Origin of the sequence: Pseudorhizobium endolithicum, from assembly GCF_902153245.2 — a bacterium.
GTDB lineage: Bacteria > Pseudomonadota > Alphaproteobacteria > Rhizobiales > Rhizobiaceae > Neorhizobium > Neorhizobium endolithicum.
Genome location: NZ_CABFWF030000013.1, coordinates 136,507 through 192,285, shown reverse-complemented (window position 1 = coordinate 192,285; position 55,779 = coordinate 136,507). Strand labels below are relative to the sequence as shown.

At 62.6% G+C, this 55,779-nt stretch carries 59 protein-coding genes and 1 pseudogene (2 of these 60 cut by a window edge); 36 read left to right on the top strand and 24 right to left on the bottom strand.

Translation table 11 applies throughout. The features are described from left to right. The 5 genes from RTCK_RS14095 to purC all read right to left on the bottom strand — a co-directional run. Positions 1-146, bottom strand: partial view of an acyloxyacyl hydrolase gene (locus RTCK_RS14095; protein ID WP_185928018.1) — the beginning only. The gene continues 442 nt to the left of window position 1, outside the view; 146 of the gene's 588 nt are visible here — the first part of the coding sequence; it begins with the start codon at positions 144-146; its stop codon lies beyond the left edge, outside the window. Between the two features lie 183 nt (positions 147-329). Beyond that, positions 330-710: a hypothetical protein gene (locus tag RTCK_RS14090; RefSeq protein ID WP_408004556.1), complete on the bottom strand. Its 381-nt coding sequence runs from the start codon at positions 708-710 to the stop codon at positions 330-332. Positions 711-774: 64 nt separating this feature from the next. Next, the gene (gene purQ / locus RTCK_RS14085; protein ID WP_142520603.1) at positions 775-1,446 is read right to left on the bottom strand and encodes a phosphoribosylformylglycinamidine synthase subunit PurQ; all 672 of its coding nucleotides are present in this window, start codon (positions 1,444-1,446) and stop codon (positions 775-777) included. Between the two features lie 137 nt (positions 1,447-1,583). Then, a complete protein-coding gene (gene purS, locus RTCK_RS14080) occupies positions 1,584-1,826 on the bottom strand; it encodes a phosphoribosylformylglycinamidine synthase subunit PurS (protein WP_142520604.1) in 243 nt (80 codons plus the stop codon). A 17-nt stretch (positions 1,827-1,843) separates the two neighbouring features. Then, entirely contained in the window at positions 1,844-2,608 is a 765-nt protein-coding gene (gene purC / locus RTCK_RS14075) for a phosphoribosylaminoimidazolesuccinocarboxamide synthase (protein WP_142520605.1), read from the bottom strand. 359 nt (positions 2,609-2,967) lie between these two features. Here purC and RTCK_RS14070 point away from each other — a divergent pair, with 359 nt between their 5' ends. Next, positions 2,968-3,276, top strand: coding sequence for a DUF1476 domain-containing protein (locus tag RTCK_RS14070; RefSeq protein ID WP_142520606.1), 309 nt, complete (start codon positions 2,968-2,970; stop codon positions 3,274-3,276). Positions 3,277-3,352: 76 nt separating this feature from the next. On the opposite strand, the gene RTCK_RS14065 is transcribed toward RTCK_RS14070, so the two are convergent. From RTCK_RS14065 to RTCK_RS14050, 4 genes are all read right to left on the bottom strand, one after another. Beyond that, complete coding sequence (locus RTCK_RS14065; RefSeq protein WP_142593262.1) at positions 3,353-3,907, bottom strand: RBBP9/YdeN family alpha/beta hydrolase; 555 nt, start codon at positions 3,905-3,907, stop codon at positions 3,353-3,355. A 156-nt stretch (positions 3,908-4,063) separates the two neighbouring features. Further along, positions 4,064-5,371: an adenylosuccinate lyase gene (gene purB, locus RTCK_RS14060; protein ID WP_142593261.1), complete on the bottom strand. Its 1,308-nt coding sequence runs from the start codon at positions 5,369-5,371 to the stop codon at positions 4,064-4,066. Positions 5,372-5,449: 78 nt separating this feature from the next. Continuing rightward, a complete protein-coding gene (gene rpe, locus RTCK_RS14055) occupies positions 5,450-6,121 on the bottom strand; it encodes a ribulose-phosphate 3-epimerase (RefSeq protein ID WP_142593260.1) in 672 nt (223 codons plus the stop codon). A gap of 55 nt (positions 6,122-6,176) precedes the next feature. Then, a complete protein-coding gene (locus tag RTCK_RS14050; protein WP_235988699.1) occupies positions 6,177-7,244 on the bottom strand; it encodes a branched-chain amino acid ABC transporter substrate-binding protein in 1,068 nt (355 codons plus the stop codon). A 167-nt stretch (positions 7,245-7,411) separates the two neighbouring features. Here RTCK_RS14050 and RTCK_RS14045 point away from each other — a divergent pair, with 167 nt between their 5' ends. Genes RTCK_RS14045 through RTCK_RS14015 form a run of 7 tightly spaced genes read left to right on the top strand, consistent with a single transcriptional unit; the run spans position 7,412 to position 13,098 of the window. After that, the gene (locus RTCK_RS14045; RefSeq protein WP_328803971.1) at positions 7,412-7,906 is read left to right on the top strand and encodes a flavin reductase; all 495 of its coding nucleotides are present in this window, start codon (positions 7,412-7,414) and stop codon (positions 7,904-7,906) included. 19 nt (positions 7,907-7,925) lie between these two features. Continuing rightward, on the top strand, positions 7,926-8,855 hold the full coding sequence (locus tag RTCK_RS14040; RefSeq protein ID WP_142593258.1) for an AAA family ATPase: 930 nt from the start codon (positions 7,926-7,928) through the stop codon (positions 8,853-8,855). Between the two features lie 3 nt (positions 8,856-8,858). Then, on the top strand, positions 8,859-10,121 hold the full coding sequence (locus RTCK_RS14035; protein WP_142593257.1) for a vWA domain-containing protein: 1,263 nt from the start codon (positions 8,859-8,861) through the stop codon (positions 10,119-10,121). Then, positions 10,118-10,444 carry an XdhC family protein gene (locus RTCK_RS14030; protein ID WP_142593256.1) on the top strand — a complete coding sequence of 109 codons (327 nt, stop codon included), beginning with the start codon at positions 10,118-10,120 and terminating at the stop codon, positions 10,442-10,444. The genes RTCK_RS14035 and RTCK_RS14030 overlap by 4 nt, the downstream gene beginning before the upstream one ends. After that, complete coding sequence (locus RTCK_RS14025) at positions 10,444-11,142, top strand: XdhC family protein (protein WP_142520614.1); 699 nt, start codon at positions 10,444-10,446, stop codon at positions 11,140-11,142. The genes RTCK_RS14030 and RTCK_RS14025 overlap by 1 nt, the downstream gene beginning before the upstream one ends. Continuing rightward, positions 11,139-12,779, top strand: coding sequence for an NTP transferase domain-containing protein (locus RTCK_RS14020; protein WP_142520615.1), 1,641 nt, complete (start codon positions 11,139-11,141; stop codon positions 12,777-12,779). The genes RTCK_RS14025 and RTCK_RS14020 overlap by 4 nt, the downstream gene beginning before the upstream one ends. Beyond that, positions 12,772-13,098, top strand: a complete 327-nt coding sequence (locus tag RTCK_RS14015; RefSeq protein WP_142520616.1) for a TfoX/Sxy family protein — start codon at positions 12,772-12,774, stop codon at positions 13,096-13,098. Before RTCK_RS14020 ends, RTCK_RS14015 begins: the two co-directional genes overlap by 8 nt. 10 nt (positions 13,099-13,108) lie before the next feature. On the opposite strand, the gene RTCK_RS14010 is transcribed toward RTCK_RS14015, so the two are convergent. The 4 genes from RTCK_RS14010 to bcp form a co-directional block, all read right to left on the bottom strand. Continuing rightward, the gene (locus RTCK_RS14010; RefSeq protein ID WP_211181457.1) at positions 13,109-13,543 is read right to left on the bottom strand and encodes an NUDIX domain-containing protein; all 435 of its coding nucleotides are present in this window, start codon (positions 13,541-13,543) and stop codon (positions 13,109-13,111) included. A 6-nt stretch (positions 13,544-13,549) separates the two neighbouring features. After that, complete coding sequence (locus tag RTCK_RS14005) at positions 13,550-15,040, bottom strand: DEAD/DEAH box helicase (RefSeq protein WP_142520617.1); 1,491 nt, start codon at positions 15,038-15,040, stop codon at positions 13,550-13,552. A 178-nt stretch (positions 15,041-15,218) separates the two neighbouring features. Continuing rightward, on the bottom strand, positions 15,219-16,499 hold the full coding sequence (locus RTCK_RS14000) for a M23 family metallopeptidase (protein ID WP_235988698.1): 1,281 nt from the start codon (positions 16,497-16,499) through the stop codon (positions 15,219-15,221). A gap of 95 nt (positions 16,500-16,594) precedes the next feature. Beyond that, a complete protein-coding gene (gene bcp / locus RTCK_RS13995) occupies positions 16,595-17,062 on the bottom strand; it encodes a thioredoxin-dependent thiol peroxidase (protein ID WP_142520618.1) in 468 nt (155 codons plus the stop codon). A gap of 109 nt (positions 17,063-17,171) precedes the next feature. On the opposite strand from bcp, the gene RTCK_RS13990 reads away from it, so the two are divergent. Next, positions 17,172-20,561 carry a YhdP family protein gene (locus RTCK_RS13990; RefSeq protein ID WP_142593255.1) on the top strand — a complete coding sequence of 1,130 codons (3,390 nt, stop codon included), beginning with the start codon at positions 17,172-17,174 and terminating at the stop codon, positions 20,559-20,561. A gap of 70 nt (positions 20,562-20,631) precedes the next feature. Here the strand turns inward: RTCK_RS13990 and tyrS are convergent, their stop codons facing one another. Next, the gene (gene tyrS, locus RTCK_RS13985) at positions 20,632-21,888 is read right to left on the bottom strand and encodes a tyrosine--tRNA ligase (protein ID WP_142593254.1); all 1,257 of its coding nucleotides are present in this window, start codon (positions 21,886-21,888) and stop codon (positions 20,632-20,634) included. 92 nt (positions 21,889-21,980) lie between these two features. Here tyrS and RTCK_RS13980 point away from each other — a divergent pair, with 92 nt between their 5' ends. Beyond that, a complete protein-coding gene (locus tag RTCK_RS13980; protein WP_142593253.1) occupies positions 21,981-23,114 on the top strand; it encodes an anhydro-N-acetylmuramic acid kinase in 1,134 nt (377 codons plus the stop codon). A gap of 99 nt (positions 23,115-23,213) precedes the next feature. Next, complete coding sequence (locus RTCK_RS13975) at positions 23,214-24,401, top strand: GGDEF domain-containing protein (RefSeq protein WP_142593252.1); 1,188 nt, start codon at positions 23,214-23,216, stop codon at positions 24,399-24,401. A 30-nt stretch (positions 24,402-24,431) separates the two neighbouring features. Here the strand turns inward: RTCK_RS13975 and RTCK_RS13970 are convergent, their stop codons facing one another. Continuing rightward, a complete protein-coding gene (locus RTCK_RS13970; RefSeq protein ID WP_142520623.1) occupies positions 24,432-25,109 on the bottom strand; it encodes an alpha/beta hydrolase in 678 nt (225 codons plus the stop codon). Between the two features lie 226 nt (positions 25,110-25,335). On the opposite strand from RTCK_RS13970, the gene RTCK_RS13965 reads away from it, so the two are divergent. From RTCK_RS13965 to sufA, 7 genes are all read left to right on the top strand, one after another. Continuing rightward, on the top strand, positions 25,336-26,502 hold the full coding sequence (locus RTCK_RS13965) for a cysteine desulfurase family protein (RefSeq protein WP_142593251.1): 1,167 nt from the start codon (positions 25,336-25,338) through the stop codon (positions 26,500-26,502). A gap of 140 nt (positions 26,503-26,642) precedes the next feature. Then, positions 26,643-28,112 (top strand): Fe-S cluster assembly protein SufB, encoded by a 1,470-nt coding sequence (gene sufB, locus RTCK_RS13960; protein ID WP_142520625.1) that lies wholly within the window; start codon positions 26,643-26,645, stop codon positions 28,110-28,112. A 62-nt stretch (positions 28,113-28,174) separates the two neighbouring features. Further along, a complete protein-coding gene (sufC, locus tag RTCK_RS13955) occupies positions 28,175-28,930 on the top strand; it encodes a Fe-S cluster assembly ATPase SufC (RefSeq protein ID WP_142593250.1) in 756 nt (251 codons plus the stop codon). A gap of 19 nt (positions 28,931-28,949) precedes the next feature. Next, positions 28,950-30,227 carry a Fe-S cluster assembly protein SufD gene (gene sufD / locus RTCK_RS13950; protein WP_142593249.1) on the top strand — a complete coding sequence of 426 codons (1,278 nt, stop codon included), beginning with the start codon at positions 28,950-28,952 and terminating at the stop codon, positions 30,225-30,227. A 1-nt stretch (position 30,228) separates the two neighbouring features. Further along, on the top strand, positions 30,229-31,470 hold the full coding sequence (locus RTCK_RS13945) for a cysteine desulfurase (protein ID WP_142593248.1): 1,242 nt from the start codon (positions 30,229-30,231) through the stop codon (positions 31,468-31,470). A gap of 12 nt (positions 31,471-31,482) precedes the next feature. Next, on the top strand, positions 31,483-31,863 hold the full coding sequence (locus RTCK_RS13940) for an SUF system Fe-S cluster assembly protein (protein WP_052638437.1): 381 nt from the start codon (positions 31,483-31,485) through the stop codon (positions 31,861-31,863). A gap of 76 nt (positions 31,864-31,939) precedes the next feature. Beyond that, positions 31,940-32,332, top strand: a complete 393-nt coding sequence (gene sufA, locus RTCK_RS13935) for a Fe-S cluster assembly scaffold SufA (protein ID WP_142593247.1) — start codon at positions 31,940-31,942, stop codon at positions 32,330-32,332. A gap of 45 nt (positions 32,333-32,377) precedes the next feature. Here sufA and RTCK_RS13930 read toward each other — a convergent pair whose 3' ends face one another. The 8 genes from RTCK_RS13930 to RTCK_RS13900 form a co-directional block, all read right to left on the bottom strand. After that, on the bottom strand, positions 32,378-33,580 hold the full coding sequence (locus RTCK_RS13930; RefSeq protein ID WP_142593246.1) for an ABC transporter permease: 1,203 nt from the start codon (positions 33,578-33,580) through the stop codon (positions 32,378-32,380). Then, complete coding sequence (locus RTCK_RS13925; protein ID WP_142593245.1) at positions 33,570-34,283, bottom strand: ABC transporter ATP-binding protein; 714 nt, start codon at positions 34,281-34,283, stop codon at positions 33,570-33,572. The genes RTCK_RS13930 and RTCK_RS13925 overlap by 11 nt, the downstream gene beginning before the upstream one ends. Before the next feature lie 9 nt (positions 34,284-34,292). Next, positions 34,293-35,579 (bottom strand): efflux RND transporter periplasmic adaptor subunit, encoded by a 1,287-nt coding sequence (locus RTCK_RS13920; RefSeq protein ID WP_408004546.1) that lies wholly within the window; start codon positions 35,577-35,579, stop codon positions 34,293-34,295. 379 nt (positions 35,580-35,958) lie between these two features. Next, on the bottom strand, positions 35,959-36,171 hold the full coding sequence (locus RTCK_RS13915; protein ID WP_142593244.1) for a hypothetical protein: 213 nt from the start codon (positions 36,169-36,171) through the stop codon (positions 35,959-35,961). Positions 36,172-36,228: 57 nt separating this feature from the next. Continuing rightward, positions 36,229-36,354: a hypothetical protein gene (locus tag RTCK_RS21050; protein ID WP_268963134.1), complete on the bottom strand. Its 126-nt coding sequence runs from the start codon at positions 36,352-36,354 to the stop codon at positions 36,229-36,231. A 126-nt stretch (positions 36,355-36,480) separates the two neighbouring features. Then, positions 36,481-37,509, bottom strand: coding sequence for a Gfo/Idh/MocA family protein (locus tag RTCK_RS13910; protein ID WP_142593243.1), 1,029 nt, complete (start codon positions 37,507-37,509; stop codon positions 36,481-36,483). Then, positions 37,509-38,495 (bottom strand): MDR/zinc-dependent alcohol dehydrogenase-like family protein, encoded by a 987-nt coding sequence (locus RTCK_RS13905; RefSeq protein ID WP_142593242.1) that lies wholly within the window; start codon positions 38,493-38,495, stop codon positions 37,509-37,511. Before RTCK_RS13905 ends, RTCK_RS13910 begins: the two co-directional genes overlap by 1 nt. Before the next feature lie 115 nt (positions 38,496-38,610). Next, entirely contained in the window at positions 38,611-39,168 is a 558-nt protein-coding gene (locus RTCK_RS13900; protein ID WP_142520635.1) for a DUF1003 domain-containing protein, read from the bottom strand. 186 nt (positions 39,169-39,354) lie between these two features. On the opposite strand from RTCK_RS13900, the gene RTCK_RS13895 reads away from it, so the two are divergent. From RTCK_RS13895 to RTCK_RS13860, 8 genes are read left to right on the top strand one after another with little or no spacing between them, the layout of a single operon-like run. Then, on the top strand, positions 39,355-40,461 hold the full coding sequence (locus RTCK_RS13895) for an NAD-dependent epimerase/dehydratase family protein (protein WP_142593241.1): 1,107 nt from the start codon (positions 39,355-39,357) through the stop codon (positions 40,459-40,461). After that, the gene (locus RTCK_RS13890) at positions 40,458-42,500 is read left to right on the top strand and encodes an NAD-dependent epimerase/dehydratase family protein (protein WP_142593240.1); all 2,043 of its coding nucleotides are present in this window, start codon (positions 40,458-40,460) and stop codon (positions 42,498-42,500) included. Before RTCK_RS13895 ends, RTCK_RS13890 begins: the two co-directional genes overlap by 4 nt. Beyond that, the gene (locus RTCK_RS13885; protein WP_328803967.1) at positions 42,500-43,612 is read left to right on the top strand and encodes a glycosyltransferase family 4 protein; all 1,113 of its coding nucleotides are present in this window, start codon (positions 42,500-42,502) and stop codon (positions 43,610-43,612) included. The genes RTCK_RS13890 and RTCK_RS13885 overlap by 1 nt, the downstream gene beginning before the upstream one ends. A gap of 2 nt (positions 43,613-43,614) precedes the next feature. Further along, positions 43,615-44,745 (top strand): CgeB family protein, encoded by a 1,131-nt coding sequence (locus RTCK_RS13880; protein WP_142593239.1) that lies wholly within the window; start codon positions 43,615-43,617, stop codon positions 44,743-44,745. After that, entirely contained in the window at positions 44,742-45,830 is a 1,089-nt protein-coding gene (locus tag RTCK_RS13875) for a CgeB family protein (protein ID WP_142520640.1), read from the top strand. Before RTCK_RS13880 ends, RTCK_RS13875 begins: the two co-directional genes overlap by 4 nt. After that, positions 45,827-46,942: a CgeB family protein gene (locus tag RTCK_RS13870; RefSeq protein WP_142593238.1), complete on the top strand. Its 1,116-nt coding sequence runs from the start codon at positions 45,827-45,829 to the stop codon at positions 46,940-46,942. Before RTCK_RS13875 ends, RTCK_RS13870 begins: the two co-directional genes overlap by 4 nt. A gap of 13 nt (positions 46,943-46,955) precedes the next feature. Continuing rightward, the gene (locus RTCK_RS13865; RefSeq protein ID WP_142593237.1) at positions 46,956-47,984 is read left to right on the top strand and encodes a UDP-glucuronic acid decarboxylase family protein; all 1,029 of its coding nucleotides are present in this window, start codon (positions 46,956-46,958) and stop codon (positions 47,982-47,984) included. Positions 47,985-47,986: 2 nt separating this feature from the next. Beyond that, positions 47,987-48,745, top strand: a complete 759-nt coding sequence (locus tag RTCK_RS13860) for a TIGR04290 family methyltransferase (RefSeq protein ID WP_142593236.1) — start codon at positions 47,987-47,989, stop codon at positions 48,743-48,745. Positions 48,746-48,805: 60 nt separating this feature from the next. Here RTCK_RS13860 and RTCK_RS13855 read toward each other — a convergent pair whose 3' ends face one another. Further along, positions 48,806-49,210 carry a heme-copper oxidase family protein gene (locus tag RTCK_RS13855; RefSeq protein WP_142593235.1) on the bottom strand — a complete coding sequence of 135 codons (405 nt, stop codon included), beginning with the start codon at positions 49,208-49,210 and terminating at the stop codon, positions 48,806-48,808. Positions 49,211-49,754: 544 nt separating this feature from the next. Here RTCK_RS13855 and RTCK_RS20935 point away from each other — a divergent pair. The 10 genes and pseudogenes from RTCK_RS20935 to RTCK_RS13810 form a co-directional block, all read left to right on the top strand. Continuing rightward, positions 49,755-50,009, top strand: a pseudogene (locus RTCK_RS20935) (Arm DNA-binding domain-containing protein); the annotation flags it as partial. Between the two features lie 48 nt (positions 50,010-50,057). Beyond that, on the top strand, positions 50,058-50,993 hold the full coding sequence (locus RTCK_RS13850) for a tyrosine-type recombinase/integrase (RefSeq protein ID WP_235988711.1): 936 nt from the start codon (positions 50,058-50,060) through the stop codon (positions 50,991-50,993). Then, entirely contained in the window at positions 50,986-51,543 is a 558-nt protein-coding gene (locus RTCK_RS13845) for a hypothetical protein (RefSeq protein ID WP_142593233.1), read from the top strand. Before RTCK_RS13850 ends, RTCK_RS13845 begins: the two co-directional genes overlap by 8 nt. An 81-nt stretch (positions 51,544-51,624) precedes the next feature. Continuing rightward, positions 51,625-51,837, top strand: coding sequence for a helix-turn-helix transcriptional regulator (locus RTCK_RS13840; RefSeq protein ID WP_142593232.1), 213 nt, complete (start codon positions 51,625-51,627; stop codon positions 51,835-51,837). Between the two features lie 457 nt (positions 51,838-52,294). Further along, positions 52,295-52,474 carry a hypothetical protein gene (locus RTCK_RS13835; protein ID WP_142593230.1) on the top strand — a complete coding sequence of 60 codons (180 nt, stop codon included), beginning with the start codon at positions 52,295-52,297 and terminating at the stop codon, positions 52,472-52,474. Beyond that, entirely contained in the window at positions 52,464-52,958 is a 495-nt protein-coding gene (locus RTCK_RS13830; RefSeq protein ID WP_142593229.1) for a hypothetical protein, read from the top strand. The genes RTCK_RS13835 and RTCK_RS13830 overlap by 11 nt, the downstream gene beginning before the upstream one ends. A 524-nt stretch (positions 52,959-53,482) precedes the next feature. Next, positions 53,483-53,800 (top strand): hypothetical protein, encoded by a 318-nt coding sequence (locus RTCK_RS13825; protein ID WP_142593228.1) that lies wholly within the window; start codon positions 53,483-53,485, stop codon positions 53,798-53,800. A 32-nt stretch (positions 53,801-53,832) separates the two neighbouring features. Then, a complete protein-coding gene (locus RTCK_RS13820; RefSeq protein WP_142593227.1) occupies positions 53,833-54,192 on the top strand; it encodes a hypothetical protein in 360 nt (119 codons plus the stop codon). After that, a complete protein-coding gene (locus RTCK_RS13815; RefSeq protein WP_185928017.1) occupies positions 54,189-55,640 on the top strand; it encodes a terminase large subunit domain-containing protein in 1,452 nt (483 codons plus the stop codon). The genes RTCK_RS13820 and RTCK_RS13815 overlap by 4 nt, the downstream gene beginning before the upstream one ends. Continuing rightward, a protein-coding gene (locus tag RTCK_RS13810) for a hypothetical protein (protein WP_142593226.1) crosses the window boundary here: on the top strand, positions 55,637-55,779 show its beginning. 526 nt of this gene lie beyond the right edge of the window; 143 of the gene's 669 nt are visible here — the first part of the coding sequence; the start codon lies at positions 55,637-55,639; its stop codon lies off the right edge, out of view. Before RTCK_RS13815 ends, RTCK_RS13810 begins: the two co-directional genes overlap by 4 nt.

The following is a 55,779-nucleotide window of genomic DNA, read 5'->3' as shown; positions in this document are numbered from 1 at the left end:
CCGAAACGCGCTTCATTGAAAATGCTGGCCGGCTGTTCTGGAGGCGCGGCGTCTATGGCGACAACAGGTGCAGCGAGATCGGCCGCGTTGCCGGCCACAGCGAACAGCAGAGAGGAGAATATGCCTATGCTAAAAGTTCTTTTCATCGCCGCCACGGCTCCCATCGGCATCCGGCGACGGGCGTTGCGCTGCCCCGGTTTGCCCCGATTCCGTTGCGGACCATAGGGTGGCGCTGCTGATTCACGCAACAGTAAACTCGACGTGACCTCACCGTCGGCGATTTCCTGAGAACCTGTGACAGAAACGCGACGATCACCGCCGCGAGGGAATCAGCAACCTCTTCCTCCCGCTGCCCATCGCAGGACATCCGATCGGATGCGTTCACCCGTATCACCCGACATAAGCGGCCCAAAGGCATCGAGGCGGGCAGGGCTGCCCTCCGCCTGCACGACCAGCGCCGGGCGGGATTCCGGACTGTTCCGCGGAACCGCTAGAATGCGCGGACGTCCCGAAAAGGAATTCAATTCCGGGGCTAGGCGGTATGGCTTGAAGGCCGCGTCGCCGGACTTGAACCAGCAAGCATTGGCGTTCATCGCGACCCGTTCCATGGTCGGCAGGGCTGCCCGTTCGGCAGCAGGTGCGGACGGGCCTCGGGACTGGCAGGACGACAATACGGCTGCCGCAACGGCAAAGATGACAAACATGCGCATCGCGGGGGGAAACGGCATCGGATTTCCTTGCTGAGCCGTCTGCCGGGCGGTCACGGCGAGATGACTATGCCGCAATGACATCGAGCGCCGATGCAAAGATCCCACGCCCGTCATTGCCACCATGGGCGGCCTCGATAAGGTTCTCCGGGTGCGGCATCATTCCGAGCACGTTGCCCTCGGCATTTATGATGCCCGCAATATCGCTGAGCGAGCCGTTGGGGTTGGTGCCTGCCGCGTATCTGAACACGATCTGCCGGTTGTCCTGCATCGATGCGAGGGTTCTCTCGTCGGCGAAATAGTTCCCGTCGTGATGGGCGACCGGGCAGCGGATGATCTGACCCTCTTCATAGGCGCGGGTGAAGTGGGTGTCAGCATTGGTGACCTCGAGCAGGACCTCCTTGCTGACGAAGCGGAGCGATGTGTTACGCATCAGCGCTCCAGGGAGCAGCCCGGCTTCGACCAGGATCTGGAAGCCATTGCAGACCCCCAGCACCTTGACACCTCGTTCGGCCTTCTCGCGGATGGCCTGCATGACCGGCATGCGGGCGGCGATCGCGCCGCAACGCAGATAGTCGCCGTAGGAGAAGCCGCCCGGTATCACGATCAGGTCGACATCCGGGATGCTCGTCTCCGTCTGCCAGACGGTAACGGGAGACTGACCGGAGATCTTGGTCAGGGCATCGATCATGTCACGGTCGCGGTTGAGACCGGGGAGCTGGACGACGGCTGATTTCATGGGTGCGGCTCAAACCTTGCTTGGGCTTCCTGGAGTTCACGTAACTCCAGGCGATTTTCGATCTGGGCGAGGCGTGTTTCGTGTCTCGCCAACGTCATGTACAGGTTGACTTCGGCCACGGCACGCCTCGACGACCGTCAGTCGAAAGCAATAGTATAGTTCTCGATCACCGTGTTCGCCAGCAACTTCTCACACATCGCCTTGAGGTCGGCCTCCGCCTTGGCGCGGTCGGCGCCATCGATCTCGACGTCGAACACCTTTCCCTGACGGACATGGCCGACACCGTCGAAGCCGAGGCTTGCGAGCGCGCCTTCAATCGCCTTGCCCTGAGGATCGAGAACGCCGTTCTTCAACGTCACCGTCACCCGTGCCTTGATCATCTGTCCCACCCCGTCGCTTACTTCACAAGAACCGGACCGGTGCCCCGGATCGGTTCGTTCTCGTTGATGATGCCAAGGCGACGCGCCACTTCCGAATAGGCTTCGACCAGCCCGCCCATGTCGCGGCGGAAGCGGTCCTTGTCCATCTTTTCCTTGGTCTCGATATCCCAAAGCCGGCAACTGTCCGGCGATATCTCATCGGCCAGGATGATGCGCATCATGTCGCCCTCGTAGAGACGGCCGCATTCGATCTTGAAGTCGACGAGCTGGATTCCGACGCCGAGGAAAAGGCCGCTCAGGAAGTCGTTCACACGGATTGCCAGCGCCATGATGTCGTCGAGTTCGGCGGGGTTGGCCCAGCCGAAGGCGGTGATGTGCTCCTCGGAGACCATGGGGTCGTTCAGGGCGTCCGACTTGTAGTAGAACTCGATGATCGAACGGGGCAGGACGGTGCCTTCCTCGATGCCGAGGCGCGTGGACAGCGAGCCTGCCGCGACATTGCGCACGACGATCTCGAGCGGGATCATCTCCACTTCCTTGATCAACTGCTCGCGCATGTTGAGGCGGCGGATGAAGTGAGTGGGAATTCCGATCTTGTTGAGATGCGTGAAGACGTATTCCGAGATGCGGTTGTTCAGGACGCCCTTGCCGTCGATGACGTCGTGCTTCTTCTTGTTGAATGCGGTGGCGTCATCCTTGAAGAACTGGATAAGGGTACCCGGCTCCGGGCCTTCGTACAGGATCTTGGCCTTGCCCTCGTAGATACGGCGGCGACGGTTCATTTTTCTGTTGTCTCGTTGTTGGCGCCTGGTCAGCGCAGTGAAATGTCGGTTGAGCGGGTCCCTTAAAGGAAAAGCGCGAGAATCACAATGACGCGAATCCGCCGCTCCCCAAGGTGTCTCCCGATCCACCGAACGATGCCTCTGCCCGTCCTTGTACACCCACGGTGCGAACTCGCCTCGGCGCGTTCTTGAACTGCGGGCAAGCGGTCCGGATCGTAGCGATGGGGCAGCATTTCGTAGACGCGGAATGCGTCGTCAATTCGGCATCCGGGGTCGTCGATCGGCTTTGACGAATCGCATTGCACTTTGGCGGCGGTTTTGTTTTATGGTCGCGAAAGCACCGATACCGGGAGACAGAGATGACCAACATGAGAGATCGCGAGCGCGCATTCGAAAACAAGTTCGCGCTCGACGAGGAACAGAAGTTCAAGGCGATCGTCCGCCGCAACAAGCTGGTGGGCCGCTGGGCAGCCGAGCTTCTCGGCAGGGATGCCGATGCCTATGCCCAGGACATCGTCGAGGCCGATTTCCAGGAGGCCGGCGAAGAGGACGTGTTCCGCAAGCTGCGCGCCGACTTCGATGCCGCGGGCGTTTCGGTCTCGGATGAGGACATCCGGCAGAAGATGTTTGCATTCCTGCAGGATGCCGTGGCCGAGGTGAAGCAGTAGCCTCCACCCCCAGTTCGATCGCTGCCGAAAGCCGTGTCGGGAGACGCGGCTTTTTGCATTCAGGATGGGCGCACCGTCAGGGCTGCAGACGGGCAAGGAACTGCGCAAACACCATCGTTCCTTCCGGCCAGGGCCCGTGACCGCTCTCCGCATTGATATGGCCGGATTCCCCCGCATCGATCAGCAGGGAACCCCAGGAGGCGGCGATATCGTCGGCGTGCTCGAACGATCCGAACGGATCGTTGCGGCTGGCGATGGTCAATGTCGGAAAGGGGAGGGGCGCTCGCGGATAGGGCCCGAACGTCATCAGATGCTTCGGACGGATCGCGGGATTGTCGACTTCTGGTGGAGCGACGAAGAAGGCGCCTGCGACCCTTTTGCGGAAATGCGGGATAGCATGGATTGCGGTGGGGACACCCAGCGAATGGGCGACGAGAACGACCGGACGGATCGCGGCATTCACCTCTTCGGCAACGCGCTCGACCCAGTCCTCGCGGACCGGTTTGGACCACTCCGCCTGCTCGACCCGACGGGCCGTCGACAGCTTCGCTTCCCATCGGCTCTGCCAGTGGTCCGGTCCGGAATTGGTATAGCCGGGGATGATGAGGATATCGGCTTCGGATGCTTTCATAATGGCGCCGATGTGAGAAATCGGGAGGATGAAGTCAAGGGAGCGGAAGCATAACGGGAAGAAGTGCGTCGAAGCGTCTTCCGCAAGGGGGGCGCCCAGTCGCGGACCTCGGGTGACGGCCGCGCGCGGGCGCGAGCGGCCGTTCCACCTCAAATGTCACGTCTCGCCGAAGACCCGGCGGAAAATCGTGTCGACGTGCTTCGTGTGATAGGCCAGATCGAACTTCTCGCGGATGTCTTCCTCAGAGAGCGCGGCGCGCACTTCCTCGTCGGCCAGCAGTTCCTCCAGGAAATCCTTGCCCTGTTCCCAGACCTTCATCGCGTTGCGCTGGACCAGTCGATAGGAATCCTCCCGAGAAACACCCGCCTGCGTGAGAGCCAGAAGTACACGTTGCGAGTGAACAAGTCCGCGGAACTTGTTCATATTGTTCATCATATTCTCAGGGTATACGAGCAGCTTGTCGATGACCCCGGTCAGGCGGGCAAGCGCAAAGTCGAGCGTCACGGTCGCGTCGGGTCCGATCATCCGCTCCACGGAGGAATGGGAGATGTCCCGCTCATGCCAAAGCGCAACATTTTCCATGGCGGGAAGGGCGTAGGAGCGAACCATGCGCGCAAGGCCGGTCAGATTTTCCGTCAGGACCGGATTGCGCTTGTGCGGCATGGCAGACGAGCCCTTCTGGCCGGGCGAGAAATATTCCTCCGCCTCCAGGACCTCCGTCCGCTGCAGATGCCGAATCTCGATCGCCAGCCGCTCTATGGAGGAGGCGATGACGCCGAGGGTCGCGAAATACATGGCATGCCGGTCGCGGGGAATGACCTGCGTCGATACCGGCTCGGCCTTCAACCCCATGGCCGCCGCCACGTGTTCCTCGACCCGCGGATCGATATTGGCGAAGGTCCCGACGGCACCGGAGATTGCACATGTGGCGATCTCCTCGCGAGCGGCCATGAGCCGGGTCTTGTTGCGGTCAAATTCCGCATAGGCCTGGGCGAGCTTGACGCCGAAGGTCGTCGGCTCGGCGTGGATGCCGTGGCTGCGTCCGATGGTAACGGTGTCCTTGTGCTCGAAGGCGCGGCGCTTCAGCGCGTCCAGAAGCTTGTCCATGTCCGCCAGCAGCAGGTCCGTTGCCCGGACGAGCTGGATATTGAAGCAGGTATCGAGGACATCGGAGGAGGTCATGCCCTGATGCACGAAACGGCTGTCGGGGCCGACGAACTCCGCCAGATGGGTCAGGAAGGCGATGACGTCATGCTTGGTGACGGCTTCGATCTCGTCGATGCGCGCGACATCGAACGTTGCCGATCCGCCCTTTTCCCAGATCGTTTCCGCGGCCGATTTCGGGATGACCCCAATCGCTGCGAGTGCGTCGCAGGCATGGGCCTCGATCTCGAACCAGATCCGAAACTTGGATTCAGGCGACCAGATGGAGACCATTTCGGGCCGTGAATAGCGCGGGATCATGGGTGTGGGCCTTCCATAAAAACAAGAGTTGCGGCCGCTGTATCAAGAAGCGGCGTAAAGCTCAACGCATAGGCCGGATCAGGCCGCTGCTGCCACCGTCCGAAGAGCGGAAATCCGCTCGCGGTAGGCTTCGACGCTGCCGCCCTGGAAGACGGCGGAGCCGGCCACGAAAACATTCGCGCCTGCAGCCGCGACCGCACCGATGGTTTCCGGCGTGATGCCGCCATCGACTTCCAACTCGATCGGGCGGCTCGCGATCAACGCCTTGGCAGCGCGGATCTTCTCGACCATGGCAGGGATGAACTTCTGCCCGCCGAAACCGGGATTGACGCTCATGATCAGGATCAGGTCGATGTCCTCCAGAACGTTTTCCAAGACGGAAAGCGGCGTTGCCGGATTGAGGGTGACCCCGACCTTCTTTCCGAGCGCGCGAATAGTCTGGAGCGAGCGGTGAAGGTGGGGACCTGATTCCGCATGGACCGTGATGCCGTCGCATCCGGCCTTGGCAAAGGCCTCAAGATAGGGATCGGCCGGCGTGATCATCAGGTGGCAGTCGAAGAATGCGGTGCTGTGGCGGCGAAGCGCCTTTATGACGTCCGGGCCGTAGGAGATGTTCGGCACGAAATGTCCGTCCATCACGTCGAGATGGATCCAATCTGCGCCCGCCTGCGTCACCTCATGGACTTCCTGCCCGAGTTTCGCGAAATCGGCGGCGAGGATGGAAGGCGCGATACGGATCGGCAGCGTCATGGAAGGTCTCCGGCTTTGATGCCGCCGCTGTAGCACCACCCCGTGGGGCGGACAATCATTCCGTCCGGATATCAACCACGACAAACCGGCCGGAACGCCATTCCTGGAGACGAAGCGGATTTTCGAAGAGGTCGTTGAGATCGTCGAACGCAATCGGTCCGACAACCGTATCTGCGTGCAACCGGCGGATCCTCTCCGGGGGCGGCGTATCGACCGCCTCCGACAGGGCCCGGTCGACAAGCTGGACTGCAGCATAGGCAGGCAATGCGTAGCCCTCAGGCTCCACGCCGGCGGAACGGATCGCGGCGACGGCATCCCCGGCCGTCGGCCGCGCGGCGTAGTCCGGAACCGCCACGGCAAGAACGCCGTCGCGGAGAGGCACGGGCTGGTCGGCGGCGCGCATCGTGTCTCCCGCGAGGAGTTGGAGCGGGATATTCTCCTTCTCCGCATCCCTTGCGATCACTGCGATGTCGTTCCGGTCACCCCCTATGACGACATGGGTCGCCCCGGCCTTCTGCAGCCGGCGAACGAGCGCGACCTGCTGTTCCTGTCCGGGCCGATAGGTATCGACGAAGACGGGACTGATTCCGCCGGCTTCCACCGACTGGCGGACAGCGCTTGCGAGTTCGCGGCCATAGATCGTGCCGTCGTCGATAATCGCGACAGGGTCTGCTTTCCATCGTTCCAGGACGACCTCGGCGATCTTCTCCGCCTCGTCTCCCTCCGAGGGAGCCATGCGGTAGAGCGGCCAGCCCTCCCGCCGGGCGTCCTCCATGAGGATACGGGAGCGCACCGCGATGGTAAGGGCGGGAATGGCGGCCTGCGAAAGCCGCGGCATGACGCCCGCGAGGGTTTCGCTGCACAGGAAGCCGATGGCGGCTACCGCCTTGCCTTCGATGATCCGATCGGCAACGGCGGCCGCGTCACTCTCGCAGTTCTCGTCCAGCGGCAGCACCGTATGCCCCATGGTGCTCGCGGCAGCCCGCGCGCCCGCCAGGACCTGCTGCCCCAGCGTGGCGTACGGCCCCGCCTGCGGGGCAACGACCGCAATCGTCGCAGCCATCGCTATCGGCGCGGCCAGGAGCGAGAGAGCGGCGGTAACCGCGATCAGTCGAACGGGCATCATCCTTCCTTACATTTTCCGAGGCTCCACATTTAGCCGGCTGACCGTTGCCGTCAAAGGGAATCGGATATAGCGGATGGATACGGCGGCCGGTCGGGCATAGACAAGTCCGGCAGGCTTCTCCATATGCGTCCGCAGGACGGGTACGGTGCTCCACGGAGAAGCATTTGACACAGCAGCAGAGGTTCGATCCGGCGGTCTACCGCGACGGGATGGCGCGTTACGCCGGCCATGTCCAACTGGTGACCACGGAGTTCGAGGGGACGAGGCGCGGCGTGACGGTCACCGCGGCCTGCTCGGTATCGGACAATCCGCCGAGCCTTCTCGTCTGCCTGAACAGCAGCAATCCCAACAACGCGATCTTCGCCAAGAGCGGCGTCTTCGCTCTCAATTCGCTTGCCGAACATCATCAACCGCTCGCCTCCGGCTTTGCCGGATTCTCCAAGCTCGCGGCAGACGACCGATTCGCGCTTGGCCGGTGGCAGGCCTTGGTGACGGGGGCACCCGTCCTGTCGGATGCGCTGGTTTCGTTCGATTGCCGGATAACGGAGATCAAGCCGGCCTCGACGCATTTCGTAATGTTCGGCGAGGTCGTCGGCATGCATTTCGGCCCTCATCGGCCCGCTCTCATGTATCTGGACCGGGGCTTCCGTACGCTCTAGATTGGCTCCAGGAGGAGACATGGGGCAAACGCAAGAAGCACGTATTCCAGCCTCGATCGACGAGACCATCGCCCTTTTGGAGGCGCATGATTACCTCGCCGGCCGCCAACTGGCGACAGTTCTCTTCCTGGCGCTCAGGATGCAGCGACCGCTTTTCCTGGAAGGAGAGGCCGGAGTCGGCAAGACGGAGATCGCCAAGACGCTGGCCAGGGCGCTTGGCCGCCAACTGATCCGGTTGCAGTGTTACGAAGGCCTGGACGTCGCCTCCGCCGTCTACGAATGGAACTATCCGGCGCAGATGCTGGACATCCGGCTTCTGGAGGCGGCAGGCGTCCGCGACCGCGAGCGGCTGGAAGCGGACATTTTCGACGTACGGCATCTGATCCGGCGGCCGGTGTTGCAGGCCCTCGGGCGGGACGGAGCGGCCGCACCCGTGTTTCTGATCGATGAACTCGACCGGACGGACGAGGCGTTCGAGGCCTTTCTCCTGGAAATCCTTTCGGACTTCCAGGTGACCATTCCGGAACTCGGGACGATCAAGGCTGCCGAGCCGCCGATCGTCATCATCACCACCAACCGGACACGTGAGATCCACGACGCTCTCAAGCGGCGCTGTCTCTACCACTGGGTGGATTATCCGGATGCCCGGCAGGAGCTCGAGATCGTCCGCCGCAAGGTGCCGAATTGCGACGAGAGGCTGTCCCGGCAGGTGGTGGCCTATGTGCAGAAGCTGCGGACGATCGACCTTTTCAAGAGTCCGGGCGTCGCTGAGACCATCGACTGGGCGACCGCACTGACGGAACTGGACCGGCTGGCGCTCGATCCGGAGACGGTGGCGGACACGCTGGGAACGCTCCTGAAATACCAGGACGACATCGCCCGCATCCAGACCGGCGAGGGCCAGAGGCTGCTTTCGGAGGTGAAGGCGGAACTGCTGGCGGAGGGCTGACGCATGAGGTCGTCCGGGACACAGGACAGCAGCCGGCCGCCGTTTTCCGAAAACGATGGCGGGAAGCTTGCGGAGAATGTGGTTCATTTCTCGCGCCTCCTGCGCCGTGCCGGCCTGAAGGGCGGCGCCGGCTCCTCCGCCGACGCCATTGCGGCGATCGAGGCCATCGGCATCGGATCGCGGGAAGAATTCCACGCGGCGCTCTCGTCGGTTTTCCTCACCCGGCACGAGGATCAGCCGGTTTTCGACGAGGCGTTCGACCTCTTCTGGCGGTCCAGCGACCTCGTCAACAAGATGATCGCATTGATGTCGCCCAAGGTCGCCGAAGGCGGGGAGAAGACGCGGCCGAAATCCGGTCACACCCGCGTCGAGGACGCATTGGCGAAACCCGCTCCTCCGCCTTCGTCCGAAAGCAATTCGCCTCCCGATATCGACGTGGATGCCCGCCTGACGACCTCCGCGCGAGAGGTCCTGAAGCGGATGGATTTTGCGCAGATGTCCGTGGAGGAGCTGGCGCTCGCACGCCGCGAGATCGCCCGCCTCGCGATGCCGCTGGACGAAAGGCGGACTCGCCGATTCCGTTCGTCCACGTCCTCCTTCCGGCTCGATCCGCGCGCCACCTTGCGTCATTCGATGCGCAGCGGCGGGGACCTGATCCTCCCGCGTTTTCGCGAGAGACGGAAGGTGGCGCCTCCGCTCGTGGTCCTCGCCGACATCTCAGGTTCGATGAGCCAGTACACGCGGGTGTTCCTGCATTTCCTGCATGCTTTGACCGAACGGCGCAGCCGGGTACAGACCTTTCTGTTCGGAACGCGGCTCACCAATGTTACACGGCAGATGCGCCGGCGGGATCCGGACGACGCCATCACGGCCTGTTCTGATGCCGTCGCGGACTGGTCGGGCGGGACGCGCATCGGCTCGACGCTGGCGGAGTTCAACCGCCTCTGGTCGCGTCGCGTGCTGGGGCAGGGGGCGATGGTCCTTCTCATCACCGATGGATTGGAGCGCGAGGGGACGGACGAGCTCGAACGGGAGATGGACAGGCTCCGCCGCTCCTGCCGGCGCCTGATCTGGCTCAATCCGCTGCTGCGTTTCGACGGCTTCGAGGCGAGGGCGCGAGGGGTTCGGGCCATGCTGCCGCATGTCGACGAGCTTCGCCCGATCCACAACCTTCAATCCGTTGCCGATCTGGCCCGAGCCCTGAACGGCGAGGCCACCGCACCGGCCGATCCCCGCCGATTCCTGGGGGAAAGGAGTGCCGCATGAGCGATGCTGGAGCACTCGATCCGCTGGAGATTGCGGAGGCGTGGCATGCAGAAGGCCGCGCGGTGGCCATCGCCACCGTCATTCAGACCTGGGGCTCGGCCCCCAGGCCGGCCGGCAGCCATCTGGTCATCGACGGCGACGGGAACTTCGAGGGATCGGTCTCAGGCGGGTGCGTCGAGGGAGCGGTCATCAGCGAGGCGGCCGATGTCATCGCCACGGGACATCCGAGGACGCTGGAATTCGGGGTCGCCGACGAAACGGCCTGGCGTGTCGGCCTTTCCTGCGGAGGCACGATCCGCGTCCATCTCGAAAGGCTCGGCTGATGTGGATCAGGTCCCTGCAGGCGCTCAATCTCGCGCGACAGGCTCGAAAGGCCGCGATCCTTGCAACGGACCTCGACGGCCAGGGGGAGCAGGTCATCCTCGAAGGCGAGCCCGTGGCCGATCCCCTGGCTGATGCGGCGACAATCGCCTTCATGACCGGCAAGGCCTCGATCGTCGACATTGCAGGCCGCCAACTGTTCCTCAACGTCTATCTTCCCCCACCGCGCATGGTCGTCATCGGCGCGGTCCACATCAGCCAGGCGCTGGCGCGCATGGCGCCCGTGGCCGGCTACGACCTGACGATCATAGACCCGCGTACCGCCTTCGCCACACCCGAACGCTTCGCCGACGTCGATCTCGTGCCCGAATGGCCGGAAGAAGCGCTGGCCAGGCGGCCGCTCGACCCATACACCGCACTGGTCGCGCTTACCCATGACCCGAAGATCGACGACTTCGCGATCCTCGACGGTTTGAGGAGGAAATGCTTCTATGTCGGCGCGCTGGGCAGCCGGAAAACCCATGCCAAGCGGATAGACCGCTTGACCCGGAGCGGGCTCGGCGAGGACGAGATCGCGAGGATCGCAGCGCCGATCGGCCTCGACATCGGCGCCGCCAGCCCCGCCGAGATTGCCGTGGCGATCCTCGCGCAGGTCGTGCAGGCATTCCGCCGGCGCGAGATGACCGGCAGTCCGACATGAGGTTTTCCCGGCTGCCTCCGTCGGACGCTGAGGGATGCATCCTTGCCCACAGCATCCGCCTGTCCATCGGAAAACTGCCCAAGGGCAGGATCCTCACCGGGCAGGACATCGAAGCTCTTGCCGCCACCGGCGTCACGGAGATAACGGCAGTCCGGCTGGATCCCGGCGATCTCTTGGAAGACGAGGCCGCCAGCGCAATATCCGCCGCCTTCCTGCCGGGGGCATTTCGGCTTTCGGCAGCGGCAACGGGACGCGTGAACGTCCATTCGACGGTCAACGGATTGTTCACCGTCGATCGGGATCTGGTGGACGCGTTGAACGGCATAGATCCCGCCATCACGCTCGCGACCCTGGCCGACTACGTGGCAGTGCGCGCCGGCGACATGATCGCTACCGTAAAAATCATCCCACTGGCGGTTTCAGGGGCCAAGGTTGCGGAGGCGGTCAAGCTCCTCGGGCAAGTACCCGCGTTCTCCGTCGAGCCCTTCACCGCCCACCGGGTCACGCTGGTTGCGACCGAACTCCCTAGCCTGAAGACCTCGGTGATGGAGAAGACGGCGCGGCTCCTGGAGCGAAGGCTGGCGGCCTCCGGGAGTCACCTCGACAGGGAAATCAGGGTCCCGCACGATGAGGCGCGCCTTGCCACCGAATTGAAGGACCTGGTCGAGGGCGATGCGCCGGGGCTGATCGTCATCTTCGGCGCGTCCGCCGTCGCCGATCCCGAGGATGTCATCCCGGCTGCCATCCGGGCAGCCGGCGGGCATGTCGAGCGCGTGGGGATGCCGGTTGACCCCGGTAACCTGCTGGTGCTCGGAAGGATCGGATCTATCCCGGTCATCGGAGCTCCCGGCTGTGCGCGCTCTCCGAAGGAGAACGGGTTCGACTGGGTGCTGAACCGGATACTGGCAGGGGAGCAACCGTCCGGGCGGGATATCAGCCGAATGGGCGTCGGCGGCCTGCTCGGCGAAATTCCCGAGCGGCCGAGGCCACGCGAGACGGCTTCCGCCCAAGCCGGCACGATCTCGATCGGAGCACTTCTGCTGGCGGCGGGCCAGTCGCGGCGCATGGGCGGGAGCGGATCCCACAAGCTACTTTCCACCTTCGAGGGTGAGCCTCTTGTCCGGCGGAGCGCCAAGCGACTGCTTGCCGCCGGCCTGGCGCCCGTGGTGGCTGTCACCGGGCACCGGCGCGGCGACATTGAGGCAGCGTTCGATGAATTGGCGTTGACCGTCGTCTTCAATCCCGATTACGAGTCGGGAATGGCAAGCTCGCTTCAGGCGGGATTGTCCCTGCCGGCCTTGAACCGATGCGACGGCGTTGTCGTCATGCTGGCGGACATGCCGGCCGTGACCGCCGATCACCTGCGCCGGATGATGGCGGCGTTCCGCAAGGCCGGGGGGCAAGCCGTCGTCCGTGCAGTCCACGAGGGAAAGCGCGGAAATCCGGTGATCCTGCCCAAATCGACCTTCCCGGACGTTCAGTCTCTGCGTGGTGACGTGGGCGCGCGCGCCGTGATCGAGAATTGCGGCCTTCCGACCGTCGATGTAGAGATCGGAGCGGCGGCGCATGTCGACGTCGATACGGTGGAAGCCGTTATCGCCGCCGGGGGACACTTGGAGGCCAAGGGCGATGGATAATGCCGCAATCGAGGAGTTGTTCGAACCGCTCGGCCCAGTATCGATCCGCCGTATGTTCGGCGGCAAAGGCATCTACCACCACGGTCAGATCATCGCACTGGAGCTTTCCACCGGGGAAATCCTCCTGAAAGCCGACGCCGCGAGTGCTCCCGAGTTCGCGGCTGCGGGTGCCAGCCAATGGAGCTATGAAGGCAAGACGGGGAAAGCCGTCGCGATGCCCTACTGGACGGTGCCCGACGAGGCACTCGACGATCCCGATGTCATGGGAAAGTGGCTGCGCCTGGCCTACGAGGCCGCCGTGAGGTCAGGAAAGCAGTAGTGCAAGCCACTCAGGCTCCGCTGAGCTTTGCATTCAGGGCCTCGAAGGCCGTCGCAGCGAATTGCGAGAGAGGCGAGGGCGGTTCGCGACGGTCGAACCAGCCGATATGCGATAGCTTGTCGGGCTCCGTCAGCGACGGTTCACCGGAGAAATCGGTGGTTACATAGATCTGGGAAATCCAGTGCTGACGGTCTGCAGCAACGATCTCTTCGGCAGTGCAGAGGAACTCGACTCGCCCGATGCGAAGACCCGTTTCCTCTTCCGCCTCCCGCCGGGCGGCTTCCTCGGAGCGCTCCAGTAGATCGACCTTGCCACCCACGATGTTCCAGTGGCCCGCCTCCGGCGCCTTCAGCCTGCGGCACAGGAGCACCTTGCCGTCGGGGCGCAGGATCACCAGCCCGGCGCCAACGCCGGGAAAGTCGATGCCGGGTCGTGTGGCGGACAATGTCGATCAGGCCTTGCCGGCGTTGGCGACGATCAGCATGAAGGCAGGGATATCGTCGCCGAAACCGACCGGAGTGGGGCCGTCGTCGTGGTCGCGGTGATGGCGCGACCGCCGGTCGCGCGAATCGTCGTTCGCCGGATTCTGGCGGCCTGTCCGGTTGCCCGGCTGCGGTCTCCTGTCGGCCTTGCGCTCGGGTCTCACCTGTTCCGCTACTGCGTTCACGACAACCTCTTCAACTGTTTCATCCACGAGTGCATCCGGCTTCGAGGCCGAATCGGCTCGTCTTCCGCGGTCACGATCCTTGTCCCGTCCGCGTCCCTTGCGGCCCCGGTCAGATTCGTGACTTTCCATGGGAGCGGGCAGGGCGGAGAGGTCACCGTTCAACCATTCGACCTTCTCGCCGATCAGTTTCTCGATCGCATCGAGGTATTTGGTGTCGGAGCGTGTCACGAGCGTGAACGCCTTGCCCGAACGACCGGCACGTCCGGTTCTGCCGATGCGATGAACATAGTCCTCCGCATGGATCGGCACGTCAAAATTGAAGACATGGCTGACGTCCGGGATGTCGAGACCACGCGCCGCGACATCGGAGGCGACGAGCAGGGTGATGTTGTTATCCTTGAAATTGGCGAGCATGGTGGTGCGTGAACGCTGATCCATGTCGCCATGCAGGGCACCGACCGAAAAGCCGTGCCGGTCGAGAGACCGGAAAAGGTCCGCCACATCCTTCTTGCGATTGCAGAAGATGATGGCGTTCTTCAGGTCGTCCTGCTGCCTGATGAGATCGCGAAGCACAGCGCGCTTCTCGTAGTCCTTGTGGTGCGACGCTACCAGCCGCTGGGTCACGGTCTTGGCGGTGGAGGAGGGCGGCGCCACCTCAATCCGCTCCGGGTTCTGCAGGAAGCGATCCGCGAGCTTCTGGATTTCCGGAGGCATCGTGGCCGAGAAGAACAATGTCTGCCGCGTGAACGGGATCATCTTCGCGATGCGCTCGATGTCGGGAATGAAGCCCATGTCGAGCATGCGGTCGGCCTCGTCGATGACGAGGATCTCGACCCCGGTCATGAGCAGCTTACCGCGCTCGCAATGGTCCAAGAGGCGTCCAGGCGTGCAGATGAGGACATCCGCGCCGCGCTCCAGCTTGCGGTCCTGCTCGTCGAAAGAAACCCCGCCGATGAGGAGCGCGATATTCAGCTTGTGGTTCTTGCCGTACTTCTCGAAGTTCTCGGCTACCTGGGCCGCCAGTTCGCGCGTCGGCTCCAGGATCAGCGTCCGCGGCATGCGTGCCCGAGCGCGACCCTTTTCCAGGAGCGTCAGCATAGGCAGGACGAAGGAGGCGGTCTTGCCCGTGCCCGTTTGCGCGATGCCACAGATGTCACGGCGCTGAAGCGCAGGCGGAATGGCGCCTGCCTGAATGGGAGTCGGCGTGGTGTAGCCAGCGTCGGTGACGGCAGAGAGGACTTTCTGGCTCAGGCCAAGATCAGCAAATGTTGTCAAAGGGAAATCTGTTTCCGTTCAGGTTCTTCATAGAACACAACGGTCGCGACATAAAACATGCCCAACCTCTGCCGGGCACATAAGGGGAAAAGGCCTTGAAGTCAAGGAAACCGCGTGAACTGCTTGCCGCAGTGGTGAACAGGTCCACTCCGGGAGCTGGAAATCCTGGTGCGCCCCGTCAGTTCAGATAGGTGCGCAGCTTCATTCCCGCGTTCAGGAACCGTGCCGGATCGACCGCACTTCCGTTGCGGCGGACTTCGTAGTGAACGTGCGGCCCGGTGGAGCGGCCCGTCGACCCAGCGCGCCCGATAAGGGAGCCCGCTTCGACCTTCTCCCCCTTGGAGACGAGGATACGCGACAGGTGACCGTAGCGCGTAGTGATTCCATATCCGTGGTCGATCTCGACGAGATTGCCGTAGCCACCGGAATATTCCGCCGAAATGACGGTTCCGGCGCCCGTGCTCAGGACCTTCGCACCCGTCTCCGCCTGAAAGTCCATGCCTGCGTGGAGGGCGAGTCGGCCAATGAACGGATCGATCCTGTTTCCATACCGGCTCGTCACCGGTTGGCCGGGAGCCGGGCTTCCGTAGGGAAGGGTCTTCGCCGTTCCGCGCAAGGCTTCAAGGCGGGTCAGGGCGGCGTCCAGTTCGTTGAGCGAGGCATTGAAGACGGTGGACCGCGCTTCCGGCTCCTCGAAGGGACCGCCCAGACCTCCGGGCGCCGGTTCGGCAAGCGCATCCACGTCGATTCCCGTCTTCCTGATGATGGCGGCGATCTCGGTCGCGGTCTGCTCCGCCCCCACGGTCAGCTCGGAGATCCGGGCCATCTGTTCCTGCTCGATAGTCTTGAGGGAGAGGGTCACGTCGGAGAAGAGGCGCTCGGTATCATGGGATAGTTCCTGCCGCAAAGGTGCATAGGACAGGGCGCTCGGCGTCTCGGCGGGCGACCGGCCGGGCTCCGAGAGGAGCGAATCGATCGCCTGGTGGCCGGTTTCAAGGGCCGCTTCACGCTGAGCGGGAATCGGCGGCTGCGCCACCGGCGGCGTCACCAGCCCGAATTCGGCGGCCCGGTCCAGCAGCGAGCCGAGTTTGCCGTGCTGCGAAAACAGCGCGCTCTGCTGCTCCAGGAGTTTCTCGACCTTTTCCTCGACGAGTTGCTGGTCCACGAGCTGTCGCGACGTCACCCGGTCGAGCTGGGCCCTCAGGGTCGCGATGCGATCCTCGTAGTCGTGCTGCAGCCGGGCCTGCCGCGCCATAGCCGCGCCGATCAGATCATCCCGGAAGATCAGGTAGGCGGTCGCCGCGAGATAGCCGACGGTGAAGAGGGCGACGAAGAAAATGGCTAGCCCGGTCATCCACGGACGGATCGTGACGTGCCGTATCCTGTCGCCGCTGGCGAGAATGAGGACGTGTTCGACGCCCTTCTCCCCGAACCCACGCCTTGCGTTCGTCCCTGCCAAAACACCGTCCCCGTGATCGTGTCGAGCGCCATCCGATGCGAGCGATTACACACCGTTAGGGTTAATGGAGCATTGACGGGCGGTGGGTCCGTCCTTCATTCGGCCAGGAGATATCTCAGGACCTCCTCCGCATGGCCGGCCACCTTCACCTTGGGCCAGACGTTCCGGATCCTGCCGTCTTTGCCGATCAGGAAGGTCGAGCGCTCGACGCCCATATAGGTGCGGCCATACATGCTCTTCTGCACCCAGACCCCGTATGCCTGCGAGACTTCCTTTTCCTCGTCCGACGCGAGAACGACGCGCAAGCCGTGCTTGGCGGCGAACTTGTCATGTTTGGCGACCGGATCGGGGGAGATGCCGATGACGACAGCTCCTGCGTCCTCGAACTGCGGCAGCAGGGCAGTGAATGCGACCGCTTCGGCCGTGCAGCCGGTGGTATCGTCCTTAGGATAAAAGTAGAGGACGACGTCGCGGCCCCGAAAATCCCGCAGGGCAACAGTGCCGCCACCATCGCGCGGCAGCGTGAAGTCCGGCGCGCTATCACCGGTGTTCAGTTTGGTCATGATTGTCCTTTCTTTCGCCAGTATCTTGAAGGATGAGCCCGCAAATCATGTATATTGTGCAGATTGGCGGCCGGATCAGCCGCCGGCATAGAGGCAGGCGCAACCATTAATGTCCGAAATCCGCGGCGAAAAGGTCAGCTTCAACAAGAAGGACATTAAGCCGCTCGACACGCTTCCTTCGGCGCAGGCGGAGGATCCGATCATCGTGCACTGCCCGCCGCCCCGCTCACGCATGCGAAGGGTGGGACGGACGATCGTCCTCGCGCTCATGCTGGTTCTGACGGCGATCGGCAGCGCCTTCGTCGCGATCGAGGGAGGGGTGGTAGACGGCACGCTGTCCACCCGCGCCAGCGATGCGTTGAACAACGCCATCGGGCCGCGATATGCGGCCACCGTGGGCTCGGCCGCCATCCGTTTCGATTCGAATTTCCGCCTGGCCCTCGAGGCGAGGGATGTCGATATCGTGGAGCGGGCGAGCGGCCTTCACCTGACCCGCACCGAAGCCATGCGAATGGCGATCGACCCGCTCGCGCTCGTGGCCGGCCGGATTTCGATCCGTCATATGGAAGCCGATGGGGTGCACCTCGATACGGGAGCCTTGCCGGCGGGTGATCCGGTAGCATTATCGCAGGTACGGGTCGACAGGCTTCCGCAACTCCTGGAGCAATCCTTCCAGCGCCTCGACGAGGCGCGCGGCCTCATGGAGAGGACCGGAACGCGGTCTATCCGCATTTCGGGTGTCGAGGTTCTGCTGCCGGCCGCACCGGGCCGGAGGCCGACGGCTCTGGAGATCGCCGAGATAGACCTCGCCCGCTCCGGACCCGGCGAGATCACGGTGACGGGCGAAGTGACCCTGGACGGGCAGGCGGCGGCACTGAAGGCCAATGCGTCCGTGGTCAATGGCGTGACCTCGGCCTTGTCGGCGACACTGACAGGAATGGAGATGACCCCCTTCCTGCTGCGGCGGGCCGATGACGGTGCGCCACGCGACGGCGTCCAGGGAACCGTCGATCTCGATCTTTCGGCCGTGCGCGCACGCGAATCGACGAAGCCCGCCATCACCGCAACCCTCAGACAGTCTCCGGGACTGTTCTACTTCGACGGGGTCGCGCAGCAACTGTCCGGGGGATCGATCCATGCGGCCTATGATTTCTCCAGGAACTCGCTGGAACTCCTCCCGTCCGAGATTCGCTTCGGTCCGACGGTTCTGCCCTTCGTGGGTGCCGTTATCGACCTGAACCGCCTCGACGCCTCCGATACCCGTCCAGGGTTCGGATTGAGTATTCTGATCAGCGGCGCTCGGGCCGAGGCGGAGGGCTCCGGTGAACCGCCGGCGATCTTCGATCTAAGGGCAGGGGGACGATATCTCTCCGTCGAGCGGGAGCTGCAGGTCGACGACATGCTGGTTTCAAGCCCGCTCGGCAGCATGGCGGGATCGCTGCGGGTGCATTTTGGGGACGAATCTCCCGAAATCAGCTTCGGAGCGCAATTGCCGACGATGCAGGTCACCGGCGTCAAGCAACTGTGGCCGTTCTGGATGGCCCGCAAAGCCCGTGACTGGGTGCTGGAGAACATGTTCGGCGGGACGGTCACGGAGGGCTCGATCGCGGTCTTCATTCCCGCAGGCCGCATGAGAGGTCCGGACCATCCCATGGAGCTCGATGCCAACGAGTTGCAGATCGCCTTCAATATCGACAATGCCCGCATGAACCTGCCAGGCGAGATCCCGCCGCTGCGCGACCTGAAGGGCAGGTTCGACCTTCGCGGCGAGCTGATGAACGTGAATGTCGAGAAGGCGAACTCCTACTTCCCCTCCGGACGCGTCGTCGACGTCGGGACGTCGCAGTTCACGATCCCCTCCACCTATGCCAAGCCGCTGATGGGCGAACTGAAATTATCCGTTTCCGGCGCGGCAGATGCGATCGCCGAACTGGCCGATTTCGCGCCGTTGAATGCCCTAAAGGAGACGGATTTCAAGCCTGAGGATTTTGTCGGGACCGCGAGCGCGAACGTAACGGCGCGAATGGGGCTCATCTCGGAGCATGACCCTCCCGCGCCGACCTGGAGCACGGAGATAGCGCTGACGGATGTCGATCTCGTGCCGAAATTTTCCGACAGGACGATCACCGACGTCACCGGTCTTCTGCGGGTCGATCCGCAGGCGGCGCGGCTGAAGGCGGACGCGTCGATCGATGACGTCCCGTCGCAAGTCACCCTCGTAGCACCTGTCGGCAAGAACTCCCCCGTCGTACGGGAGCGCCATATCGTGGCGACCCTCAACAACGCGCAGCGGAGGAAGCTCGTGCCCGGTCTCGACGACGTCGTGGACGGGACGATGCGCGCCGAGATCAGTCTTCTGGAGAACGATCGCCAGACGATCTCGCTCGATCTCACGCAGGCCGACCTCTCGGTTCCGGGCGTCGGATGGACAAAGGGCAATGGCGTCCCGGCGACCGCCACGTTCGACGTCCTGGACGTCGGAGGCAGCAAGCGGATCGAAAATTTCCAGCTCGACGGCAAGGGGTTCGGCGCCCGCGGGGAGTTCACGCTCCAGGACGGATCGCTGCAATCGGGACGATTCTCGCAGCTCAAGCTGTCGCCGAGCGACAATTTCTCCGTGGATCTGAGGCGGCAGCGCGGTGGACTTCACGTCTCCGCGGCGGGGTCGTCCGCCGACCTTAGGCCAATCCTGAAGAAGCTCCGATCTTCTGGCGAGACAGGGGACGAGGGAGATGAAGACATCACGGTCGACGTGAAGCTGGACAAGGCCTTCGGCTTTGGCGAGGAAACGTTGTCGAACGTCGCGATGCTGTTCTCCACCAGAAACGGTTCCATCGCGGCGGCGGACTTCTCCGCCGTCACCGCCAGCGGCGAAGCCGTCGTGAGCCGGATGAACGAAGGAGCCGCGATTTCCATCACCAGTGGCGACGCAGGCGCCGTTGCCCGCTTCGCCGATCTCTACAACCGGATGCGCGGGGGGCTCCTCAACGTCACATTGAGGGCGCAGCAGGGGGGCGTGTGGAGTGGATCGATCGACATCCGCAACTTTGCGCTCCTCAACGAATCGCGCCTGCAGTCGCTGGTTTCGACACCCGTCGGCGAGGACGGCCGCAGCCTGAACGCCGCCGTCCGGCGGGACATCGACGTCAGTTCCGCCCGGTTCCAGCGCGGCTTTGCCCGGGTGGTCTACCGTGACGGTTCATTGTCGATCGAAAACGGCATCGTCCGGGGCGAGCAGATCGGCGCCAGCTTCCAGGGGATGCTCCGGGACGCCGCAGGCCGAATGGACATGACCGGGACCTTCATGCCCGCCTACGGGCTCAACCGACTGTTCGCAGAGCTTCCGATCATCGGCGCCATCCTTGGCAACGGACGGGACCGCGGCCTACTCGGCATCACCTTCAAGCTTGAAGGTCCGTTCGAGCAACCGCGGCTGACGGTCAACCCGCTGTCGATCATCGCGCCCGGCATCTTCCGCCAGATATTCGAGTTCCAGTGACCTGAACGTGCCCCTTGAACGCGGCCCCGGATGGTGGCATCGCGGCCGGAAGCATCTGCGCGGGAACCCTTCAGGCGGGGCGCACCAGGATGTGCTTCTTCTTTCCGAGCGACAGCTTCACGACCTCCTCACCCGTCAAGTCGTCGGTGCCTATCAGCTTCCGCTCATCGGCGACGGTGACATCATTGATACGGACGCCGCCGCCCTGCACATGGCGCCGCGCCTCACCGTTGGAGGCAGCCAGTCCGGCCCGGACCAGCAGGGTCAGCAGGCCGAGGCCGCCTTCCAGTTCGCCACGCGGCACTTCGACGGAGGGCAGGTTGGCGTCCAGTGCGCCTTCCTCGAAAGTCCTCCGCGCCGTCTCCGCCGCCTGCTCCGCCGCCTCGCGACCGTGGAGCATGGCGGTGATCTCGGTCGCCAGGATCTTCTTCACCTCGTTGATCTCCGAACCTCCGAGGGCGGACAGCCGGGCGATCTCATCCATAGGCAGCGTCGTGTAGAGCTTGAGGAAGCGCGCCACGTCGGCGTCCTCGGTATTGCGCCAGTACTGCCAGAAGTCATAGGCGGACAGCATGTCCGGGTTGAGCCAGACGGCGCCGTTGACGGACTTGCCCATCTTGGCGCCCGAGGAGGTGGTCAGCAGCGGCGATGTCAGGGCGTAGAGCTGCGGTGTCCCCATGCGGTGACCGAGATCGATGCCGTTGATGATATTGCCCCACTGGTCGGAGCCGCCCATCTGCAGCCGGCAGTCGTAGCGCTTGTTGAGCTCCACGAAGTCGTAGGCCTGGAGGATCATGTAGTTGAATTCCAGGAAGGACAGCGACTGCTCGCGGTCAAGGCGCGTCTTGACGCTATCGAAGGAGAGCATGCGGTTGACGGAGAAATGCCTGCCGACATCGCGCAGGAACTCGAGATAGTTCAACTCGCGAAGCCATTCGGCATTGTTGACCATGCTGGCACCGCCCTTGGGCCCCTTGTCATAGTCGAGGTAGTTGGCGAACACCCGCTTGATCGAGGCGATGTTGCTCTCGATCGTGTCGAGGGTCATCAGTTGCCGCGCTTCCTCCTTGAAGGAGGGATCGCCCACCATGCCGGTGCCGCCGCCCATCAGCGAGATGGGCTGGTGGCCGGTCGCCTGGAACCAGTGCAGCATCATGATCTGGATCAGCCCCCCCGCATGCAGGCTGGGCGCCGTCGGATCGAAGCCGATATAGGCCGTCACCGTCTCCTTCGCGAGCAGGTCATCGAGGCCGCTCTCATCAGAAATCTGATGGATGAAGCCGCGCTCATGCATGGTGCGGAGGAAATCGGACTTGAAGCTGGTCATGACTATCTCTGGCAAGGGTTTCTTACGTACGGGCGGGCGTCTAGCACTGTTTCCCGGCATAATCACTTCAAAATTGATTCTGGGTGCCACCGATGAACGGAATGAAAACGGCAATCGGGCTGATGAGCGGGACGTCGATGGACGGTATCGACGTCGCCCTTGTCAGGACGGACGGGCGGGAGAGGGTGGAACGCGGTCCCTTTCTCGGACTTCCCTACGATGCAGGATTCCGCCAGCAGCTCAAGCAGTCCCTGGCCGACGCGCAGGCAATCCGTGACCGGTCAGAGCGTCCGGGCACACTCGAGGCCGTAGAGAAAGAACTGACCCTCCGCCATGCAGCCGCCGTCAGCCGGTTCCTCAAGGAGAACGGGCTGACGGCGGACCAGATCCACGCCATCGGTTTTCATGGGCAGACGGTGCTTCATCGACCGGATCAGGCGCTGACCGTGCAACTGGGCGACGGGCCCATGCTGGCCCGCGAGACCGGGATTGCCGTTGTCTGCGACATGCGGGCGAACGACATGCTGCACGGCGGGCAGGGGGCGCCGCTCGTGCCCGCCTATCACGCAGCACTGGCGGCATCGCTGCCGACGCAGGAGAAGCCGGTCTGCTTCGTCAACATCGGCGGCATCTCGAACCTGACGTTCCTGGGGCGGGACGGCGAGATCATCGCGTTCGACAGCGGGCCGGGCAACAACCTGATCGACCAGTGGGTCGAGGCCCAGGCAGGCATACCGTTCGACCAGGGCGGCGCCATCGCTTCGGGAGGGAGCATCGTCCCGGACCTGGCGGAACGCTATCTCGGCGCCTCCTTCTTCACCGCGCCGGTCCGTCGGTCGCTGGACCGGAGCGACTTCCTGCCGCCGCAGCCGGATGAGGCGGAGCTTGCCGACGGAGCTCGGACGCTCGCCTATGTCGCGGCGGCCTCCATCCTGCGGTCCGTCCGGCATCTGCCGGAACGTCCGGCGCTCTATGTCGTGTGCGGAGGCGGCCGGTTGAATCGCGTCCTGATGAAGGATCTCGCCATCCTCGCAGGCAAGGCAGGATCAAAGGTCGCGACAGCGGAGGACCTAGGGTTTGACGGAGACGCCATGGAGGCGGAGGCCTGGGCCTATCTTGCCGTACGATCCTTGCTGGGTCTGCCCTTGACGTTCCCGGGAACCACGGGGGTAGGCTCCCCCCTCGGGGGCGGTGTATGCTACCGCCCGACGGGCGAGAGGAGCTGATTCGCGTCGGCCTCGAACCGCTGCGCCGCCGCTGAAGGTCGGCGTGCACACTTCTGACCCCTGAACGGAGATGCTGCACGGTCCTGCAGTTCAGCAGCTATGAACGGCACGAACTTCTTCCTGGCGGTCAACTTCATCATCGCCTTGTCCTTCTTCGTCGTCTTCGTGGTCGTTTCCACCCGAAGCCGTTCACGGATCGCGGCCCGATGGATTGCCGCGGGCTTTGCCGTCGCCGCCTTCTCCACGCTATTCGAGCTGATGGTGGCGCATACGGACCTGGTGAAGGTCTCGGCCGTCGGCGCCTTCGCCTCTGTCCTTGGCGGATTGCAGTTGCTGCGCGTCGGCATCGCCAGACTGTACGGCGACCGGATAAGCCTGTCCGGCCAAGTCCTCTTCTTCGCCGTCTGGTGCGGTATCGACCTGATGATCTACGACCTGCCGCGCGGCACCGTCGCCCATGCCTTCACCTACCAGGCACCATTCGCCTGGCTCGCATTGTCGGGCGCCGGTTCGGTGTTCCGCTCGTCTCGAAAGCTTCCTGTCGATTGGGCGCTTGCGGCGCTTCTGCTTCTGACAGCCGTCCATTTCGTTGGGAAGGCGGCGCTTGCCGTCGTCGTCGGAGCCGGTGAGACCGCAAGAGACTACGTCACCACCAACTACGCGATCATCTCCCAGAGCGCGACCGGTGTCATGGTCGTGACCGCCGGCCTGATGCTCCTCGCCGTTCTCGTCCTGGAGATCATGGCCGAAGAGCGCAGCAATTCGGAGCAGGACGCGCTTTCCAAGCTTCTCAACCGCCGGGGGTTCGAAAATCACGTTGCCACGCTGCTGCGCGGCGCTCCTACCAGCCCGCACAGCGTCATCATGTGCGACCTGGACCATTTCAAGAACATCAACGACACCTACGGTCATCACTGCGGCGATGCGGTGATCGAAGCCCTAGGCGAACTCCTGCGCAGCCGCGTTCCCCCGTCGGCCGTCGTGGGGCGGCTGGGTGGTGAGGAATTCGCCGTCTTCCTGCCGAACATCCAGTTGGCGGCAGCCGTCCCGCTTGCCGAGGTCCTGCGGGCGTCGATGGCGTCGCTTTCGATCCCCGGCCTTCCCGCCGGCTTCAGGGCGACCGCGAGCTTCGGCGTGGCGGCACTGGCCAAGGACCAAAGCCTTCCAGACGCCATGCGGGATGCGGACCGGGCCCTCTACAGGGCCAAGGCCGATGGCCGCAACTGCGTACGGCGCGCCGGGCCGGCACCGCCGGCGCTCTCGATCGTCAGCGGCGAGGTCCGATAGACCATCAAAAAGATGCGCCGACGGCCGCCGTCACCGAATGCGCTTGGCGGCCGGTTCGGGAACGAGTTCCCCTTCAAGGCGGCGATCAAGATAGTCCTCGCACTCCGCCAGTAGCTGGTCCACCTGACCGTTGAAGAAGTGGTTGGCCCCCTCAACCGTCTTGTGCGTGATCAGGATCCCCTTCTGGGTCTTCAACTTGTCGACAAGGCCCAGCACGTCCTTCTCCGGAGCAACCTTGTCGGAATCGCCATGGATGATGAGGCCTGAGGACGGGCAGGGGGCCAGGAAGGAGAAGTCATAGATGTTCGGCTGTGGCGCGATCGACATGAAGCCCTCGATCTCCGGCCGGCGCATGAGAAGCTGCATACCGATCCAGGCACCGAAGGAGTAGCCGGCAACCCAGCAGCTCTTCGAATCGGGGTGCAGGCTCTGCACCCAGTCTAGCGCCGAGGCCGCATCCGAAAGCTCTCCGGCGCCATGGTCGAACTCGCCCTGGCTGCGCCCGATGCCACGGAAGTTGAACCGCAGCGTCGTGAACCCGCGCTTCTGGAACATGTAGAAGAGCTGGTAGACGATCTGGTTGTTCATCGTTCCACCGAATTGCGGGTGCGGATGAAGGATGATCGCGATCGGCGCGCTCTTTTCCTTCGAAGGCTGGTAACGGCCCTCCAGGCGGCCGGCAGGGCCGTTGAAGATGACTTCGGGCATAGGTACTCCGGTCACAGTTCAGGTTTCGAACCAAGTGCCAAGTCTAGACTTGACGAAGCCTGTCAGCTTTTCTAGAACTCAGTTTAGAACCATTCGAAATTTGGGCCTCATTGGCCCGGTCGACGTCTCATAAGGCAAGCCCGTCCGAGATTTCAAGGAAAATGCGGTAGTATCGAATGCCGCGTTCGGCTGGGCTAGACATCTAGGAAAGGAAACGGTTCCGGCAATGGCTAGGACGCGCGTCTACATGGACTGGAACGCGACGGCACCGATCGGTGACCCGGCACGGCTGTCCATGCTGGAGGCACTTCAGCTTCCGGGAAATGCCTCTTCCGTTCACGCCGAAGGGCGGGCCGCGCGCACGGCGCTGGAGAAGGCGCGGCGCCAGGTGGCGGCCCTGGTCGGCGCGGACCCCGCGCATGTGATCTTTACCGGCAGTGCCACCGAGGCCGCAAACCAGGTGCTGACCCCGGACTTCCGGATGGGACGATCGCCGCTGGCGATCGGTCGGCTTTACGTCTCGGCGATCGAGCATCCGGCCGTTCGCGAAGGCGGCCGTTTTCCGCTGGAGTCCGTTGTGCAGATCGGTGTTACGCCATCCGGCGTCGTAGATCTCGATGTCCTGGCGGCGGCTTTGCAGGCCCATGATGCATCTCTCGGCATGCCGATGGTCGCCCTGATGCTCGTGAATAACGAGACCGGCGTGATCCAGCCTGTGGTGGAAGCTGCCCGCCTCGTTCACGAGCATGGCGGCATGATCGTCGTGGATGCCGTCCAGGCTGCGGGCAGGATGACGGTTGACATCAACGAGCTCGGTGCGGATTTCCTTCTCCTGTCGTCGCACAAGATCGCCGGACCGAAAGGGGTGGGGGCGCTTGTCACACGGGGGGAGGCGCTCATGCCGGCACCGCTGATCCGCGGCGGCGGGCAGGAGAAGGGTCACCGGTCGGGGACAGAGAATTTCCACGGGATCATCGGCTTCGGGGCAGCGGCGGAAGCAGCACTTGAGGGACTGAGCGAACGCAATGCCGCAATCGCCGCCCTGCGCCGCAGGCTGGAGGAGGGAATGCGCCAGGTAACGGCCGACGTGATCATCCATGGCGATGCTGTGGAGCGGATCGCCAACACGTGCTTCTTCAGCCTGCCCGGCCTGAAGTCGGAAACCGGACAGATCGCGTTCGACCTCGAAGGGATCGCGATCTCCGCAGGGTCTGCCTGCTCCTCGGGCAAGGTGGGCCAGAGCCATGTCCTTTCGGCCATGGGCTTCGATGCAGAAACCGGCGGGCTCCGGATATCCCTGGGTTCCACGACGAGTGAAGCCGACATAGACGCCGCGCTGGCGGCGTTCGAGAAGATTGCCCGCCGGCGACCTTCGGCGGGAAAGGCCGCCTAGCGGCAAGAAACATGCGGAAAGGCAATTTTCCGCTTGCCGAAAGGTGGGAAACACGCCTTTTGGCCATTACATGAGGGGCGGAACTTCCCGCCCGAACAAAGAGGTGCCGGCAGACGTCGGCTGAGAGTTGGAGAACGCGTATGCCCGCCGTCCAGGAGACAATCGATCAGGTCCGTGGGATCGACATCGATCAGTACAAATACGGCTTCGAGACGATCATCGAAGTGGACAAGGCCCCCAAGGGTCTTTCCGAAGAAATCATCCGTTTCATTTCGGCCAAGAAGCAGGAGCCGGAATGGATGCTGGAATGGCGCCTCGACGCCTATCGTCGCTGGCTGACGATGGAAGAGCCGACTTGGGCACGCGTCGACTACCCGAAGATCGACTTCAACGACATCTACTATTACGCGGCCCCGAAGAACGTGACCGGTCCGACCTCGCTTGACGAAGTCGATCCCGAACTGTTGCGGACCTATGAGAAGCTGGGCATTCCGCTACGCGAGCAGGAAATCCTCGCCGGCGTGAAGACGTCCAAGGTCGCCGTCGATGCGGTTTTCGACTCGGTCTCGGTCGTGACGACGTTCCGGAAGGAACTGGAGAAAGCCGGCGTGATCTTCATGTCGATCTCCGAGGCGATCCGCGAGCATCCCGACCTCATCAAGAAGTATCTCGGCTCGGTCGTTCCGACTACCGACAACTATTATGCGACCCTCAATTCGGCAGTCTTCACCGACGGATCCTTCGTGTTCGTACCGAAGGGCGTCCGTTGCCCGATGGAACTGTCGACCTATTTCCGCATCAACGAGAAGAACACCGGCCAGTTCGAGCGCACGCTGATCATCGCCGAAGAAGGCGCCTACGTCTCCTACCTGGAAGGATGCACGGCACCTCAGCGCGACGAGAACCAGTTGCACGCGGCGGTTGTCGAACTGGTTGCTCTCGACGATGCGGAGATCAAATACTCGACGGTGCAGAACTGGTTCCCGGGCGATGCCCAGGGCAAGGGCGGCATCTACAACTTCGTCACCAAGCGCGGCGATTGCCGCGGCGCGCGCTCCAAGATTTCGTGGACGCAGGTCGAGACCGGCTCGGCGATCACCTGGAAGTATCCGAGTTGCATCCTGCGCGGCGACGAAAGCCGCGGCGAGTTCTACTCGATTGCCGTTTCCAATGGCCACCAGCAGATCGACTCCGGCACCAAGATGATCCACCTCGGCAAGAACACGTCGAGCCGCATCATCTCCAAGGGGATCTCCGCTGGCGTGTCGCAGAACACCTATCGCGGCCAGGTCTCGATCCATCGGCGCGCCGAGAATGCCCGCAACTTCACCAACTGCGACTCGCTGCTGATCGGCGACAAGTGCGGTGCGCACACCGTTCCCTATATCGAGGTCAAGAACGCCTCGGGCCAGGTCGAGCACGAAGCAACGACGTCGAAGATTTCCGAGGACCAGAAGTTCTACGTCATGCAGCGCGGTATTCCGGAAGAGGAAGCGATTGCGCTCATCGTCAACGGCTTCGTCAAGGATGTCATCCAGGAACTGCCGATGGAATTCGCTGTCGAGGCACAGAAGCTGATCGGGATTTCCCTCGAAGGCTCCGTCGGTTAACGCAACCTGTTCATAAAATACGTGCACAGCACGCAACGATATTCGTCCGAGAGGATTTGACAATGCTTGAGATCAAGAACCTGCACGCCCGCATCGCCGAAGACGGCACCGAGATCATCCGCGGCCTGAACCTGACCGTGAAGGCCGGCGAAGTCGCCGCCATCATGGGCCCTAACGGCTCGGGCAAGTCGACCTTGTCCTATATCCTGTCCGGCCGCGAGGACTACGAAGTCACCGAGGGCGACATCCTCTACAACGGCGAGAGCATCCTGGAACTCGACCCGGCGGAGCGCGCCTCCAAAGGTATCTTCCTCGCTTTCCAGTACCCCGTCGAAATTCCGGGGGTCGCAACCATGCAGTTCCTGAAGGTGGCGATGAACGAGCAGCGCAAGGCGCGCGGCGAAGAAGAACTGACGACGCCCGAGTTCATGCGTCGGGTCAAGGAAGCCGCAGGCGAACTGAAGATCGATCCCACCATGCTGCGCCGGCCGTTGAACGTCGGCTTCTCGGGTGGGGAGAAGAAGCGCGCGGAAATCCTGCAGATGGCACTCCTGGAGCCGAAACTCTGCGTCCTCGACGAGACCGACTCGGGCCTGGATATCGACGCGCTGAAGATCGTCGCGGACGGGGTCAATGCGCTGAAGTCGCCGGATCGCGCCGTGATCGTCATCACCCACTACCAGCGCCTGCTCGAATACATCGTCCCGGACACGGTCCACGTGCTCTACAAGGGCCAGGTCATCCGATCCGGGGACAAGAACCTCGCGCTCGAACTCGAAGCCAATGGCTATGCAGACATCATCGGGGAAGCTGCCTAACCCCGGGAAGGATGTAGACATGAACATTCAGATGACCAACCGCCTGACGGCAGCCGAAACGGCGCTGATCGAGGCCTATAACGAACAGATGGGGAGCCTGCCGGGCGACGGTGCTGTTGCCGGTACCCGCGATCGTCTGCTGGACGACTTGAAGAAAAGCGGGCTCCCGACGCGCCGGATTGAATCCTGGCACTACACGGACCTGCGCACGCTGCTGCGGGCTGTACCGGCCGCGAACGCGGTGGCGCCGACGATTGAACCCGTTGCTTCGCTCATTGAAGGCGCACAGGTATTGCCGGTCCTTCAGGGTGCTGCCGCGCCGTCCGTTTCCGTCGATGGCGCCGAGGTGTCCAGTTTCGCCGATACCCTCGTCAGTGGAGCGGCAGCGCAATCGCTGACGGCCCGCGACAAGGACGACGCGATCGGCAAGATCAATGGCAGTTTTGTCCGCGACGGTTATCAGATCAACGTGCCGGCCGGGGCAACGGTAGAAACGCCAATCGAACTGCAGGCGCTGCACGGGGCAGGGCAGGTTCATACCCGCTTCCCGGTGACGTTCGGCGCGGGTTCCCGTGCGACGATCATTGAACGTCACCGCTCGGTGACTGGTGACGCCGCCTTTGTATCCTCCATCAGCGACCTGACACTGGAAGAGGGCGCCGACGTGGTTTGGGTGATCCTGCAGGAGCAGGGCGCCGATGACACGCATCTCGGCCAGATCCGCGTGCGCTTTGCAGCCGAAGCGAAGCTGAAGCTCTTCGTCGTCAATGTCGGCGGCAAACTGGTGCGACAGGAACTACGGATCGACGTCGAGGGCGAGGGCAGCGAGTTGACGCTTCGCGGCGTCAACCTGCTCGGCCAGGAGACGCACACGGACGTCACGCTGGTACTCGGTCACAACGTACCGCACACCAGTTCGACCGAGATCATCCGCAATGTCGTGTTCGACCGGGCCAAAGGTGTCTTCCAAGGCATGATCCGGGTCGCGCCGGACGCGCAGAAGACGGACGCGAAGATGGCGTGCAACACGCTGCTGCTGACGGACGACGGCGAGTTTTCCGTCAAGCCGGAACTGGAGATCTTCGCCGACGACGTGGTCTGCGGCCACGGTGCGACCGTCACGGATATCGACAAGAACCACCTCTATTACCTGCGCTCGCGCGGGATCCCGGAGAACGTGGCACGGGCCATGCTGGTCAATGCCTTCGTCGCCGAGATTGTCGAGGAACTCGAGGACGAAAAGCTGGTCGAGGCGCTGGAAGGCGTGATCTCGGCCTGGCTGGAAAAGCACGCCTGACATGGACCAGATCACGCCAGCGACCGAATACGACGTCGAAGCCATCCGCCGGGATTTTCCCATCCTGGCGAAGGAGGTCTACGGAAAACCGCTGGTGTATCTGGACAACGGTGCATCCGCCCAGAAGCCGCAGGCGGTGATCGACGCGATCTCGCATGCCTATGCGAACGAGTACGCCAACGTTCATCGCGGGCTGCATTTCCTTTCCAATGCAGCCACCGACGCCTATGAAGCGGCGCGCGAGAAGGTACGGCGTTTCCTCAACGCGTCTTCCATCGACGAGATCGTCTTCACCAAGTCCTCGACGGAGGCGATCAACACCGTTTCGCATGGCTGGGGCATGCCGAACATCGGCGAGGACGACGAGATCGTCATCACCATCATGGAGCATCACTCCAACATCGTGCCCTGGCATTTTATCCGGGAGCGGCAGGGCGCGAAGCTTGTCTGGGTACCCGTGGATGACGACGGCGGCTTCCATCTCGAGGATTTCGAAAAATGCCTGACGGAGAAGACCAGGCTGGTCGCTGTCACGCATATGTCGAACGCCCTCGGTACGGTAGTACCGGTCAAGGAAGTTTGCCGGATCGCACACGAGCGCGGCATTCCGGTTCTGGTCGACGGCAGCCAGGGCGCCGTTCACATGCCGGTCGATGTCCAGGACATCGATTGCGACTGGTACGTCATGACCGGCCACAAGCTCTACGGTCCGTCGGGCATCGGCGTGCTCTACGGCAAGAAGGAGCGGCTGCAGGAGATGCGGCCATTCCAGGGCGGCGGCGAGATGATCATCGACGTCAGCGAGGACGGGATCACCTACAATGACCCGCCGCATCGCTTCGAAGCCGGCACCCCCCCGATCGTCCAGGCGATCGGGCTGGGATATGCGCTGGACTACATGGACAGGATCGGCCGCGATGCGATCGCGCGGCACGAAGCCGGTCTCGCCGCCTATGCCGCCGAGCGGCTGAAAGCCATCAACTCGCTTCGGATCATCGGCAATGCACCGGGCAAGGGGGCGATCTTCTCCTTCGAACTTGCCGGCATCCACGCCCATGACGTCTCGATGGTGATCGATCGCCGCGGGGTGGCGGTCCGTGCCGGCACCCATTGCGCCATGCCGCTCTTGAAGCGCTTCGGCGTCACCTCCACATGCCGGGCATCATTCGGCATGTACAACACCCGTGCCGAAGTCGATGCGCTCGCGGATGCGCTCGACTATGCCCGCACATTCTTTGCTTGAGGACTTTTTGCCATGGCCGTGGAAGACAGCGAACTGAAATGGGACGCCCGCGAGGGTATCGTTCAGTCGGCAATCCCGCAGGAAGAGCTCGCGCGGCTTTCGGACGATATCATCGCCGCCCTGAAGACCGTCTATGATCCCGAGATTCCGGCCGACATCTTCGAGCTTGGCCTGATCTACAAGATCGATATCGAGGACGACCGGATGGTCAAGATCGTCATGACCCTGACGGCCCCCGGTTGCCCCGTCGCCGGCGAGATGCCGGGCTGGGTAGAGAATGCGGTCGGTGCCGTGGAGGGCGTTTCCGGCGTGGAAGTGGAGATGACCTTCGATCCCCCGTGGACGCCCGAGCGGATGTCCGAGGAGGCTCAGGTCGCCGTCGGCTGGTATTGATCCCTTTACGGACGGCCCCTACATTCGATCCAGCAACACCGGCCCTTGAAGCCGGCTGTAGAAGGAGCATGAGCCTATGGGCTTCGCAGTGATGACCATGACCGATGCGGCGGCGGAGCGCGTGAAGGCGATCGTCGACAAGTCGGGTCCCAAAGCGAAAGGTGTGCGCGTCGGCATCAAGAAAGGCGGCTGCGCAGGTATGGAGTATACGATCGATCTGGTGACTGTTCCGGATCCGAAGGACGACCTCATCGAGCATGCCGGCGCATGCGTATGGGTGGAGCCGTCTGCGGTGCTCTACCTCCTCGGAACCCAGATGGACTTCGAGACGACCAAGATGCGGTCCGGCTTCATTTTCGTGAACCCCAACCAGACATCCGCCTGCGGCTGCGGTGAATCGGTGGAGTTGAAGCCCGCCGACCTGGCCGCGATGGCAAGGGAGCGCGAAGCTCAGTCCCATGCCGGCTGAGCCCGCATCCGCAGACGACGATGGTGGGGCCGCACGGCCCCCTTTTCATTCGTGGCGGAGTGCGTCGATAGGGTTCATCCGGGCGGCACGGCGCGCAGGGAAGTAGCCGAAAACGACGCCGATCGCGGCCGAAAAGGCAAAGGCGACGATGATGATGGCGGGGCTGGTGACGAAGGGCACGTTCAGGAAGCCCACGGCGCCATAGGCCAGGCCCAGCCCGGCAAGGATCCCCGCAACGCCCCCGAAAACGGACAGCATCACCGCCTCGACGAGGAACTGCGTCAGGACTTGTTTCTCCAGCGCGCCGATGGCCAGCCTGATGCCGATCTCGCGCGTGCGCTCCGTGACCGAGACCAGCATGATGTTCATGATGCCGATGCCGCCGACCAGCAGGCTCACGGCCGCCACCGCGCCGAGAAGGCCGGTGAGGAGGGTTGTGGTGCCGGTCATCGCGGCCGCCATTTGCGACATGTCTGCGACCGAGAAATCGTCGTCGCGGCCGATGGCGATGCGCCGCCGCTCGCGCAACAGGCTTTGGACATCCGCCTGGACCTTCGCCGTCGAGACGCCGTCCTGCGCCGAGAGGATGATGCTGGAGATCGTCGTGGTGCCACCGATGCGCCGCTGGTGCAGCTTCAGGGGCATGATCACGGTATCATCTTGGTCGTCTCCCATTCCCGACTGACCCTTGGTCTCCAGAAGACCCACGACAGGGCAGGCGACATTGCTGACGCGGATCGTCTCACCGACCGGATCGGCGGAGCCGAAGAGCTCCCGTCGCACGGTTTCCCCGATGATGCACGCGGCCTGGCCGCGCTCTTCAGCGGCCAGAAAGCTGCGGCCGGAAGCCAGTTCCCAGTCCTGCGCGATGAGATAGTCGTTCGTCGTGCCGATGACGCTGGACGAGCGATTTTCTCCCCCGGCGATGATCGTGGCGGTTCCCCGATTCACGGGTGCTATGGCGCGAAGTCCGGCTATCTGCTGCCGGATGGCTTCCACGTCACGATCCTCGAAACGCTTCGCCTCGGCGCTGGCGCGTCCGGGACCCCACTGGCCGGGGCGGACGAAGAGAGTATTGGTGCCGAGCCGTGCCAGTTCGGCCTGAACCTGAGCCGTGGTGCCGTTGCCGATCGTCACCATCGCGATGACGGCAGCCACGCCGATGACGACGCCCAGAACCGTCAGGAAGGAACGCAGGAGGTTGCGGCTGATGGCGCGCCAGGCAAGTTTGGCCGTCTCAAAGAACATGGTCCGGCTCCTTCACCCGTATCTCGTCGCCGGCGAGCCTTCCGTCGACGAAGCGCAGGAGGCGCTTGCCGTAGGCAGCGATATCCTCCTCGTGGGTCACCATGATGACCGTGATCCCCCGGTCACGGTTGAGCCGTGAAATCAGCTCCATGATCTCGCGGCTGGTCTTCGTATCGAGATTGCCGGTCGGTTCGTCGGCGAGGAGGACAGCCGGATCGGTGACGATCGCACGGGCGATCGCGACGCGCTGCTGCTGGCCGCCCGACAATTCCTGGGTGGTATGGCCCTCGCGGCCCTTGAGTCCGACCTGTTCCAGCGCCTTGTGGGCCAGCTTTCTGCGTTCGCGGGCCGACACGCCGCGATAGACGAGCGGCAGTTCGACATTCTCCACTGCCGATGTGCGGGCAAGAAGATTGAAGCCCTGAAAGACGAAGCCCAGCATGTGCCGGCGCAGGAGAGTGAGTTGCGTTCGCGAAAAGTCTGCGGTGGGAATTCCCTGAAACAGATAATCGCCGGAGGAGGGCACATCGAGCCCCCCGATGACATTCATGCAGGTCGATTTACCGGAACCGGAAGGTCCCATGATCGAGACGAACTCGCCGGCGGAAATGGACAGGTCGACCCGGTCCAACGCCCGGATGGTCGCTTCGCCTCGTCCGTAGAACTTGGAAACCTGGCGGAATTCGATGAGCGACTGATTCATGGTCGCGGCTCACCTGTTACGGGCGGTCGCGTCGGTGATCACCAGATCGCCTTCCTGCAACTCGCCGCCACGCACGACCGTCGACTGCCCGTCCGAGGGCCCGGTATCGACTGAAACGCGCTCGGGCATGCCGCCACGAAGTAGCCAGACGCTGCGTTCGGTTCCCTCCCGAGAGGACTGACGGGCACGACTTCCCATGCGGGGTGGACGGAAGAGCCTCGTCAGGAGGTTGCCGCCGCTGGAACGGGCTTCATCCGGCGGCGAGTAACGCAGCGCGGTGTTCGGCACCAGCAGGGCGCCGTCAACGGACTGGACGACGATATCCGCGGTGGCCGTCATGCCCGGCCGCAGCAGCAGATCGTCGTTGTCGACCGTCAGGATCGCCTTGTAGGTCACCACGTTGGAGACGGTTTCCGATGCATAGCGGATTGTCTGGATTCTTGCGGGAAAGCTGCGGTCGGGATAGGCGTCGACGGTGAAGGTGGCGTCCTGGCCTTCATCCACCTGCCCGACATCGGCCTCGTCCACGGCCACCTGAAGTTCCATCTGCCGCAGATCTCCGGCGATGGTGAACAGCACGGGTGCATTGAGCGAGGACGCCACCGTCTGGCCCGGCTCCACGTCGCGCGTCAGGATTACCCCGTCGATGGGCGATATGATCTCCGCCTTGGCGAGGTTGACCTCGGCAAGGCGCAGACTGGCCTCCGCAGACTGGACAGATGCCTCGCTGACGGCCTTGGCGGCGACAGCGGCCTCATGGGCGTAGCGCGCTATGTCGAGATCCTGCTGGCTGGTGACATTGCGTTGCGCAAGTCCGGTCAGGCGGTCGAAGCTCGTCCTGGTGGAAGCAACCTCCGTCTCGGCCTTAAGCAGGTTGGCGCGGGCGGAAGCCAGCTGCGCCCGCGCATTCTCCACGTCCGCCTGCAGCTTGCTGGTATCGAGCTCCGCCAGGATATCGCCCGCCTTGACGGGCGAGTTGTAGGTGACGTTGACGGCGCGGATGGTGCCGGACAATTCGCTCGAAATATCCACCTGGTCCGTCGGCTGTACGGATCCCGTCGCCGTGACGATGACCTCCAGGTCTCCCCGCGTGACCGGCTGCGTCGTGTAGGTAAAGGATGGAGCTTCCCCCTGAAAATACAGATAGCCGCCGATACCGCCGGCGATCAGCACGAGCAAAGCCATGCCCCAACCGATTTTCCGAGCGCCCGGTTTGCGGCGTTGATCGGCAAGAATGGCGGCGAGATCCGGTACGGCGCTGGCCTTGCTTCCGCCGATATCGTTTTCCAGTTTCACCCTGCTTTTCCTTCTGTACGCGGCTTTTACTTCAGGCAGGTTCGCTGTCGCTGAGCCAGATCAATTTGCCGTCCATGTCCGCAATGACATGTCCGCGCAGCCAGACCAACTTAAACTTCCGTAACCTGAGAGTGGTGCCAGGCCGCCCATGGCAGGTCGCCAAGTTATCCGCTTGTTATGAAGGCCCGTCGCCCGTTGTTCTCACACGAGAGGACGGCGTGATGATCGGATCCGGGGGAATCAAGGAAGATGCCAGTGTCGAAGGCGGTATGTGCGGGTCAGGGCCAATGGCGACGCCGCCGTATCGCCCAAGCAGGAAGACGCCGGCGGTTCCCGTACACCAGAAGACCCATGCCCCGGCCTGCGCAGGGCATGTTTGCTATTCGACGCGCGTCTCCACCCGTTCCGGCGACGGCACGCCGAATCGTTCCTGTTGGAAGGCCGTCTCGTCGGCCAATCCCGCCAGACGGGCTGTTTTGTCCAATCCGGCATCGGTGGTGGATGGGTCGATCTCCGACGGCCACAGAAAGACCGCGACGACATAGATGGCCATTGCCGCCGCGAATGTAGCGATGATGTGGTTCCGGTTCATGACAGAAATCCTCCTACGGCAGTGAAAGAACTACTCAGAGGCGAACAGCTGAACGCACTAGTTCTGCGCGGACATTTCCATCGGCGAGGCCATGATGTCCGACTCGCCGATCGAGCGGTCGACGTACTTGAATGCCAGAATGCTCAGAACAGACGCGAGCATGACAACCAAGATAATGCGCATGCGAGACTCCTTCGGGTCTCACAACACGCTCGCCTTCAAGAGGTTCCGTCCTCCATTGCCGCCGGCACCACATCTAGTGATTTTTCTCAGGGGCGCACGAAATCCCAGGGTCGTAGCGGTCACGGATCACGCCACGCGATAAATCCGGTCGAGAGCCTCCGCCGTTGCAAGATATTCGCCGGCGGCCGGGTCGAAACATGCTCCGTCACCGAGCCTGCGCGCCCAGTCGATGGCGGCGCGCCCGCCCCAATCCTCCGGGGGCTCGACCAGCACCTCCCGTGCGGTCCCGCGGAAACGCTCGGCGGTGAAATCGTAGAACGAGCCGTTCACGTTGCGCATCGCGGCCCCGCCGTCGGTACCATAGAAACTTGCACCGATGACGGCGTCGCAACCCGCCTGCAGCCGCCAGGAACAGGTGAGGCGCACCACGGTCCCCGTCTCCAGTTGCATCGTTACGGTGGCGAAATCCTCCACCCGATCCGACGTGGTCGCAATTGGCTGTCCCTGATGGAAAAGCTGCGAATCGACCTTATCGATCCGCGGGAAGTCCAGGGCCCACAGAGCGAGGTCGGCAAGGTGGATGCCGAGATCCATGACGCAGCCGCCGCCGGAGCGGGCCTTGTCGTAGAACCAGTCCTTGTCCGGGCCGTAGGCGTTGTGAAACACCAGATCGACGGCATAGATGTGCCCGAGTTCGGCGTTCTGGATAAGGCGGCGGATCCGCCGCATGCCCCCCGTATGACGGTAGGAGAGGTCCACGCCGAGAAGCCGGTCTGCCCTCCTGGCGGCCGTGACGACCGCCTCCACCTCGCCTGCATCACGTCCCAGCGGCTTCTGGCAGAAGACAGCCTTTCCGGCTTCCAGCACCTGGATCGATTGCTCCGCATGCTGGGCGCTCGGGGTGGCGATCACGACGCCGTCGAGATCATGGCGGAGCAACTCCTCCAGGCCGGAAGCAACGGCAGCATCGGGTGCGAGCTTGCTGGCCTCCTCCGCCATCTCCCTGGAGGCGTCAGCGATGGCGACGGCCTGGCCTGCTCCCGAGGAGAGGATCGCTTCCATGCGGTGGCGGCCGATCCAGCCGACGCCCAGGAATCCGAGACGGGCCGGCCGGGTGGCTGCGGAAAATGCACGTTCCGAAACAAGTTCGTTCATCAGTAGATCACCAGTGCCTTCAGAAAACCCTCGGGGCGGTCGCGGGTGCTGTTCAGCGCGTCGTCGAGCTGCTCCAGCGGGAAGCGGTCGGTGTAGAGCGAGGACGGGTCGAGGCGGCCGCTCACAACCGCTTCGACGGCCTCCCGTATGCCTCGGACGTATACTGCAGGATCACGCTCATGGGCGTTGATCACATCGAGCCCGCGCCAGTTCCACATCTGCATGTTGACCTGGCGTGGGCCGTCCTGATGGTAGCCGGCAACGACCAGACGCCCGCGTTCCTTCGTCAGTTCTGCGGCGAGATCGAGCGGCCACTGTTTGCCGACCGCCTCGATGACGCAATCGCACATCGTCCCGTCCGTCAGCCGCTTCACCTCTTCGATGATCTGCCAGTGATCCTCCATCGGGATACATTCGGCTGCGCCCATGCGTCGTGCCACATCAAGCGAGAAGGAACGTCGCGAAATGGCGATCACCCGCGCGCCTGCGGCAGTCGCCAGCTGTGTCAGCAGCGCGCCAAGGAAACCGATGCCGATGATCGCCACCGTTTGCCCGGCCTTGATCTCGCTGCGGCGGAAGATGTTCATCGCGCAGCCAAGCGGCTCGCCGGGGAAGGGCATGCCGGCGAGTGCGGAAGGCAGAGGCACGACCTTGTCGGCATCGGCAACGTCGTGGGTGGCATAGGCGTGGAAGGAGAGGGCGGCGACACGGTCGCCCACCTTCAGACCCTCGACACCTTCGCCCAGCAGGTCGATACGCCCCCAACCCTCGTGGCCGAGCCCGCCCGGCTCCGTAGGAAACTGCATCCATTCCGGTCCTGCCCAGGGAGCGAGGTTGGACGCGCAAACGCCGCAGCCTTCCAGCTTGATCCTGACCTGGCCGTATCCGGGTTGCGGTAATGGTCCTGCCGCAACAGTCATCTTTCCCGGCCCGGTTATGATGGCAGCGTTCATCAAGCTGGTCTCAGACACAGTCATGACGTTCATCTTCGGGGGTCTCCCTCAACATGATTTTCAGAAGCCGCGCAGATCCCGGAGGGGCGGCCTCGGGCGTCAACTCCTGCGGTCGGCAGGAGTTCCGGAAGAAGATGAAGAACCTCGCTCAGTCGCTGTTCTGCCGCTCGATCTCTTCGAGGACGGCTTCCGGCGAAACGGACTTTTGCATTTCCTCGATCTCTTCGGTTGCCACCTGCGGATCGGCCTCCAATTTCTCGGCGATGGCGGAGACCATGGTTACCAACTTCGTGGTCTCATGCTCGTTGAGCAGGGCGATCTGGAGACTGAGGTCCGCACGCTTGTCGTCTTCAGCCGCCATCCGGTTCTGGCTGATGAGCACGAAGGTGGAGATGAAGATCGCCTCCACCGATGCGGCCATTGCAAGCACGACCAGCGAAGGATCCCATGCAGGCAGGATCGGCAGCCAGCCGACGTTGATGAGTATCCACAGCCCGAACAGGACCGCGTGGATATAGATGAAAGTCATGCTGCCGACGAAGGCGGTGATGGCATTTGCCGCCTTCTGTTGCAGAGAGAGGCTTCTTTCCTCCTGCGCCCTCCTGCTGATGAGGGCGTCGATGTTCCGGTCCAGTATATTGGAAATCGGCGGACCTGCACTACCCTTGTAGCAGACGCCGGTTTCTTCGGTTTGGGGTGACGCCATTGGCCGCGCCTTTGCTTTCTGATCCAGAACGCCCTCAAACGCCGATCGAGTTCAAAGGGTTCCGGACATCGCGGCCCTGTTCGGTTGATGTCATTGAAGACAAAGAAGTCATTGAAGAAGGAACTTTTCGTAGCGCGACGGGTTCACATCGCAAACCGCAATTTTGTTCCAGCCAAGAGTGAGCATATGTCGACAATCCTACTGACAGGCGGGTGTGGCTTTATCGGGCGGCACGTGGCGGAAGAGCTTCTTGCCGCGGGCTATCAGGTCCGCATCCTCGACGCCATGATCGATCAGGTTCATGGCGACGCTGAAGCGGAGGTGCCGGAACAGGCCGAAGTGATCCGCTCGGACGTGCGCGACAAGGATGCGGTAGTGCGGGCGCTGCAAGGCGTAGAAGGGGTGATCCACCTCGCGGCCGAGGTGGGTGTCGGCCAGTCTATGTACGAGATTGCACGCTATGTCGGCGGTAACGACTTGGGCACGGCGGTGCTTCTGGAGGCAATGATCGGCCTTCCGATCCGCCGCATCGTCGTCGCCTCGTCCATGAGCGTCTACGGAGAAGGACTGTATGCGACGGACAGCGGCGAGACGCTGGGTTTCATTCGCCGCAAGGCCGATCAGGTTCGGCAAGGCCGCTGGGAGCCGCAAGGGCCAAACGGCGAAACCCTCACCCCCATCGCCACCGACGAGAACAAGCCGGTGGATCTCGCCTCCATCTATGCACTGACCAAGTATGCGCAGGAAAAGCAGGTACTGATCTTCGGCGAGGCATACGGCGTGGAAGCCGTGGCCCTGCGCCTCTTCAACGTCTTCGGAGCGGGGCAGGCGCTTTCGAATCCCTATACCGGCGTGCTGGCCAACTTCGCCTCCCGCCTCGCCAACGGCCAGCCGCCGACCATCTTCGAGGATGGCCAGCAGCGCCGCGACTTCGTCCACGTCCGCGATGTGGCCCGCGCCCTCCGGCTGGCGCTCGAGCAGCCTAGCGCCAATGGTCACGTAATCAACGTCGGCAGCGGCCAAGCCTATACGGTAGAAGAGGTGGCGACGCTTCTTGCGGCGGCCATGGGCGTACCGGAAATCAAGCCAGAGATCATGCACAAGGCGCGCTCCGGCGACATCCGAAACTGCTTCGCGGATATTTCCAAGGCGCGCGATCTGCTCGGCTTCAAGCCGCAATACAAGCTGGAAAACTCGCTCGGGCCGTTTGTCGAATGGGTTCGCAGCACCGGTGCCGTCGATCGTGGCGCAGAGATGCGGCGGCAGCTGGAAGAGCGGGGTCTCGTATCATGACGACCGGCGGATCTTCGGCCAGCAGCGGTGTCGGGTCGAAGCGGTTCGGCTTCGTCGAGTGGTTTCGGCCCGGTGAATACGAACGGACGGAGGAGATGCTGCCGGGCATCATCGCCACCGGCGCTTCGTATCTCCGAACCCATCTTTCCTGGGCGGAATACCTTGCCCCAGGGGGCGAGGAATGGTTCGACTGGCTGATCCCGCGGATCGGCGCGCAGATCGATCTTCTGCCTTGCGTTCACTACACGCCGCCCTCCATGTCGCGGACCGGCCGGTCATCGGGTGCTCCGAAGGACCTCAAGTCCTATGCCGATTTCATCGACCATGTCCTGACCCGCTACGGAAAGCATTTCCGCCACGTCGAACTGTGGAACGAGCCGAACAACCTTCTCGACTGGGACTGGCGGGAAGACGGCGATTTCCAGCTGTTCTGCGAGATGGTCGGGGGAGCCGCATACTGGACAAAGCACCGGGGCTTCAAGCCGGTTCTCGGCGGTCCTTGTCCTTTCGATCCCTTCTGGCTCAACCTGATGGGGGAGCGGGGGGTGCTCGGGGTCGTCGACGCGGTCGGGTTCCATGGCTTCCCGGGCACGTGGGACAGCGAAGAAGGGAGCTGGGGCGGCTGGGACATGCATCTCGGCGAAATGCGCAGGATCCTCGACCGCCACAATCCGCACGCCGAGATCTGGGTAACCGAGACCGGCTATTCCACCTGGCGGAACGACGAGATGGAGCAGGTGCGCCGCTTCTCGAAGGCGCTCGACGTGCCCGCGGACAGGCTCTACTGGTATTCATGGGCCGACGTACCCCCGAACGTTGCGGTGCAGGAAGGCCTTTGGTTCGATCCGCGCCACTACCACCTTGGCGCCATTACCCATGACGGACAGCCGAAGCTTCTCGCCCGCCTGCTGACGGAAGGCGGGGTGGGCCGTGTCCGGGAGGTCACGGAGTTTCCGGCGCCGCGTATTGCAAACGGCGCAGCGCCCGTCGTCATCACCGGTGGCAGCGGCTTCATCGGCTCCAATCTTGCCGACAGCTTCCTGGGCGAGGGCGAGGACGTCGTCATCCTAGACAACCTCGGGCGCCCCGGCGTCGACCAGAACCTCGCCTGGCTGCGGGAGCGCCATGGCGACCGGGTCCATCCCTTCCTCGCCGACATCCGCGACATGCGAGGGATTGAGGCGGCCTTCACCGAGGCCAAGGCGGTCTTTCATCTCGCCGCACAGACAGCAGTCACCACAAGTCTTTCCCATCCGATCGATGATTTCGAGGCCAATGCCCGGGGTACGATCAACGTGCTCGAGGCGGTCCGGAAGGCGGGCAGGAAGGCGCCGGTCATCTTCGCCAGCACCAACAAGGTTTACGGCGCGCTTGAAGACATCAAGATGCTTGAGCTCGACGACCGGTACATTCCGGCGGATGAGGCGATCCGCGCGCACGGGATAGACGAGCAGCGTCCGCTGTCCTTCTGCACGCCCTATGGCTGCTCGAAAGGCGTCGCGGATCAGTATGTCCTGGACTATGCCAAGTCCTTCGGCATTCCGAGCGCAGTTCTCCGCATGAGCTGCATCTACGGGCCGCGTCAGTTCGGTACCGAGGACCAGGGCTGGGTCGCGCACTTCCTCATCCGCGCGCTCGCCGGCGAGCCGATCTCCATCTACGGCGACGGCAAGCAGGTGCGCGACATTCTCCACGTGGACGACGCAGTGGCGGCTTATCGCGCGACGCTCGCCTCGATCGATCAGGTGAAAGGCAATGTCTTCAACCTCGGCGGAGGACCGCATAATTCGGTGAGCATTCTCGGCGTGCTGCGCGAGATCGAGAAGCTGACCGGCCGGCCGCTGCAGACCTCCTTCGGGCCGTGGCGTGCGGGCGACCAGTATTTCTTCGTGGCCGATACGCGGAAGCTGGAAAGCGAGCTCGGCTGGCAGGCGAGGGTCCGCTGGCGGGGCGGCATCCGGCATCTGGCGGAATGGCTCGTGGAGCATCGCTTCGGTGGACGTCCGATCCTTCGCGAACCGAAGAGGATCACGGCGTGATGCAGCAAGTGCTCTCCTTGAACGGGATGCGGCTCCTCATGACGGTCGACTCCATCGGTGGCGTCTGGCGCTACGCGATGGATCTCGCGGCAGGACTTCGAGACCTGGGGGCTGAGACGCTGTTCGTCTGCCTCGGTCCCGGGCCGACGGAGGACAAGAGGGAGGAGGCAGAGCGTATCGGCCGACTGATTCTTCTCGACGCGCCGCTGGACTGGCTTGCCCGCAACAAGAGCCAGTTGACGGCGGTTCCGGAGATGCTGGCCGAACTGGGACGGCAGGAGAGGGTGGACCTTCTTCACCTCAATCTTCCGTCGCAGGCTGCGAATATCGCGACGGACATTCCGGTGGTCACCGTCTCGCATTCCTGTGTCGTCACCTGGTTCGCGGGGGTTCGCGGCACGCCCGTACCGACAGACTGGCAGTGGCAGCAGGAGCTCAACCGGTCCGGCTTCGACCACTCGGACGCGGTGGTATCCCCAAGCTTCAGCCACGCTGCAATGTTGGAAAAGGCCTATGGCCCGGTTCCTCGGTTGCACGTGGTGCATAACGGAAGCCGGCTCGAAAATATCCTCACCGGGAAACGGGACGTGGTCTTTGCGGCCGGTCGCTGGTGGGACGACGGCAAGAACGGGACAGTTCTCGACGAGGCGGCGCGCTCCGTCCGTTGGCCGGTGCTGATGGCGGGTGCCACCGAAGGGCCGAACGGCCAAAGCCGGCCAATTCATCATGCCCTCCACAGGGGAGAGCTCTCGCATGGGCAGACCATGAGCTTGATGCACGAGGCAAAGATCGTCGCCTCCCCATCACTCTATGAGCCATTCGGCTTGGCCCCGCTGGAAGCAGCCCGAGCGGGCGCGGCCCTCGTACTCTCTGACATTCCCACCTATCGGGAGATCTGGGAGGGCTGCGCGTATTTCGCCGATCCGCGCGATCCCGTGCTCTTCGCGGCGGCGATCAACCAACTGGCTGAGGATTCGGACCTGCGGGCGGCGCTGGCCGTCAAGGCCTACGAGCGGTCGTTGCAGTTCACGGTCGAGGCACAGACGCAGGCGATGGCGAAGATCTACGCCGGGCTGCGCTCACCCCACAAAACACTGCACGCAGCGGAGTAGACATGCGTTTCATCTTCTACACCCACTCACTCATCTCCGACTGGAACCATGGCAATGCACATTTCCTGCGGGGTGTGATGCGGGATCTCGTCCGTCGCGGCCATGAGGCGATTGCGCTGGAGCCGGAAGGCGCCTGGAGCCGTGAGAATCTGATCCGGGACCAGGGTGCCGCGGCAATGACGGCATTCCACAACAACTTCCCGGACCTCAAAGCCGACATCTACGGCCCAACCTTTGATCATGCCGCGGCACTTGCCGATGCCGATGTCGTCGTCGTCCACGAATGGACGGATCCGGAACTGGTCGCAAGCATCGGCCGCATTCGCCGCGAAGGCGGGCGCTTCACCCTGCTTTTCCACGATACCCACCATCGTGCGGTCTCGTCGGAGGAGGATATCGCGGGCCTTGATCTTGAAGACTACGACGGCATCCTGGTCTTCGGCGAGACCCTGCGGGAGCGCTATCTCAAGGCAGGGTGGGGTCGCCATGTCTTCACCTGGCACGAGGCTGCCGACACGAGCCTGTTCAAGCCTATGCCCGAGGTCGAGAAGACGGGCGATCTCATCTGGATCGGAAATTGGGGCGACGACGAGCGGACGGCGGAGATTGCCGAATTCCTGGTGCAGCCTGCCGGGGAACTGCAGCTGAAAACCACCGTGCGCGGTGTTCGGTATCCCGAAGCGGCTCTGGCCTCGCTCAGCCGCGCCGGCATCGGTTACGGCGGCTGGATCGCCAATGCCGATGCGCCGCGCGCGTTTGCTCAGCACAGGGTGACGATGCACATTCCCCGGCGTCCTTACGTCCGGAACCTGCCGGGGATACCGACGATCCGGGTGTTCGAGGCTCTCGCCTGCGGGATTCCGTTGATTTCCGCACCATGGAACGATGCCGAACAGCTTTTCCGTCCGGGAGCCGATTTCCTCGTGGCCCGAAATGGAGAGGAAATGAAGGAATGCCTCAGGCGCATCCTCGCCGATCCGCAACTGGCGCAGGAGCTTTCGGTTTCCGGTCTCGAGCGCATCAGGGCGCGGCACACCTGCCGGCACCGCGTGGACGAACTGTTCTCGGTGCTTACCCTCTGCGGTACCGCCGAGGTCGCCAGGAAGCTCGCCACGACGGAGGCCGCAGAATGAAGATTGCCTTCTACGGATCAAGTCTGGTTTCAGCCTACTGGAACGGCGCCGCCACCTATTACCGCGGGCTGCTGCGCGCGCTCTCCGAGAAGGGCTACGACATCACCTTCTACGAGCCGGATGTCTACGACCGGCAAAAGAACCGGGACATGGACCCGCCGGAGTGGTGCAAAGTCGTCGTCTACGAAGCTACGATCGATGCCCTGAAGACGGTCACGGAAGACGCCGCAGCCGCGGACGTCGTGGTCAAGGCCAGCGGGGTCGGCTTCGAAGACGAGTTTCTGCTGGAAGAGCTGCTGCGCAAGGCGCGTCCGGAGGCACTGAAAATCTTCTGGGACGTCGATGCTCCGGCAACTCTGGCGGAAGTGCGCGCCTCGCCCGACCACCCCCTGCGCAACGCGCTCTCCCGACTGGACATGGTTCTGACCTATGGCGGAGGTGATCCGGTGGTCGAGGCCTACCGCTTCATCGGCGCGCGCGAATGCATTCCGATCTACAATGCGCTGGATCCCCAGACACATTATCCGGTGCCGGCCGAACCTCGCTTCGCCGCCGACCTCGGCTTTCTCGGCAACCGCCTGCCGGACCGGGAGGCGCGTGTCGAGCAGTTCTTCCTCGAACCGGCGGCACGCCTTCCGCAGCAGTCCTTCCTGCTCGGCGGTTCCGGATGGCACGACAAGCCGATGTCCCCCAACATCAACTACATCGGCCACGTCTCCACACGGGATCACAACGCATTCAACGTAACGCCCAAAGCTGTTCTCAACATCTCGCGCGCCAGCATGGCGGAGAACGGCTTCTCCCCGGCTACCCGCGTCTTCGAGGCTGCGGGAGCCGGCGGTTGCCTGATCACCGACTCCTGGGAGGGGATCGAGCTGTTCCTCAAGCCGAACGAGGAGATTCTGGTCGCGCGGGACGGCCAGGAAGTCGCGGATATCCTGGCGGACCTTTCGGACGAACGAGCCGATGAAATCGGTCGACGCGCGCTTCAGCGCGTCCTGGCCGAGCACACCTATGCCCATCGAGCCGACAAGGTCGACCTGCTGTTCCGCCGGCACGCGGAAACGCTGGAGGCTGCCGAATGACGCGGCCGCTCGATATCGTCATCCTCGGGCTGTCGCTGTCATCCTCCTGGGGAAACGGCCATGCCACAACCTTCCGCGCCCTCTTGCGCGGGTTGAATGCGGACGGGCATCGCGTCCTGTTTCTGGAGAGGGACGTTCCCTGGTATGCGAGCCAGCGCGACCTGCCGGAGCCTGACTTCTGCGAACTGCAGTACTATAGCGACCTCGACAACCTTCTTTCAGCCCATGCCGACCGTATCCGCACGGCGGATGCAGTGGTCATCGGCTCCTATATCCCGGAAGGCGTGCAGATCATCGATGCCGTGACCGCACTTTCCCCCAAGCGTCTCTGCTTCTACGACATCGACACGCCGGTCACCCTGGCCAAGCTCGATCGCGGTGACGAGGAATACCTGGCGCGCCGCCAGATCCCGCTCTTCGATGCCTATTTCTCCTTTTCCGGCGGCGAGGTGCTCGATCGGCTGGAGAAGGTCTACGGCTCGCGAAATGCCGTGGCACTCTACTGCTCGGTCGATCCGGACCGCTACGGCAACACCGGTGAACGACCCGAATGGGATCTGGGCTATCTCGGCACCTACAGTCCCGACCGGCAGCCGACGCTGGAGCGGCTGTTGATCGAGGTGGCGCGGCGCCTGCCGGACAGGCGTTTCGTGGTGGCGGGGCCGCAATATCCCGCCGACATCGATTGGCCGGCGAATGTCGAGCGTATCGAACACCTGCCTCCGGCGGAGCATCCTTCCTTCTATTCCCGCCAGCGCTTCACCTTGAACGTAACCCGCGCGGACATGATAGAGGCCGGTTGGTCGCCGAGCGTGCGGCTGTTTGAGGCCGCGGCCTGCGGAACTCCGATCATCAGCGACCACTGGCGCGGCCTAGACGAACTCCTGCCGTACGAGGAGGCTATCGTGATCGCCCGTGACACCGGGGATGTCGTGAACGCGCTGTCGCAGATCGATGACGACAAGCGGGCACGGATCGCGGCAGAGGCAAGGACGATCGTCATGCGCAGCCACACCGGCCTTGCCCGGTCGCGGCAACTCGTGGCCGCCCTGCTGGACCTTGAGCTGCGGGCCGGCGCGGAACAACCGGCCAGCCGGCGCATTTCGGCCTAGAGGATTGAGAGATATGCTGCAACGGACACAGGCTCACACTTCCGGGACCGCGCTCGTCGCAGGCGGAGCGGGTTTTGTCGGATCGCATCTGTGCGACGCTTTGCTTGCCCGCGGACATCGAGTGATCTGCATCGACAACTATCTGACGGGCTCCGAGAACAATATCAGGCCGTTGATGAACCATCCCGGTTTCACGGCGATCACACAGGACATCTGCGAAAGCATCACGGTCGAGGAGCATGTCGACCATGTCTACAACCTTGCCTGCGCGGCCTCACCACCCCAATACCAGGCCGATCCCCTGCACACCATGATGACGTGCGTGGTCGGCACCGCAAACCTTCTGGCACTTGCCGAACGTCATGGCGCCTCGTTCCTGCAGGCCTCCACCAGCGAGGTCTACGGCGATCCTGAGGAGCATCCGCAGCGTGAAGACTACCGCGGCAACGTCAATTGCACGGGGCCGCGCGCCTGCTATGACGAAGGCAAACGGGCGAGCGAAGCCCTTTGCTTCGACATGCTGCGGGCAGGACGGGTGGACGCACGCGTGGCGCGCATCTTCAATACCTACGGTCCGCGGATGCAGCCAAATGACGGCCGTATCGTCTCGAACCTGATCGTCCAGTCGCTTTCGGGCCTGCCGTTGACGATCTACGGGACGGGAGAGCAGACGCGCTCATTCTGCTTCGTCACCGACCTCGTAGAGGGACTGATCCGGCTGATGATGGTAAAGCCTAACCCGGAGATGCCGGTGAACCTCGGCAATCCGGGGGAGTTTACGATCAACGAGCTTGCCCGAATGGTGATGGACATGGTGCCAGGCGCAGTCGGCATCTCCCAGAGACCGCTGCCGAAGGACGACCCGCAGCGTCGCCGGCCCGACATCGCCCGGGCGAAGGAGCTGCTGCAGTGGGAGCCGACCGTGCCCCTCGCGGACGGCCTGCGACAGACGGTGGACTGGTTCGCGGCACATCTTCCGAAAGTCGAGGCTGCAAGGCAGGACAACAGCGGAACATTCGCGGAAACACGTATCGGAGCGTAGGAATGGACGCACGGAGCACTCCAGGAAGGGATTTGGAACAGCGGATCGCGAAGCTGGGCCCGTGGTTCCAGAACATGCGCATCCGCGGCATCGAGACCGCACCAGAGCACTTTCTGGGTGACTATCCCAGCTTCAAGTGGCAGGGATTCAAGCACGTGATTCCCGAAGACCTGGAAGGACGAAGCGTCCTCGATGTCGGCTGCAATGCCGGCTTCTATGCGATGGAGATGAAGCGGCGCAATGCCGGTAGAGTGGTCGGCATCGACTCCGATCCACATTACCTGAAACAAGCAAAGTTCGCCGCCGAGCACGAGGGACTGGACATCGATTACCGTCAGATGTCGGTCTACGACGTGCCGAAGCTCAAGGAGCGTTTCGACCTCGTCATTTTCATGGGCGTCCTCTATCACCTGCGGCATCCGCTCCTGGCGCTCGACTTGCTTTATGAGCATGCCATGGGCGACCTGATGCTGTTCCAGTGCCTGCAGCGGGGCGACGAACGCATACCGGAACTGGCGGAAAACTACGATTTTTCCGAATGGGCCATGTTCGACCGGCCGGAATATCCCAAACTGTTCTTCGTGGAGGAGCGCTATGCCGGCGATCCCACCAACTGGTTCATTCCGAACAAGGCCGCCATGGAAGCCATGCTGAGAAGCTCCGGGTTCGTGATCCTGGAGAACCCTGAACGGGAGGTCTATCTGCTGGGCCGCGGAGAGCGGCACTACGGCGTCGAGCCGCCGACCTTTGTCGCCGACTGACAACGGACGGACGTCAGGGGGCGGAGTCCGGTCGGAACCGGAGACCGCCCCTTTTCGATGCTAGGCGGACGGGAGGCTGGCCGGAAAAGCCACCTCGCGCGACCGCGAGAAGACGACACCCGCAAAGAGCAGCACGCCAGCAAATGTCACGATGGACGAGATGGCGACCAGCGGTTCCAAAGCCGTTCGACCTGTCAGAAGCAGATAAAGGCTCGGAACCATCACCGTGACGCCGGCGGTATAGACCCAGTACTGAAGCATGGCGAGCCGCGTCTCAGCCTTGGCCGGGTTCAGCGCATAATAGCCTCCGAAGATCGCCATGGTGACCCAGCCGAGGAGATTCGTATGGGCATGGGCGCCGCTCGGAGCATAATTGTGGGCGATCGACATCTGCAGCCCCATGACGATGCCGACCAACAAGAAACAGATTGCCGTCTTGAAGTAGAGATTTGCGAGACGTGGCATAGATTCCCCTCCTGTGCCTGTCGCAGGTTGACGGACGTCAATTCTACACCATCGCGCGAAACAAGTAACTGCCACACCTTCGACAACACGTGACGGTGCGAAGAACTTCGCGCGGAATATAATCCGCTGCGCAGACCGGGAAGGAGCGAAAGGAACAGCCGGCGGCTAACCCGCGAGAAGGTGCTTGATGACCGGAAGCACGAAACACGGAGGAGCTTGAGGACATTTTTTGCTCGTCAGCTTCATGCGCCATGATCCGGATATATCGACCTGGAGCAGAGAACATTGCAAACCATCGACAACCCGTTCGGCACGAGGTTGTCACCCATGTCTTAGGTACAGTCTGTTACCTATGTCTCCGGGTCGGACAAGCGGCGGTTGGCGGAAGAGGTGTCCTTCTTCCGCCTAACTCTCAACGTCTACTAACGTCTCATTGTCCGGTGCTTTCTGCGTATCTGCGGGATATTCCGATCTCTTGACGTCTATAGACATCCACTGCAATCTACGTTAGATTTGTACGTAAAAACGTACGCGGAGAGATGCAGTGGCGAGGGCGGTCAACAAGCTTACGGCGGTAGCAGTTCAAAAGGCTAGCAGGCCGGGACTCTATGCGGATGGTCTTGGTCTATATCTCCAGGTCGCGCAGGGCGGCTCCAAGTCGTGGCTGTTTCGCTTCATGCGAGACGGCAAGGCCCGCAAGATGGGGCTCGGGCCTGTGCATACCGTCACCCTCGCGATGGCTCGTGAGAAGGCACTCGAAGCGCGCCGGAAGCTCCTAGACGATGTCGATCCCATCGAGGAGAAGAAGGCCGTCAAGCAGGCTCGGCGCCTTGCAGAGGCGAAAACGGTGAGCTTCGAGGAAGCGGCACGGCAATATATCGAAAGCCATCAGGCAGGCTGGAAGAACGAAGTGCACGCTGCGCAATGGCCGTCTACCCTCAAGGCGTATGTATACCCGGTATTCGGGCAGTTGGCTGTTGCAGATGTCGATGTCGGGCTTGTTCTGAAGGCGCTTCAGCCGATTTGGAACGAGAAGCCGGAGACAGCAAGCCGTGTGCGCGGCCGCATTGAGAAGGTGCTCGATTGGTCGAAAGCTCGGGGATATCGACAAGGCGAGAATCCGGCTCGATGGAAGGGGCATCTTGACCATCTCTTGCCCAGGCGATCGAAGGTCAAGACGGTCAAGCACCACCCAGCGCTTCCATATCAGGAGATCGGCGGGTTTATGTCCTCTCTACGTGACATGGAGGGCATCAGTCCACGAGCCCTCGAATTCGCGATCCTGACCGCCACTCGCACGGGGGAAACCGTGGGCGCCCGATGGCCCGAAATCGACATGGAAGGTAAGATGTGGGTTATCCCGGCGGAGCGGATGAAGGCCGGGCGTGAGCACCGTGTTCCGCTTTCGGATAGAGCCGTCGAGATACTGAGGTCACTGGTCAGCGACAAGGACTCCGACTACGTCTTCATTGGAGACAAGAAGGGCAAGCCTCTGTCGAACATGTCTTTGCTGATGACGCTCAGGCGCATGAAGCGGACGGATCTTACCACTCACGGTTTCCGTTCGACCTTCAGAGACTGGTGCGCAGAGATGACCGCCTACCCGAACGAGCTGTGCGAGATGGCGCTCGCTCACACGGTGTCGGACAAGGTGGAGGCGGCGTATCGGCGCGGCGATATGCTCGAGAAGCGACGCCGGCTGATGAGAGACTGGGCCAAATTCTGCGGTGCCGTTACCAAGTCCGCGGATGTGGTTCCGCTTCGGGAGAGGGCAAATGCGTGACCCCAAGTTGGAGCTTCTTCAGGAACTTGCGTTCGCGAGAAGACAATACGATTCTGATGTCAGGATGGGTGTTTCTTCCGCCGTTGGAGCCGTGACCAAGTATGTTGAGGCGCTCGTTGATGCTGGCGAGGCAGACCCGCAACTGCTCATTCCCTTGATCAATCTGGATGGCGCTCTGGCGGACGCCATGCGCGGCATCTCGAATGAACACATCGCGGTCAGCAAGTACGAAGGCGGCTCAAAGATTCCTCTGCATGAGGCTTACGCCTGGGGCGTTGCATCCGCCGTTGTATCCTTGCACAAAGAGGCTGGAGACGACCTGGCAACAGCTGTCCGACGCATCAGCGTTTCTCGACCTCACTTCGAGAGCGCGAAGCTGAAGGAATACCGGAAGCGGATTTCCCGCGGAGATCGAACTGTCCCTCCGGCGTCATTGGAGAGCTATGAAGACACCCTGCGAATATGGAAACAGGCGGACGAACTCACACCTAGAGAGCGTGCCTCTGGAGCACTGAACGCCTTTCAGTCGCTCACAAAGCAGAAAGTGTAGGAGCCCTCCTCAAGTTACACCCTGACCCGCTTCAATTTCGGGATGTCCAACAAGAACCAAGGACGTTTCGAAGGAGAAGACATGGTCAGAGAGATCATTCGCAAGCCCGAGGTCAAACGCCTTACAGGCTACGCAGATTCCACGCTCTACAAACACATCGCAGCGGGCAGGTTCCCCAAGCCGATCAAGCTAAGCCCCGGCGGACGAGCGTCAGGCTGGTTCGCCGACGAGATTGCGTCTTGGCAGGAATCACGGGTCAAGGAACGTGATGGAGGTGCACATGACGCCTCCTAAAATGCGAACCGCCGCCAAGCTGAGTTCGCACCTCAGCAAAAGCGGCGGATACCGAGAAAGCCCCGTCTCAAAGGCTTGCACCGATATTTACAGCAACTCTTCACTGTCTGCAATGGACCTGGCGGTTTCAGTCATCAGCCGGCGCCACCGTCTGTCGCCCTCTACGGCTCGAGTCGTCTGCCAGCTGGCCGGGATCGGTGGTGCCTGATGAGCGAGATGCAGGAAAAGAAGATCTCGTCTCAGACCAAGTGGAACTTGGCTCATCCCAAGGAACTGTGGGCACACCAAGCCCTCCGCTCCGCATTGAAGAAGGGGCTGATCCACAAGGGGCCGTGCGAAGTCTGCGGCTCGCCTCATTCTGAGGGGCATCATGACGATTACGACCGACCGATGGTCGTTCGCTGGCTATGCCGTCTCCACCACCGAGCGGTTCACAAGAAGCCGAAGGGGGTGACGCATGACGGATAATCGTGCCGTCACGATCGCCGCCCTTTGGCTATCCAGCCAGACCGAGCCTCCCAGCGACGTGATCCAGGTTCTGAGGAGCGAGTTCAAGCTCACTGCCATGCAGGCTTGCGAGGCCTGCAAGATGGCTCAGGATCTCCGCAGGTTGGGAGGGTCTCGTCATGGCGCGTGAGTTCTCCAAGATCTCGCCAGCGGTTTGGAGATCGAAGACCTTTCAATCAGTGCCCGATGATGAGCGTCTTCTGCACCTCTACCTCCTTACCTGCGAACACCAGAACAGCGCCGGGAGCTTCAGGCTCCCGGACGGCTATGCCTGCGCCGATCTAGGATGGGATCTGCAGCGTTATGTCTCCGCCCGCTCGTGCTTGGAGCAGGCCGAACTCATCGCCTTTGATGACGAGACGGAAGAGGTCTTCATCCAGAAGTGGTTCGTCCACAACCCGCCGATGAACCAGAAGCACGCCCTTGGCACGCAGCGCGTCATAGAGCGCATCGAGAGCGATCGGATAAGGGAAATGGTGGAGGAGCAGTTTGAAGCAGCCGATGCTGTCCGTGAGCGCCGTCAACAGGCGAGGGAGCAAACCAACGTCCGGGACCTGCCGTCTCCCTCGCTTTCTCTCGAACGAAGGAGGAGCGACCCGTTCAGCCGTCCATAGGGTATCGATACCGTATCCAAAGACTATCGATATACAGAGACAGAGACAGAGACAAATACCGAGACATGAGACAAAGACAGAGACCAGACAAAAACAAAAACAAAAACCCAGACTAAGACACGCCACTCTCGTGGCTTCGAAGGGGCTTAGGAGGGGAGGGAGCTTTGGAGTTCTCTCGCCTCTCCCAAGAGACGCCTATCAGCCTCGGTTACTGCTTGAGTTCGAATCCCGAAACAGCTTGCAATCATATTCGGTGAGGCTGGATCTTTCTAGTTTCACAGCAAAACCAGCTTTTTCTCTCTGAGGCCTCCGTAGCCTCTGCAGCCCTTCAAATGCTGCATTTTCATCCGTCAACGGAGACCATTTCCGCTGAAAGCCCTTGTTCTGTGGGTATTGATGATCCTCAACTTGTTCCTACGTACAAATCAGGGTACAACATGCTCTTGAGATATTGCGTTCGGAAACAGGTTCATTAGGGGCTGGATAGGGTGCAATTGCCGCCTGAAGCCTCTCAGGAGACAGCAATGCCGCAGCCACTAACAGCACCAGTCCGGTTTCTCTCAGGTGAGCGTGAGCCGTGTCGGGTAGCCACCATGGGCAACATCTCCTTGCAGGGTCTGCAGACGATCGACGACGTCGCGTTAGCCGTCAGCGACCGCGTCCTGGTGAAGGACCAGACCGATCAGAGAGAGAACGGCATCTATCTAGCCTTCGGCGGCTCCGGCAGTAGCTTCGGCAACGCGACCGTAGACAGCACCACGCAGATCACAGTCCGGACCTTCAATTCTTCACCGCCTGAGCCGGCAGACGCGGACCATAGGCTTGTGGTTACATGCCCATGAACCCCTGAGCCTACATTATCCTGGATCGCGATATGAGTAATCAGAACGCCGACGTACCGAAGGTAAGGCTCAAGACCCTGGCGGACCTGGATCGGCGTACCCTAGCCGCCAAGGCAGTCTATGCCCTCCGCGATGCAATCGTTTCTGACCTTGGTGGTCGAGAACACCTAAGCGCGATGCAGTTGGAGCTAATCGACAACGTGGCCCTGCTTGGCGCGATGCTGAAGGATTCCGCTGCCAGCTACCTTTCAGGTGAGCCGGTGGATCTGACGGAGTTCATGAGCCTCACGAATGCACAGCGGCGCCTCCTCGCCGATCTGGGGCTCGAGCGCCGGCAAAAGGCGATCAACGCCGACCTTCGGAGCTATCTCAGCGGAAAGGTCTCTGCATGAACCTCCTCGAAGCCCTGGACGATCCGAATCTCTTCCAACCGTGGATCAAGGACTCCTCTTCCTATGTCGCCTGGCGGACCTTCCTGGCCGCCCTGTTCGGTCTTCCGATGACGGACGAGCAGAAGGAGATATTCCAGGAATGCACGGGACGTGAACATCCGCCTACAGAGCAAGCGAAGCAGGCATGGATGATTGTCGGCCGTCGCGGCGGCAAGTCCTTCAACATGGCGCTGCTGGCTGTCTTCTCGGCGGCTTTCAGGGACTATCGGCAATACCTGGCGCCTGGCGAGCGAGCCACGATCATGGTGATCGCTGCGGATCGAAAGCAGGCCCGGACCATCATGCGCTACGTGAGCGGCCTGCTGGAGAACATACCGCTCCTTGCGACCATGGTGACGCGGAAGCTTGAGGAGTCGGTGGAGCTGGATAACCGCAGCACGATCGAAGTTGCCACCGCCAACTTCCGCACCGTCCGCGGCTATACCATCCCGCTCGCCATCGGAGATGAGATTGCCTTTTGGAGATCGGAAGACAGCGCCAATCCGGATCGCGAGGTTATCGCAGCTCTCAAGCCAGCCATGCTGACCATCCCTGGTTCGATGATGGTCTGTGCTTCAAGCCCCTACAGCCGTCGTGGCGTCCTTTGGGAGGCCAGGGAGAAGCACTTCGGCCGGGACGGCAACGTCCTCGTATGGCAGGCTCCCACTCGCACCATGAACCCAACGGTGCCCCAGGAGGAGATTGACGCTGCGTATGAGGCAGACCCGGCCTCTGCGTCAGCGGAGTACGGCGCCAATTTCCGGTCAGATCTGCAGTCGTTCGTTGATCGCGAGACTCTGATGCACTGCGTCGAGGTAGACGTTCATGAACGTCCCTACGATCGCCGCTGGCGATATATTGGCTTCGTAGACCCCTCCGGCGGCAGCCAGGACAGCTATACCATGGGGATCGCCCACAAAGAGGGTTTGAGCGTTGTTCTTGATGCTGTGCGGGAGATCAAGCCGCCGTTCTCTCCCGAGAACGTCACTGAAGAGTTCTGCTCGCTGCTGTCGAGCTATCGGATCACGAAAGTCTATGGTGACCGCTACGCGGGGGAATGGCCACGGGAGCAGTTCCGCAAGCGCGGCATCACCTACCTGATTTCAGAGAAGTCGCGCTCGAACCTTTACCGGGACGTTCTGCCTCGGATCAACTCGGGTCTCTGCTCGCTGCTGGATCACCCGAAGATGATCGCGCAGTTCACGAGCCTGGAGCGGAAGACCGGCCTTCGCGGTGACACTATCGACCATCCGCCAGGTGCCCATGACGACATCGCCAACGCGGCTGCCGGGGCACTCGAACATGCCGCTGTCCTCGATGGCAAAGAGCGTGACCCGCTGAGAGCCAAACCTAAGCAAGCGATCCTTTCCGACCCACTGGCTGCTTACCGCACAAGGAGAACCGCATGAGCGCCGCGAAGAAGATCAACCTGGAGCCCGCAGGTTCTACCCTGGGGGACAGCAATACGTCCGAGGAATACACCGCGGCCATCGCGGCTATGGAGCAAGAGCGTGAAGCCCTCGTCAAGCAGGCCAAGGCGCTTGAAGA

Coding starts and splice junctions, on each gene's coding strand:
- RTCK_RS14090 (WP_408004556.1), bottom strand. CDS start 710: ATGCGCATGTTTGTCATCTTTGCCGTTGCGGCAGCCGTATTGTCGTCC.
- purQ (WP_142520603.1), bottom strand. CDS start 1,446: ATGAAATCAGCCGTCGTCCAGCTCCCCGGTCTCAACCGCGACCGTGAC.
- purS (WP_142520604.1), bottom strand. CDS start 1,826: ATGATCAAGGCACGGGTGACGGTGACGTTGAAGAACGGCGTTCTCGAT.
- purC (WP_142520605.1), bottom strand. CDS start 2,608: ATGAACCGTCGCCGCCGTATCTACGAGGGCAAGGCCAAGATCCTGTAC.
- RTCK_RS14070 (WP_142520606.1), top strand. CDS start 2,968: ATGACCAACATGAGAGATCGCGAGCGCGCATTCGAAAACAAGTTCGCG.
- RTCK_RS14065 (WP_142593262.1), bottom strand. CDS start 3,907: ATGAAAGCATCCGAAGCCGATATCCTCATCATCCCCGGCTATACCAAT.
- purB (WP_142593261.1), bottom strand. CDS start 5,371: ATGATCCCGCGCTATTCACGGCCCGAAATGGTCTCCATCTGGTCGCCT.
- rpe (WP_142593260.1), bottom strand. CDS start 6,121: ATGACGCTGCCGATCCGTATCGCGCCTTCCATCCTCGCCGCCGATTTC.
- RTCK_RS14050 (WP_235988699.1), bottom strand. CDS start 7,244: ATGCCCGTTCGACTGATCGCGGTTACCGCCGCTCTCTCGCTCCTGGCC.
- RTCK_RS14040 (WP_142593258.1), top strand. CDS start 7,926: ATGGGGCAAACGCAAGAAGCACGTATTCCAGCCTCGATCGACGAGACC.
- RTCK_RS14035 (WP_142593257.1), top strand. CDS start 8,859: ATGAGGTCGTCCGGGACACAGGACAGCAGCCGGCCGCCGTTTTCCGAA.
- RTCK_RS14030 (WP_142593256.1), top strand. CDS start 10,118: ATGAGCGATGCTGGAGCACTCGATCCGCTGGAGATTGCGGAGGCGTGG.
- RTCK_RS14025 (WP_142520614.1), top strand. CDS start 10,444: ATGTGGATCAGGTCCCTGCAGGCGCTCAATCTCGCGCGACAGGCTCGA.
- RTCK_RS14020 (WP_142520615.1), top strand. CDS start 11,139: ATGAGGTTTTCCCGGCTGCCTCCGTCGGACGCTGAGGGATGCATCCTT.
- RTCK_RS14015 (WP_142520616.1), top strand. CDS start 12,772: ATGGATAATGCCGCAATCGAGGAGTTGTTCGAACCGCTCGGCCCAGTA.
- bcp (WP_142520618.1), bottom strand. CDS start 17,062: ATGACCAAACTGAACACCGGTGATAGCGCGCCGGACTTCACGCTGCCG.
- RTCK_RS13990 (WP_142593255.1), top strand. CDS start 17,172: ATGTCCGAAATCCGCGGCGAAAAGGTCAGCTTCAACAAGAAGGACATT.
- tyrS (WP_142593254.1), bottom strand. CDS start 21,888: ATGACCAGCTTCAAGTCCGATTTCCTCCGCACCATGCATGAGCGCGGC.
- RTCK_RS13980 (WP_142593253.1), top strand. CDS start 21,981: ATGAACGGAATGAAAACGGCAATCGGGCTGATGAGCGGGACGTCGATG.
- RTCK_RS13975 (WP_142593252.1), top strand. CDS start 23,214: ATGAACGGCACGAACTTCTTCCTGGCGGTCAACTTCATCATCGCCTTG.
- RTCK_RS13970 (WP_142520623.1), bottom strand. CDS start 25,109: ATGCCCGAAGTCATCTTCAACGGCCCTGCCGGCCGCCTGGAGGGCCGT.
- RTCK_RS13965 (WP_142593251.1), top strand. CDS start 25,336: ATGGCTAGGACGCGCGTCTACATGGACTGGAACGCGACGGCACCGATC.
- sufB (WP_142520625.1), top strand. CDS start 26,643: ATGCCCGCCGTCCAGGAGACAATCGATCAGGTCCGTGGGATCGACATC.
- sufC (WP_142593250.1), top strand. CDS start 28,175: ATGCTTGAGATCAAGAACCTGCACGCCCGCATCGCCGAAGACGGCACC.
- sufD (WP_142593249.1), top strand. CDS start 28,950: ATGAACATTCAGATGACCAACCGCCTGACGGCAGCCGAAACGGCGCTG.
- RTCK_RS13945 (WP_142593248.1), top strand. CDS start 30,229: ATGGACCAGATCACGCCAGCGACCGAATACGACGTCGAAGCCATCCGC.
- RTCK_RS13940 (WP_052638437.1), top strand. CDS start 31,483: ATGGCCGTGGAAGACAGCGAACTGAAATGGGACGCCCGCGAGGGTATC.
- sufA (WP_142593247.1), top strand. CDS start 31,940: ATGGGCTTCGCAGTGATGACCATGACCGATGCGGCGGCGGAGCGCGTG.
- RTCK_RS13930 (WP_142593246.1), bottom strand. CDS start 33,580: ATGTTCTTTGAGACGGCCAAACTTGCCTGGCGCGCCATCAGCCGCAAC.
- RTCK_RS13925 (WP_142593245.1), bottom strand. CDS start 34,283: ATGAATCAGTCGCTCATCGAATTCCGCCAGGTTTCCAAGTTCTACGGA.
- RTCK_RS13915 (WP_142593244.1), bottom strand. CDS start 36,171: ATGAACCGGAACCACATCATCGCTACATTCGCGGCGGCAATGGCCATC.
- RTCK_RS21050 (WP_268963134.1), bottom strand. CDS start 36,354: ATGCGCATTATCTTGGTTGTCATGCTCGCGTCTGTTCTGAGCATTCTG.
- RTCK_RS13910 (WP_142593243.1), bottom strand. CDS start 37,509: ATGAACGAACTTGTTTCGGAACGTGCATTTTCCGCAGCCACCCGGCCG.
- RTCK_RS13905 (WP_142593242.1), bottom strand. CDS start 38,495: ATGAACGTCATGACTGTGTCTGAGACCAGCTTGATGAACGCTGCCATC.
- RTCK_RS13900 (WP_142520635.1), bottom strand. CDS start 39,168: ATGGCGTCACCCCAAACCGAAGAAACCGGCGTCTGCTACAAGGGTAGT.
- RTCK_RS13895 (WP_142593241.1), top strand. CDS start 39,355: ATGTCGACAATCCTACTGACAGGCGGGTGTGGCTTTATCGGGCGGCAC.
- RTCK_RS13890 (WP_142593240.1), top strand. CDS start 40,458: ATGACGACCGGCGGATCTTCGGCCAGCAGCGGTGTCGGGTCGAAGCGG.
- RTCK_RS13885 (WP_328803967.1), top strand. CDS start 42,500: ATGCAGCAAGTGCTCTCCTTGAACGGGATGCGGCTCCTCATGACGGTC.
- RTCK_RS13880 (WP_142593239.1), top strand. CDS start 43,615: ATGCGTTTCATCTTCTACACCCACTCACTCATCTCCGACTGGAACCAT.
- RTCK_RS13875 (WP_142520640.1), top strand. CDS start 44,742: ATGAAGATTGCCTTCTACGGATCAAGTCTGGTTTCAGCCTACTGGAAC.
- RTCK_RS13870 (WP_142593238.1), top strand. CDS start 45,827: ATGACGCGGCCGCTCGATATCGTCATCCTCGGGCTGTCGCTGTCATCC.
- RTCK_RS13865 (WP_142593237.1), top strand. CDS start 46,956: ATGCTGCAACGGACACAGGCTCACACTTCCGGGACCGCGCTCGTCGCA.
- RTCK_RS13860 (WP_142593236.1), top strand. CDS start 47,987: ATGGACGCACGGAGCACTCCAGGAAGGGATTTGGAACAGCGGATCGCG.
- RTCK_RS13855 (WP_142593235.1), bottom strand. CDS start 49,210: ATGCCACGTCTCGCAAATCTCTACTTCAAGACGGCAATCTGTTTCTTG.
- RTCK_RS13845 (WP_142593233.1), top strand. CDS start 50,986: ATGCGTGACCCCAAGTTGGAGCTTCTTCAGGAACTTGCGTTCGCGAGA.
- RTCK_RS13840 (WP_142593232.1), top strand. CDS start 51,625: ATGGTCAGAGAGATCATTCGCAAGCCCGAGGTCAAACGCCTTACAGGC.
- RTCK_RS13835 (WP_142593230.1), top strand. CDS start 52,295: ATGACGGATAATCGTGCCGTCACGATCGCCGCCCTTTGGCTATCCAGC.
- RTCK_RS13830 (WP_142593229.1), top strand. CDS start 52,464: ATGGCGCGTGAGTTCTCCAAGATCTCGCCAGCGGTTTGGAGATCGAAG.
- RTCK_RS13825 (WP_142593228.1), top strand. CDS start 53,483: ATGCCGCAGCCACTAACAGCACCAGTCCGGTTTCTCTCAGGTGAGCGT.
- RTCK_RS13820 (WP_142593227.1), top strand. CDS start 53,833: ATGAGTAATCAGAACGCCGACGTACCGAAGGTAAGGCTCAAGACCCTG.
- RTCK_RS13815 (WP_185928017.1), top strand. CDS start 54,189: ATGAACCTCCTCGAAGCCCTGGACGATCCGAATCTCTTCCAACCGTGG.